At 60.5% G+C, this 57671-nt stretch carries 48 protein-coding genes and 4 tRNA genes (2 of these 52 only partly in view); 29 read left to right on the top strand and 23 right to left on the bottom strand.

Annotated features, from left to right (window positions below; translation table 11 throughout):
- From ACR52_RS14295 to ACR52_RS14280, 4 genes are all read left to right on the top strand, one after another.
- Nucleotides 1–497: the 3' portion of an RNA polymerase sigma factor gene (locus ACR52_RS14295; protein WP_048725163.1), read on the top strand. The gene continues 10 nt to the left of window position 1, outside the view; the window shows 497 of its 507 coding nt (coding positions 11–507); its start codon lies off the left edge, out of view; it ends in the stop codon at nt 495–497.
- Entirely contained in the window at nt 494–1234 is a 741-nt protein-coding gene (locus ACR52_RS14290) for an anti-sigma factor family protein (RefSeq protein WP_048725161.1), read from the top strand. Before ACR52_RS14295 ends, ACR52_RS14290 begins: the two co-directional genes overlap by 4 nt.
- A 225-nt stretch (nt 1235–1459) precedes the next feature.
- Nucleotides 1460–2554, top strand: coding sequence for a cell division protein ZapE (gene zapE, locus ACR52_RS14285; protein WP_048725159.1), 1095 nt, complete (start codon nt 1460–1462; stop codon nt 2552–2554).
- Nucleotides 2555–2593: 39 nt separating this feature from the next.
- Entirely contained in the window at nt 2594–3898 is a 1305-nt protein-coding gene (locus ACR52_RS14280) for a leucine-rich repeat-containing protein kinase family protein (RefSeq protein ID WP_048725230.1), read from the top strand.
- A gap of 90 nt (nt 3899–3988) precedes the next feature.
- Here ACR52_RS14280 and ACR52_RS14275 read toward each other — a convergent pair whose 3' ends face one another.
- Entirely contained in the window at nt 3989–4696 is a 708-nt protein-coding gene (locus tag ACR52_RS14275) for a YebC/PmpR family DNA-binding transcriptional regulator (RefSeq protein WP_048725156.1), read from the bottom strand.
- A 250-nt stretch (nt 4697–4946) separates the two neighbouring features.
- On the bottom strand, nt 4947–5807 hold the full coding sequence (locus tag ACR52_RS14270) for a LysR substrate-binding domain-containing protein (protein ID WP_048725154.1): 861 nt from the start codon (nt 5805–5807) through the stop codon (nt 4947–4949).
- Between the two features lie 113 nt (nt 5808–5920).
- Here ACR52_RS14270 and ACR52_RS14265 point away from each other — a divergent pair, with 113 nt between their 5' ends.
- The 3 genes from ACR52_RS14265 to ACR52_RS14255 all read left to right on the top strand — a co-directional run bounded on the left by ACR52_RS14265 (nt 5921) and on the right by ACR52_RS14255 (nt 8637).
- Nucleotides 5921–7045, top strand: coding sequence for a 2-aminoethylphosphonate--pyruvate transaminase (locus ACR52_RS14265; RefSeq protein WP_048725153.1), 1125 nt, complete (start codon nt 5921–5923; stop codon nt 7043–7045).
- A gap of 105 nt (nt 7046–7150) precedes the next feature.
- The gene (phnX, locus tag ACR52_RS14260; RefSeq protein WP_048725150.1) at nt 7151–7978 is read left to right on the top strand and encodes a phosphonoacetaldehyde hydrolase; all 828 of its coding nucleotides are present in this window, start codon (nt 7151–7153) and stop codon (nt 7976–7978) included.
- A gap of 113 nt (nt 7979–8091) precedes the next feature.
- Nucleotides 8092–8637, top strand: a complete 546-nt coding sequence (locus ACR52_RS14255) for a cytochrome b (protein WP_048725148.1) — start codon at nt 8092–8094, stop codon at nt 8635–8637.
- Here ACR52_RS14255 and ACR52_RS14250 read toward each other — a convergent pair.
- The gene (locus ACR52_RS14250) at nt 8634–9524 is read right to left on the bottom strand and encodes a 1-aminocyclopropane-1-carboxylate deaminase/D-cysteine desulfhydrase (protein ID WP_048725147.1); all 891 of its coding nucleotides are present in this window, start codon (nt 9522–9524) and stop codon (nt 8634–8636) included. The two genes, ACR52_RS14255 and ACR52_RS14250, sit on opposite strands and share 4 nt — an antisense overlap.
- A 60-nt stretch (nt 9525–9584) precedes the next feature.
- On the bottom strand, nt 9585–11624 hold the full coding sequence (locus tag ACR52_RS14245) for an NADPH-dependent 2,4-dienoyl-CoA reductase (protein WP_048725146.1): 2040 nt from the start codon (nt 11622–11624) through the stop codon (nt 9585–9587).
- Nucleotides 11625–11836: 212 nt separating this feature from the next.
- Here ACR52_RS14245 and ACR52_RS14240 point away from each other — a divergent pair, with 212 nt between their 5' ends.
- From ACR52_RS14240 to ACR52_RS14230, 3 genes are all read left to right on the top strand, one after another.
- Complete coding sequence (locus tag ACR52_RS14240; RefSeq protein ID WP_048725144.1) at nt 11837–12967, top strand: carbon-nitrogen hydrolase family protein; 1131 nt, start codon at nt 11837–11839, stop codon at nt 12965–12967.
- A gap of 4 nt (nt 12968–12971) precedes the next feature.
- Complete coding sequence (locus ACR52_RS14235; RefSeq protein ID WP_048725142.1) at nt 12972–14006, top strand: AraC family transcriptional regulator; 1035 nt, start codon at nt 12972–12974, stop codon at nt 14004–14006.
- Between the two features lie 332 nt (nt 14007–14338).
- On the top strand, nt 14339–15343 hold the full coding sequence (locus ACR52_RS14230) for a transketolase-like TK C-terminal-containing protein (RefSeq protein WP_173439251.1): 1005 nt from the start codon (nt 14339–14341) through the stop codon (nt 15341–15343).
- Nucleotide 15344: 1 nt separating this feature from the next.
- On the opposite strand, the gene ACR52_RS14225 is transcribed toward ACR52_RS14230, so the two are convergent.
- Nucleotides 15345–15815, bottom strand: a complete 471-nt coding sequence (locus tag ACR52_RS14225) for a MarR family winged helix-turn-helix transcriptional regulator (RefSeq protein WP_048725139.1) — start codon at nt 15813–15815, stop codon at nt 15345–15347.
- Between the two features lie 145 nt (nt 15816–15960).
- Here ACR52_RS14225 and aceE point away from each other — a divergent pair, with 145 nt between their 5' ends.
- Nucleotides 15961–18624 carry a pyruvate dehydrogenase (acetyl-transferring), homodimeric type gene (gene aceE / locus ACR52_RS14220; protein ID WP_048725137.1) on the top strand — a complete coding sequence of 888 codons (2664 nt, stop codon included), beginning with the start codon at nt 15961–15963 and terminating at the stop codon, nt 18622–18624.
- A 1-nt stretch (nt 18625) separates the two neighbouring features.
- Here the strand turns inward: aceE and ACR52_RS14215 are convergent, their stop codons facing one another.
- Nucleotides 18626–19432, bottom strand: a complete 807-nt coding sequence (locus ACR52_RS14215; protein WP_048725135.1) for a DUF2242 domain-containing protein — start codon at nt 19430–19432, stop codon at nt 18626–18628.
- An 89-nt stretch (nt 19433–19521) separates the two neighbouring features.
- The gene (locus ACR52_RS14210) at nt 19522–20421 is read right to left on the bottom strand and encodes a LysR family transcriptional regulator (protein WP_048725228.1); all 900 of its coding nucleotides are present in this window, start codon (nt 20419–20421) and stop codon (nt 19522–19524) included.
- A gap of 119 nt (nt 20422–20540) precedes the next feature.
- Here ACR52_RS14210 and ACR52_RS14205 point away from each other — a divergent pair, with 119 nt between their 5' ends.
- Nucleotides 20541–21755, top strand: coding sequence for an MFS transporter (locus tag ACR52_RS14205; protein ID WP_048725133.1), 1215 nt, complete (start codon nt 20541–20543; stop codon nt 21753–21755).
- On the opposite strand, the gene ACR52_RS14200 is transcribed toward ACR52_RS14205, so the two are convergent.
- The 11 genes from ACR52_RS14200 to ACR52_RS14150 form a co-directional block, all read right to left on the bottom strand.
- On the bottom strand, nt 21702–22226 hold the full coding sequence (locus ACR52_RS14200) for a GNAT family N-acetyltransferase (protein WP_236692145.1): 525 nt from the start codon (nt 22224–22226) through the stop codon (nt 21702–21704). The two genes, ACR52_RS14205 and ACR52_RS14200, sit on opposite strands and share 54 nt — an antisense overlap.
- A gap of 117 nt (nt 22227–22343) precedes the next feature.
- Nucleotides 22344–24218 (bottom strand): SurA N-terminal domain-containing protein, encoded by a 1875-nt coding sequence (locus ACR52_RS14195; RefSeq protein WP_048725130.1) that lies wholly within the window; start codon nt 24216–24218, stop codon nt 22344–22346.
- Nucleotides 24219–24449: 231 nt separating this feature from the next.
- The gene (locus ACR52_RS14190) at nt 24450–24722 is read right to left on the bottom strand and encodes an HU family DNA-binding protein (protein ID WP_003174819.1); all 273 of its coding nucleotides are present in this window, start codon (nt 24720–24722) and stop codon (nt 24450–24452) included.
- A gap of 148 nt (nt 24723–24870) precedes the next feature.
- Nucleotides 24871–27267 carry an endopeptidase La gene (gene lon, locus ACR52_RS14185; RefSeq protein WP_048725120.1) on the bottom strand — a complete coding sequence of 799 codons (2397 nt, stop codon included), beginning with the start codon at nt 27265–27267 and terminating at the stop codon, nt 24871–24873.
- 160 nt (nt 27268–27427) lie between these two features.
- Nucleotides 27428–28711: an ATP-dependent Clp protease ATP-binding subunit ClpX gene (clpX, locus tag ACR52_RS14180; RefSeq protein WP_010209414.1), complete on the bottom strand. Its 1284-nt coding sequence runs from the start codon at nt 28709–28711 to the stop codon at nt 27428–27430.
- Nucleotides 28712–28823: 112 nt separating this feature from the next.
- The gene (clpP, locus tag ACR52_RS14175; protein ID WP_048725112.1) at nt 28824–29459 is read right to left on the bottom strand and encodes an ATP-dependent Clp endopeptidase proteolytic subunit ClpP; all 636 of its coding nucleotides are present in this window, start codon (nt 29457–29459) and stop codon (nt 28824–28826) included.
- Between the two features lie 91 nt (nt 29460–29550).
- Nucleotides 29551–30861, bottom strand: coding sequence for a trigger factor (gene tig, locus ACR52_RS14170; protein WP_048725109.1), 1311 nt, complete (start codon nt 30859–30861; stop codon nt 29551–29553).
- Nucleotides 30862–31263: 402 nt separating this feature from the next.
- Nucleotides 31264–31339: transfer RNA gene (locus ACR52_RS14165), tRNA-His, on the bottom strand.
- A gap of 76 nt (nt 31340–31415) precedes the next feature.
- Nucleotides 31416–31500 (bottom strand) — tRNA-Leu (locus ACR52_RS14160).
- A 56-nt stretch (nt 31501–31556) separates the two neighbouring features.
- Nucleotides 31557–31632, bottom strand: a tRNA-His gene (locus tag ACR52_RS14155).
- A 31-nt stretch (nt 31633–31663) separates the two neighbouring features.
- Nucleotides 31664–31740, bottom strand: a tRNA-Arg gene (locus ACR52_RS14150).
- A 274-nt stretch (nt 31741–32014) separates the two neighbouring features.
- Between ACR52_RS14150 and folD the strand changes: the two genes are divergently transcribed.
- On the top strand, nt 32015–32869 hold the full coding sequence (folD, locus tag ACR52_RS14145; protein ID WP_048725107.1) for a bifunctional methylenetetrahydrofolate dehydrogenase/methenyltetrahydrofolate cyclohydrolase FolD: 855 nt from the start codon (nt 32015–32017) through the stop codon (nt 32867–32869).
- A gap of 208 nt (nt 32870–33077) precedes the next feature.
- Nucleotides 33078–34001, top strand: a complete 924-nt coding sequence (gene pbpG / locus ACR52_RS14140) for a D-alanyl-D-alanine endopeptidase (RefSeq protein WP_048725105.1) — start codon at nt 33078–33080, stop codon at nt 33999–34001.
- A 39-nt stretch (nt 34002–34040) separates the two neighbouring features.
- On the opposite strand, the gene ACR52_RS14135 is transcribed toward pbpG, so the two are convergent.
- Nucleotides 34041–34703 carry a peptidase C39 family protein gene (locus ACR52_RS14135; RefSeq protein ID WP_048725103.1) on the bottom strand — a complete coding sequence of 221 codons (663 nt, stop codon included), beginning with the start codon at nt 34701–34703 and terminating at the stop codon, nt 34041–34043.
- A gap of 444 nt (nt 34704–35147) precedes the next feature.
- Nucleotides 35148–35558, bottom strand: a complete 411-nt coding sequence (locus ACR52_RS14130) for a PA0061/PA0062 family lipoprotein (protein ID WP_048725101.1) — start codon at nt 35556–35558, stop codon at nt 35148–35150.
- A 205-nt stretch (nt 35559–35763) separates the two neighbouring features.
- Here ACR52_RS14130 and ACR52_RS14125 point away from each other — a divergent pair, with 205 nt between their 5' ends.
- The 4 genes from ACR52_RS14125 to ACR52_RS14110 all read left to right on the top strand — a co-directional run bounded on the left by ACR52_RS14125 (nt 35764) and on the right by ACR52_RS14110 (nt 42288).
- Nucleotides 35764–38985, top strand: a complete 3222-nt coding sequence (locus tag ACR52_RS14125; protein WP_048725098.1) for an efflux RND transporter permease subunit — start codon at nt 35764–35766, stop codon at nt 38983–38985.
- On the top strand, nt 38975–40144 hold the full coding sequence (locus tag ACR52_RS14120) for an efflux RND transporter periplasmic adaptor subunit (RefSeq protein WP_048725096.1): 1170 nt from the start codon (nt 38975–38977) through the stop codon (nt 40142–40144). Before ACR52_RS14125 ends, ACR52_RS14120 begins: the two co-directional genes overlap by 11 nt.
- Entirely contained in the window at nt 40128–41546 is a 1419-nt protein-coding gene (locus tag ACR52_RS14115; protein WP_048725094.1) for an efflux transporter outer membrane subunit, read from the top strand. The genes ACR52_RS14120 and ACR52_RS14115 overlap by 17 nt, the downstream gene beginning before the upstream one ends.
- Before the next feature lie 283 nt (nt 41547–41829).
- Nucleotides 41830–42288: an REP-associated tyrosine transposase gene (locus ACR52_RS14110; protein WP_048725092.1), complete on the top strand. Its 459-nt coding sequence runs from the start codon at nt 41830–41832 to the stop codon at nt 42286–42288.
- A 212-nt stretch (nt 42289–42500) separates the two neighbouring features.
- Here the strand turns inward: ACR52_RS14110 and ACR52_RS14105 are convergent, their stop codons facing one another.
- Together ACR52_RS14105 and ACR52_RS14100 are read right to left on the bottom strand one after the other, a co-directional pair.
- Nucleotides 42501–43784, bottom strand: a complete 1284-nt coding sequence (locus tag ACR52_RS14105) for a Zn-dependent hydrolase (protein ID WP_048725090.1) — start codon at nt 43782–43784, stop codon at nt 42501–42503.
- Between the two features lie 134 nt (nt 43785–43918).
- A complete protein-coding gene (locus ACR52_RS14100; RefSeq protein ID WP_048725087.1) occupies nt 43919–45406 on the bottom strand; it encodes an NCS1 family nucleobase:cation symporter-1 in 1488 nt (495 codons plus the stop codon).
- A 602-nt stretch (nt 45407–46008) separates the two neighbouring features.
- Here ACR52_RS14100 and hydA point away from each other — a divergent pair.
- The 3 genes from hydA to preA all read left to right on the top strand — a co-directional run bounded on the left by hydA (nt 46009) and on the right by preA (nt 50255).
- The gene (gene hydA, locus ACR52_RS14095; protein WP_048725085.1) at nt 46009–47457 is read left to right on the top strand and encodes a dihydropyrimidinase; all 1449 of its coding nucleotides are present in this window, start codon (nt 46009–46011) and stop codon (nt 47455–47457) included.
- A gap of 156 nt (nt 47458–47613) precedes the next feature.
- Nucleotides 47614–48981 carry an NAD(P)-dependent oxidoreductase gene (locus ACR52_RS14090; RefSeq protein ID WP_048725226.1) on the top strand — a complete coding sequence of 456 codons (1368 nt, stop codon included), beginning with the start codon at nt 47614–47616 and terminating at the stop codon, nt 48979–48981.
- Nucleotides 48981–50255: an NAD-dependent dihydropyrimidine dehydrogenase subunit PreA gene (preA, locus tag ACR52_RS14085; RefSeq protein WP_048725083.1), complete on the top strand. Its 1275-nt coding sequence runs from the start codon at nt 48981–48983 to the stop codon at nt 50253–50255. The genes ACR52_RS14090 and preA overlap by 1 nt, the downstream gene beginning before the upstream one ends.
- A 122-nt stretch (nt 50256–50377) precedes the next feature.
- Here preA and ACR52_RS14080 read toward each other — a convergent pair whose 3' ends face one another.
- Nucleotides 50378–50998, bottom strand: a complete 621-nt coding sequence (locus ACR52_RS14080; RefSeq protein ID WP_048725081.1) for a TetR/AcrR family transcriptional regulator — start codon at nt 50996–50998, stop codon at nt 50378–50380.
- Between the two features lie 115 nt (nt 50999–51113).
- Between ACR52_RS14080 and copC the strand changes: the two genes are divergently transcribed.
- The 8 genes from copC to ACR52_RS14040 form a co-directional block, all read left to right on the top strand.
- The gene (copC, locus tag ACR52_RS14075; protein ID WP_048725078.1) at nt 51114–51479 is read left to right on the top strand and encodes a copper homeostasis periplasmic binding protein CopC; all 366 of its coding nucleotides are present in this window, start codon (nt 51114–51116) and stop codon (nt 51477–51479) included.
- 3 nt (nt 51480–51482) lie between these two features.
- Nucleotides 51483–52340, top strand: a complete 858-nt coding sequence (copD, locus tag ACR52_RS14070) for a copper homeostasis membrane protein CopD (protein WP_048725077.1) — start codon at nt 51483–51485, stop codon at nt 52338–52340.
- A 235-nt stretch (nt 52341–52575) separates the two neighbouring features.
- Nucleotides 52576–53838, top strand: coding sequence for an OprD family porin (locus tag ACR52_RS14065; RefSeq protein ID WP_048725074.1), 1263 nt, complete (start codon nt 52576–52578; stop codon nt 53836–53838).
- Nucleotides 53839–54176: 338 nt separating this feature from the next.
- Nucleotides 54177–55001, top strand: a complete 825-nt coding sequence (locus ACR52_RS14060) for an NAD-dependent epimerase/dehydratase family protein (RefSeq protein WP_048725073.1) — start codon at nt 54177–54179, stop codon at nt 54999–55001.
- Nucleotides 55002–55031: 30 nt separating this feature from the next.
- Nucleotides 55032–55907 carry an SMP-30/gluconolactonase/LRE family protein gene (locus tag ACR52_RS14055; protein WP_048725070.1) on the top strand — a complete coding sequence of 292 codons (876 nt, stop codon included), beginning with the start codon at nt 55032–55034 and terminating at the stop codon, nt 55905–55907.
- A 51-nt stretch (nt 55908–55958) separates the two neighbouring features.
- The gene (locus ACR52_RS14050) at nt 55959–56930 is read left to right on the top strand and encodes a TRAP transporter substrate-binding protein (RefSeq protein ID WP_048725068.1); all 972 of its coding nucleotides are present in this window, start codon (nt 55959–55961) and stop codon (nt 56928–56930) included.
- Between the two features lie 77 nt (nt 56931–57007).
- Entirely contained in the window at nt 57008–57535 is a 528-nt protein-coding gene (locus ACR52_RS14045) for a TRAP transporter small permease (protein WP_048725066.1), read from the top strand.
- 1 nt (nt 57536) lies between these two features.
- Nucleotides 57537–57671: the start of a TRAP transporter large permease gene (locus ACR52_RS14040; RefSeq protein WP_048725064.1), read on the top strand. Its footprint extends 1146 nt past the window's final position; the window shows 135 of its 1281 coding nt (coding positions 1–135); the start codon lies at nt 57537–57539; its stop codon lies off the right edge, out of view.

Raw genomic sequence — 57671 nt, 5'->3', positions numbered from 1 at the left:
TCGATGAGCAGTTACGTGAAATCATCCCCAGGCTGCGGCGTTTTGCCGTGTCCCTGACCCGTAACGCCAGCAGCGCCGATGACCTGGTGCAGTCGACGCTGGAACGAGCGATCATCAGCTGGGCCGACAAACGCGTCGAAGGCGACCTGCGCGCCTGGCTGTTCTCGATCCTCTACCGGCAGTTCCTCGATGCCCACCGCAGCTCCCGTCGCTACGCGCGCATGCTCGAATTTTTTACCGGGCGCGATGATGCGCAGCCGTCGGTAGAACGTACCGTGATCGCCCAGTCGACCCTGCAAGCCTTCGATCAACTCAACACCGAACAACGCGCGCTGCTGCTGTGGGTGTCGGTCGAAGGCTTGAGCTACAAGGCGGTCGCCGAGATCCTCGACGTGCCCATTGGCACCGTGATGTCGCGCCTGTCCCGTGCACGCCAAGCCTTGCGCCAACTTAGCGATGGCGAAATCACCAGCCCTTCCATGCGGATACTCAAATGATCAGCCTGCCCCCCAGCGAACGCGATTTGCATGCCTACATCGACCACCAACTGCTGGAGAGTGATCGTCGCGTGCTTGAAACCTGGTTGGCCGCCCACCCTGACGTGGCGGCCCAGGTCCACGCCTGGCAGCAGGATGCACAGTTGTTGCGCGCGTCGTTGAGTGGCGCCCTGCAACAACCGGCCAACCCGGACCTGGACCCAGCCCTGATTCGCCAGCGCCTCAAGCGCCAGTCGCGGCGCCACCTGGCCACGGCGGCGCTGCTGTTGATCGCCGTCAGCGTCGGCGGCCTGGGCGGCTGGCAGGCCCGTGAAGCCACCGAGTATGCGGCGATACAGCCCATGACCGACGCCATGCAGGCCTACCGTCTGTTTGCCCAGGACGGCATCATGCCCGCGGACTACAGCGTCCAGGGCAACGGCACGATGCAAGCCTGGCTCGACCGCTACTTCAACCAGGCCCATCGCCTGCCCGACATGAGCCAATCGGGCTTCCAACCGGTCAGTGGTCGCCTGCTCACCACCGATCAAGGTGCGGCGGCCATGGTGGTGTATGAGGACTCGCAAGGTCGCAAGATCAGCTTCTACATTCGCCCACCGGGACCGCAAAACAACTTCCTGCCCCGTGGCAGCCGCACCGCCGACGGGCTGCAGGCCGAGTACTGGTCCGGGGCCGGCTACAACTATGCGATGGTCAGCCCGGTGGGCCAGCCGACCACGCAGATGTTGAAGTTCTAGAACCCAACGTCGAGCAGCCCGTTACTGGTATAGGTCCCGGCGTTGCAGGGGGCGCCAGGTTTTCCAGATACACCAGGCCATCCCAAACCAGCGCCGCCTGCTGACCGCTTGGGTAATGTCTACACCCCATGCCTTTTCGAGATATCTGGCGGCGCCCTTCTCGATTGGTCAAAACGTGGTCGGGCCTCTAAAGTAAGCGACCACCGCACTACAGAGTGACTCGCATTGGCCGTGCTTTCCCTGATCCGACGCCTGTTCGGTAAACCCCCCGGCACCCGCGTCGACGCCTCCATCCCGATGTTCTTTCAGCACAAGGCCGAGCAGCGGGGCTATACCCTCAGCACAGGCCAGGCGCAGGCGATTGCCGCTATGGCGCGCGAAACCGCACATCTGCTGGCCGACGAACCCACTCGCAGCCTGTACCTGCACGGCCCGGTGGGGCGCGGCAAAAGCTGGCTGCTTGATGGGTTTTTCCAGGCGTTGCCGATTGCCGAGAAGCAGCGTGTGCATTTCCATGATTTTTTCGCCCGCCTGCATCGGGGCATGTTCGAGCACCGTGAGCATGACGACGCCTTGGCCGTCACCCTTGATGAGCTGCTGGCGGGCTGCCGCGTGCTGTGTTTCGACGAGTTCCACGTCCACGATATTGGCGATGCCATGCTGATCAATCGGCTGTTCAGGGCATTGTTTGCTCGGGGCGTGCTGGTGCTGGTGACGTCCAACTACCCGCCTGAAGGACTCTTGCCCAACCCGCTGTACCACGAGCGCTTCAAGCCAGTGATCGACCTGATCGCCGCGCGCATGGAGGTGCTGGAAGTCAGCTCGCCCCAGGACTTTCGCAGCCTGCCCCAGGCCCATGCCGAACAGCGCTTTACGGCTGGGCAGTACGTGTGGCCAGGCACGGCGGCGCAACGCGCAGCCCTCGGGCTGCCTGCCGCAGATTGCCCGGCGCAAGCCCTGAGCGTCGGCACCCGGCAGTTGACATGCCGTCACTGTGAGGCGCGTCGCATCGCCTTCACGTTCAATGATCTGTGCGAACAGCTCACGGCGGTGATGGATTACCTGCTGCTGTGCGAGGACTTCGACCACTGGATCATCGATGGGCTGCCGCACCTGGCGGATTGCCCGATTGCGGTGCAACAACGCTTCATCAACCTGGTGGACGTGCTCTACGACCGGGACAAACACCTGGTCCTGGTCGGCGAACAGCCCCTGGCCGAATCCCTGTCAGGCCAGGCCATCGACCTGGCCCGCACCGCCAGCCGGCTGAACCAATTGCAGGCAGTCAGCCCGCAACGCTTGCGCGACCCGGTATCATGAGCGCCTTTTACGCCCCCTTGCCGAGTGACCGCGCCGTTCATGAATACCCTCGCCCAACTCAAGGCTGGCCAATTGGCCGGCATCACGCGCCTGGACCTGTCCTGCGGGCTGACCGAATTCCCCCGGGAAATCTTCGAACTGGCCGACTCCCTCGAGATTCTCAACCTCAGCGGCAACGCCCTGCGCAGCCTGCCGGATGACCTGCATCGCTTGGCGCACCTGCGCGTGCTGTTCTGCTCGGACAACGCCTTCACCGAACTGCCCGAATGCCTGGGCCAGTGCGCCAAGCTGAGCATGATCGGCTTCAAGGCCAACCAGATCAGCCACGTCCCCGCTGCCGCGTTGCCGCCGCTGTTGCGCTGGCTGATCCTCACCGACAACTGCATCAGCCAGTTGCCCGACGCCTTGGGCGAGCGGCCGCTGCTGCAAAAACTGATGCTGGCCGGCAACCAGCTGGCGCACTTGCCGGAAAGCCTGGCCCAGTGCAAAAACCTGGAGCTGATCCGCATCGCCTCCAACCGCCTGACGCACCTGCCGCAATGGCTATTGGCGCTGCCAAGCCTGACCTGGCTGGCCTATGCCGGCAATCCCGTGGAAATGGCGGTGGACGTCGCGGCTGACGACGCCACGCCGGATATTCCCTGGGCGCAACTGGAACTGGCCGAGGTACTGGGCGAAGGCGCTTCCGGCGTTATTCGCAAGGCAGTGTGGAAGCCCTCGGCGAAGGCCGTCGCGGTCAAACTGTATAAAGGCACGATTACCAGCGACGGCTCGCCGTTGCACGAAATGCAAGCCTGCATCGCCGCCGGGCTGCACCCCAACCTGATCAAAGTGGAAGGCCGCGTGGTAGGCCACCCCGACGACCAGGCCGCACTGGTGATGGACCTGATCGCCCCGAGCTACCGCAACCTCGCAGGCCTGCCGAGCCTGGCGTCCTGCTCCCGTGACGTCTATCACCCCGCCACCCGCTTCAGCGCTGAGGTGGCCCTGCGCATGGCACGCGGCATCGCCTCGGTGGCCGCACACCTGCACCGGCACGGCATCACCCACGGCGACCTGTACGGCCACAATATTCTGTGGAATGCAGCGGGCGACTGTTTGCTCGGGGATTTCGGCGCGGCGTCGTTCCATGCCACGGCGGACACCTTGGAAACCAAGGCATTGCAGCGCATTGAAGTGCGGGCGTTCGGGGTATTGTTGGGGGAGTTGCTGGAGCGGGTTGACGGGGAGTTAAGCGAAGACAAGCGTCAGGCGCTGGAAGGGTTGCACGAACGTTGCTGCCAACCCGAAGTGCTCGCCCGACCAGGCTTCAGCGAAATAGAAGCCACGCTACAACCGCTGTAGGCGCCCGGTTTGGCGGCGATGGCGATCTCGAGGACGCCATCGTCGGCAAGCCGGCCCCCTACAAGGGGAGTTAGCCCGCCAGGAGGTGAATCAGCCCGCCAAACCGACGAACATATCCTGCACGTCGTCATGGTTGTCCAAACCTTCCAAAAAGGCTTCGACTTCCGCCATCTGCTCATCGCTCAAACCGCTGACCGGGTTCTTCGCGATATAACCCAGCTTGGCCGACAGCACGGTGAAGCCCTGCTCCGGCAAGGCTTTTTGCACGGCGTCCAGGTCGGTGGTTTCGGTGATGAACAGGGTGGTGCCTTCTTCTTCGCCGTCTTCAAAATCCTGGGCGCCCGCTTCAATGGCAGCCATTTCCGGATCAGCGTCCGGGGTTTCCGGCGAGGCTTCGATCAGGCCGACGTGGTTGAAGTCCCAGGCCACGGAGCCGGAAGCGCCGAGTTGGCCCTTGCGGAACGCCACACGGATTTCCGCCACAGTGCGGTTGATATTGTCGGTAACGCACTCGACGATCAACGGCACCTGATGCGGTGCAAACCCTTCGTAGGTCACGCGGTGGTACTGCACGGTTTCACCGAGCAGACCGGCACCTTTCTTGATCGCGCGATCCAGGGTTTCCTTGGGCATCGAGGCCTTTTTGGCCTGCTCCACCACCAGACGCAGGTGAGCGTTGGTCGCGGTGTCGGCGCCGTTGCGGGCGGCGATGGTGATTTCTTTCACCAGCTTGCCGAATATCTTGCCCTTGGCATTGGATGCCGCTTCTTTATGTTTGACTTTCCACTGTGCGCCCATGACTCACTCTCTATTCGTCCATCGCGCCGAGACGTCTACTGGCCGGCGCATTGGGGGCAGAGTTTATAGCGCAAAAAGGCGCTGATCCACCAAAAACCGGCCAATCCCCTCAAGTACGCATGGGTTTAATCGTCACACCGCGGTTTGGCACAAAATCACCCTCTTGGGCTACGGCGCTCCAAGTGGAAGGCCGCGAAGCCACGCGTGAAGCGGTGGTGGCAACGTTTATGGACATCGTGCGCGACGGCCCTCAGCCCGGCGCCAGCTCGAAGAAAGCCTGAATCAAACGCAGTGACCGGCGCCGCTCCATGCAACCGAGCAGATGCCGGTTCACCAGCCCGTCGCCCTGGATCGGAACCGCCTGCACCCTTGGGTCCTGGCTGACCTCCATCGACGACACCACGCCGACGCCCAACTCAGCCGCGACCGCTTCGGTCACCGCTTCACGGCTGTCCAGTTCCAGCAGCACCTTGGGCTGCACACCCACTGCGAGGCACGCGTCATCGAAGGTGCGGCGGGTGATGGAACTGGGCTCGCGCAGCACCATGATCACCTCGTTCAGTTCCTCCAGACGGATGCCCTTGGGCTTCGCGGCCCACGGATGCCCGGCCGGCACCAGCGCGCAAATGCGCGACTCGCCCAAGGCTTGCAGATGCAGCCCATTACGCGGCTCAACCTCGGTGAGCACCGCCACGTCCGCGTGCTCGGACAACAGCGCCGCCAGAGTCTCCTGAGCGTTGCCCAACCGCAGGTTCACGGTGATGCCGGGGTAACGCGCGCGCAGGCTGGCGATCATCGGCATGACCAGGTGCGGGCCATCCGCCGCCACTTCCAGACGCCCGGTGAGCAACTGCCGATTGGCTTCCAGCATCGTCTGCGCCTCGTCCACCAGGCCGAAGATTGCCCGGGTGATCGCCGCGAGGCGCGCGCCCTCTTCGGTCAACTCCACCCGCCGTGCGGTGCGGCGCAGCAGCGGGATTTGGTAGTGCTCTTCCAGGGCCTTGATATGCCCGGTCACCGCCGGCTGGCTGATGAACAGCCGCGCGGCTGCACGGGTAAAGCTGCCCTCACGGGCCACGGCATCGAATGCGCGCAGTTGGAATAGATTCATTGCTATCGGCCTCACTGATAGCTCGCATAACAACAAACAATTTGATTGATAACAAGCCAAACTGCAATTTAAGCGCCGTAGCTTCAACCCCCGATGCCTTGCGAGGACTTGAGATGACCACTGCCGCGCCGATCCTGCTGACCCCTGGCCCCCTCACCACCTCTGCCCGCACCCGTCAGGCAATGATGGTGGATTGGGGTTCATGGGATGACCGTTTCAACCAACTCACTGCCAGCGTTTGCGAGCAATTGCTGGCAATCCTCAACGGCACCGACAGCCACCATTGCGTGCCGTTGCAAGGCAGCGGCACGTTCGCTGTCGAGGCCGCCATCGGCACCTTGGTACCACGCGACGGCAAGGTGCTGGTGCTGATCAACGGCGCCTACGGCAAGCGCCTGGCGAAGATCTGCGAAGTCATCGGCCGCGAGTTCAGCACTTTTGAAACCGCCGAAGACGAACCCACCACCGCCGCCGACGTCGACCGCCTGCTGCACGCCGACCACGCCATCACCCATGTCGCGTTGATCCACTGCGAAACCAGCACCGGCATTCTCAACCCGCTGCAGGAGATCGCCCAAGTGGTCAAACGCCATGGCAAGCGGCTGATCATCGATGCCATGAGCTCCTTCGGCGCGCTGCCGATCGACGCCCGTGAAGTGCCGTTCGACGCCCTGATCGCCGCGTCGGGCAAGTGCCTCGAAGGCGTGCCGGGCATGGGGTTTGTCTTCGCGGAAAAACACGCGCTGGCCGCCGCCCAAGGTAATTGCCATTCCCTGGCGATGGACCTGTTCGACCAGCACAGCTATATGGCCAAGACCGGCCAATGGCGCTTCACACCGCCCACCCACGTGGTCGCTGCACTGCACGAAGCGCTGCTGCAATACCACGAAGAAGGCGGCCTGCCCGCACGCCATCAACGCTATGCCAACAACTGCCAGGCACTGCTCCACGGCATGGCCGAACTGGGCTTGCGCAGCTTTCTGCCGGCGGCGATCCAGGCCCCTATCATCGTCACCTTCCACGCCCCGAAAGACCCGCGCTACCCATTCAAGGAGTTCTACGAACGGGTCAAGGCCAAGGGTTTCATTCTGTATCCCGGCAAATTGACCCAGGTGGAGACGTTTCGCGTGGGCTGCATCGGGCACGTCAATGCGGCCGACATGCGAGCGGCCGTGGCAGCGATCGCGCAGGCGCTGCAAGAGATGGGTAGGAGCGAGCTTGCTCGCGAAGGACGTTAACGATAACGCGGGGTACCTGGTTTACAGCAGCGCCCTCTGGTTTTTCGCGATCGTGGACTAGGCGTCCCCCTCGCTACAACTTCCATTACCCACAGGATCTGAACCATGAACTATCAAAACCCCAACACCCTCCAGGCCGTCATCCTCGACTGGGCCGGCACCGTGGTCGACTTCGGCTCGTTTGCGCCCACGCAGATCTTTGTCGAGGCCTTCGCCGAGTTCGACGTGCAAGTCTCCATCGAAGAAGCCCGTGGACCGATGGGCATGGGCAAGTGGGACCATATCCGCACCCTCTGCAATCAACCGCAAGTCGCCGAGCGCTACCGCAAGGCTTTCGGCCGCACGCCGACCGATGCGGACGTGACCGCCATCTACCAGCGCTTCATGCCCCTGCAAATCGAGAAAATCGCCGAGCACTCGGCACTGATCCCTGGCGCCCTCGAGACCATTGCCCAACTGCGTGAACAAGGCATCAAGATCGGCTCCTGCTCCGGCTACCCCAAGCAGGTGATGGACAAGGTCGTCGCGCTGGCCGCCACCAACGGCTACGTCGCCGACCATGTGGTCGCCACCGACGAAGTGCCCAACGGCCGCCCATGGCCGGCCCAGGCCCTGGCCAACGTGATCGCGCTGGGTATTGACGATGTAGCAGCGTGCGTGAAGGTCGACGACACCGTACCGGGCATCCTCGAAGGCCGCCGCGCAGGCATGTGGACCGTGGCCCTGACCTGCTCCGGCAACGCGCTTGGCCTGACCTACGAACAGTTCCGTGCCCTAGACAGCGCCACTCTGGGCCGCGAGCGCAAGCGTATCGAGGCGATGTTCGACAGTTCGCGCCCGCACTACCTGATCGACACCCTTACCGACCTGCCAGCGGTCATCGCCGACATCAACCAGCGCCTGGTGCGTGGTGAAATGCCGCAAGGCAACTGATCGAGGTCAACATAAGGGCATCGTGCCGGGCAAACCCCGCAAAACAGGCTTACAGTAAAAGGACTTCGTCGCCAAAGAACGGAGGTTTGCCCTGATGAGTGAGGAACCGAGCGATGCCGTGGAAAAATTCCGATTCACGTTACAGCACTATGTCGATTGCATTGCACTGGTTGATGCTGGTGCTGCTAGCGGTGGTTTACGCCTGTATTGAGTTTCGCGGGATCTTCCCCAAAGGCAGTGGCGGGCGCACGTTGATCGTGGAAATGCACTTCATGTTCGGCCTCACCGTGTTTGTGCTGGTGTGGCTGCGCCTGTTCGCTCGCTCGCTGGGGGTGGCGCCTAAAATTGTACCGGCGCCGCCGCAATGGCAGTCCTTGCTGGCGACCCTGATGCATGTGGCGCTGTACGTGTTCATGATCGGCATGCCGATTGCCGGCTGGCTGATTGTCAGTACCCAAGGGCATTCCGTGATGTTCTACGGGATCGAGTTGCCGCCCTTGATCGGCGAAAACAAGGACCTGTCCAAACAGATCAAGGAGTGGCATGAGTTGGGGGGCACGATTGGCTATTGGTTGATCGGCCTGCATGCCGTCGCCGGTCTATACCACCACTACTTTATGCGCGATAACACCGTGTTGCGCATGATGCCCAAGCGCTAGGTCGCAAACCCTCGGCGGCCTTGCAGGCCGCCGGTGTGCACGAAGATCAGGCGAGTGCCGGGTGCAAATCGCCCGGCTTCAACCTGCTGCTTCAACGCCAGCAGCGCCTTGCCGGTGTAGAGCGGCTCCAGCAGCACGCTGCTGGCCTGTTCAGTTGCCTCGATAAATTCGAGCAGTAACGGGTCAACCCTGGCGAAGCCACCCCGGCTTGCGTCCAGCAGTTCATAACCGTCCTGCACCAGCGCGCGCACGTTCTGCGCTACGCCGTGATCATCCGGCACGGCCGTCGCGCCGTACACCGGATGTGCGCCAGCCTCGGCCAGCGCCAACCCGGCCAGCGTGGTGCCAGTCCCCGCCGCCAGCCACCATGCATCGTAATCGGCCCAGCCCACGCTGCTCAGTTGCGCCCGCGCTTGTTCGACCAAGACCCCACACCCCAATGCACCAGCAATTCCACCGCCGCCCTCGGGCACTGGGTACAAATGCGGATATTGCTCGCGCCAGGGTAACCAAAAACCCACGTCATGCCGCGCGCGATAACCACCGTAGCCCAGCCAATGCAGTTGCATGCCGAAGGCTTTCAGGTCGAGAACGGTGGGGGTGTCTTGGGGATGGCCACGCAGCAGGCCAACGGTAGGGAAACCAAAGCGTTTCCCGGCCGCCGCCAGCGCGTGCAGATGGTTGGAGTGCGCCCCACCGAGGCTGATGATCCCGCTGGCACCGGCTGCTTGTGCGAGGGCCAGATGCTCGGTGAGCTTGAACCACTTGTTGCCGCTGATCAGCGGGTCGATGCGGTCCAGGCGCAGCACGGCCAACTCGACCCCGTTCAGCCAATCGAGCTGTAAGGATTCAAGCGGTGCGTGGGGAAGCCAGTCGAAAGGACCCATCAGGAAGCGATATCTACATGAAAAACGGGGCGGTAGTCTAACACCGCCCCGCTTGCCGCCTTACAGCTCGGCCGCGAGGCGCGAGCCCTGGTTGATGGCGCGCTTGGCGTCCAGCTCGGCCGCCACATCGGCGCCGCCGATCAGGTGCACGTTCTGGCCCGCCGCGACCAGGCCGTCCTGCAATTCGCGCAACGGGTCCTGGCCGGCGCAGATGACAATGTTGTCCACCGCCAGCACCTGGGGCTCGCCCTCGGCGCCGATGCGGATATGCAGGCCTTCATCGTCGATCTTCAGGTACTCAACGCTGTTAAGCATTTGCACCTGCTTGTTCTTCAACCCGGTACGGTGGATCCAGCCCGTGGTCTTGCCCAGGCCGTCGCCCACCTTGGAAGCCTTGCGCTGCAGCAGGAATACGTCGCGTGCTGGCGCATGGGGTTGCGCCTTGATGCCCGCCACGCCGCCACGCGCTTGCAGCTGGGTGTCGATGCCCCACTCTTTCCAGAACGCTTCGCGGTCGAGGCTCGTGGACACGCCCTGGTGCACGAGGAACTCCGACACGTCGAAACCGATACCGCCAGCACCGATCACCGCCACGCGCTTGCCCACCGGCTTGCGCTCGAGGATCACGTCCAGGTAGCTCAGCACCTTGGCGTTCTCGACACCCGGGATCGCCGGGGTACGCGGCGCAATGCCGGTGGCCAGGATGATCTCGTCATAACCGCCCGCCACCAGTTGCGCGACATCGACACGGGTGTTCAGGCACAGCTCGACGTGGGTGGTCTGCAATTTACGCTTGAAGTAGCGCAGGGTTTCGAAAAACTCTTCCTTGCCCGGCACACGCTTGGCGATATTGAACTGGCCGCCGATCTCGCTGGCGGAATCGAACAACGTCACTTGATGGCCGCGTTCGGCGGCCACCGTGGCAGCGGCCAGGCCCGCAGGACCGGCACCCACCACGGCGATTTTCTTGATCTGCTTGACCGGCAAATAATTGAGCTCGGTTTCATAACACGCGCGCGGGTTGACCAGGCAGGTGGTCAACTTGCCGCCAAAGGTGTGGTCCAGGCAGGCCTGGTTGCAGCCGATGCAGGTGTTGATTTCATCGGCGCGGCCAGCGGCGGCCTTGTTGACGAACTCCGGGTCAGCCAGGAACGGCCGCGCCATCGACACCATGTCGGCGTCACCTTCGGCGAGGATTTGCTCGGCAATCTCGGGGGTATTGATACGGTTGGTGGTGATCAGCGGGATCTGCACCGAACCGCGCAATTTGGCGGTGACTTTGCTGAACGCGCCACGCGGCACCTTGGTCGCAATGGTCGGGATACGTGCTTCATGCCAGCCGATCCCGGTGTTGATAATGGTCGCACCGGCCTGCTCGATCGCCTTGGCCAACTGCACGATTTCTTCCCAGGTGCTGCCGCCTTCCACCAGGTCGAGCATCGACAGGCGGAAGATAATGATGAAATTCAGGCCCACGGCTTCGCGCACGCGGCGCACGATTTCCACTGCGAGGCGCATGCGATTTTCGTAGCTACCGCCCCAACGGTCGGTGCGGTGGTTGGTGTGGGCGGCGAGGAACTGGTTAATGAAGTAGCCTTCGGAACCCATGATCTCGACGCCGTCGTACTCGGCAACCTGGGCCAGCAGCGAGCAGGTGACGAAATCCTGGATCTGCTTTTCGATGCCCTCTTCATCCAGCTCCTTGGGCTTGAACGGGTTGATCGGCGCCTGGATGGCACTCGGCGCAACCTGCTTGGGGCTGTAGGCATAACGGCCCGCGTGGAGGATCTGCATGCAGATCTTGCCGCCCGCCTCGTGCACGGCTTGCGTGACGATCTTGTGCTTCTGCGCTTCTTCGTCGGTGGTCAGCTTGGCCGCGCCGGCATACACCCCGCCCTCGTCATTCGGACCAATGCCGCCGGTGACCATCAGGCCGACGCCACCACGGGCGCGCTCGGCGAAATAGGCGGCCATGCGCTCGAAGCCGCCGGGCTTTTCTTCCAGGCCAGTGTGCATCGAGCCCATCAGGGTACGGTTGCGCAAGGTGGTAAAACCCAGGTCCAACGGGGCCAGCAGGTGCGGGTAGGCAGCAGCGGTCATGGTACAGCTCCACAACGGATCATCACGGGACGTGGAAGGCTCGAATGGCCTGCCATCGGTTTATGTCCCACAGACTAAGAGGCGATCGACTACCGCTCAATGACCGAAACTGACAAGTTATTGATCCAAATGCACAGCGCCCCTTGGCAAGCCGGCCCATGGGCCCTACCCTAGTCGGCGAACCCAACACCCGGTCCGTTGTCTGTTTTCCCATGCGTAAACTTCTAGCTTTAACCGTCACCATGGCCCTGGTTGCCGCCGTCGCCGCGTATCTGGTCTGGACCCAGGAGCGCCCTGTGGCGCATTACCTGTCCGACCTGCGCATCACCCTGGCCGTCAACGAGGGCCAGCCGGCTGATCGCGGCAACCTGCTGGGCATCCAGCCGGAACTGTTCCCCGCCGATTACCAGAGCCTGGAACGCCTGCACCTCAAGCTCGCCGCGTACCTGCAAAAGGCCCGCGAGCAGGGCCTGATCAACGACAAGACCATCGTCGTGTTGCCGGAACACATCGGCACCTGGCTGATGCTGCTTGGCGAGAAAAACGAGCTGTACCAGGCACCCCATCTCAAGGAAGCGATGAATTGGCTGTCGCTCAGTAACCCACTGCAGTTTGCGAAAGCCTGGGTCAGCGCTACCGGCGAAAACCGCATGGACGACGCCTACCTGCGCATGAAGGCCCCAGCCATGGCACGCGACTATCAGGTGCTGTTCGGCGGCCTGGCCAAAGAGTTTGGCGTCACGTTGGTGGCCGGTTCCATCGCCCTGCCCAACCCGAGTGTCAGCCAAAGCCAACTGCAGGTCGGCCATGGCGCGCTGTACAACGCCAGCCTGGTGTTTGCTGCCGACGGCTTGCCCATCGGCCAGCCGCAGCGCCAGCTCTACCCGATCTACGACGAGCGCGGTTTTATCGAACCCGGTGATGAAAACATCGTCAGCGTGGTCGACACCCCGGCCGGGCGCCTGGGCGTCCTGATCGGCAGCGACAGCTGGTACCCGGACAACTACCGCAAACTCAACGAGCAAGGCGCCCAGCTGATCGCGGTGCCGGCCTTTGTGATCGGTCGCGATACCTGGGAACGCCCATGGCGCGGGTTTAAAAGTGTGTCGACCCCGACGGAAATCAGCCTCAAGCCCGAAGAACTCAGCGAGGGCGAAGCCTGGCGCCGCCTCACCTTGATCAGCCAACAGCCCATCAGCCACGCCACGGCGGGCATGAGCGTGTTTCTGCGCGGGCAATTCTGGGACCTGGGCAGCGCCGGTCAAAGCTTTCTCAGCAGCAATGGCCAAGTGTTTGCCGACGGCGATGCCCGTGGCGCCCGCCTGCTGAATATCTGGCTGTAACGCCGTGAAGCCGGTGCGCCTTGGGGATCTGTCGGTAGGCTTCGTGCATACCCTGGCTGACGCGATCCACAGCCACGGCCTGGACCCACAACCGCTGCTGCTGCAATACGGCCTCGACCCGGCGCGCCTCGCCGAAGCCGGCGCACGCTTGTCGATCCCGCGTTATATGCGCCTGGGCCATGCGGCTATCCAGCTCACCGGCGACCCGGGCCTGGGCCTGCGCATGGGCCAACTCAGCCGCTTGAGCCAGGCGGGGCTGGCCGGCGTAACTGCCGCCCAGGCGCCTAACGTGCGCGAGGCGGCGCGCGCACTCACCCGCTTCGAAGCGCTGTACGGCTCCAACTATCGCGGGCAATCGAGCTTTCATGAAGACGCCGAAGGCGCCTGGCTGCGTTTCTATTCCATCAGTCCCTACAACGCCTACAACCGCTTTGTGGTGGACTCGATCATCGCGGGCTGGCTGCACCAACTGTCTAGCCTGGCCCAGCAAACGGTGCAGGCACAGCGGGTTGAAATCGAATTTGACGCACCGGATTACAGCGAGCAGTACAGCCTGTTGGGCGACAGCCCGGTGCACTTCGGCGCCGAGGCCAATCAACTGCGCCTGAGCCAACCCACCCTGGCCCTGCGCAATCCGCAGCATTGCCCGAGTACCTGGCAATTGTTATTGCAGCTGTGTGAACGGGAATTGGAGCAGTTGACCCGCACCCGCAGCCTGCGCGAGCGCATTACCCGGTTGCTTGGGCCGATGCTCAATGGCGGCCGGGAACCCGACCTGGAAGAAGTGGCGGCACGCTTGAAGCTGCCTACCTGGACCCTGCGCCGCAAACTCGCCGAAGAAGGCACCCAATTCCGGGCGATTCTCAACGACACACGCCGCGACCTGGCCATGACCTACATTCGCGATACGGAACTGGCGTTCGGCGAGATCGCCTACTTGCTCGGTTTTGCCTCAGCCCAAGCCTTTCAACGGGCGTTCAGGCGATGGAATAACCAGACCCCAGGGGAATTTCGCCGCAGTCAGCGGCATTCCGCCTGAAGTCGGTCTTACAGCTCTGTTGCATCGTCGGCCGGGTCCAGCGGGTCCCATTCAAAGGCCTGGTACTCCAGCAGTTCTTCCTGGTAATCGTCCATGGTTGACTCCCTCTTGAGTTAAAAGCGGCTGCAAATAAATGACCTGCACAGCCAGCCTAAAGTGCCGTGATGACGAAAAAAAGTCGGCGTCATGACGTTCCTGCACTTGCAGATTAAACGTAGCAGCGTTGTGTAGATTTAGCGCGACGATCTGAGGCGCTATTGCAATAATTGCAATTGCAATTACATATCTATTTCCCTTAGGGTATGGGCATTCGTCGCCAAGGGACTCGAATGATGATTGCCACTACCGCGCACTCCGCACAGCTCTGCATCGATGCGTTGAACACCGTCAGGCACTCGGGCAGCTCTCCGCTGGACACCATCATGACCATGGCCAATACCTTGGAGTTCAGCGGGCAGGCCTGGGTTATTCGAGCCCAGTCAAGGTCCCGCCGCCCGGACGGCTGGCCCGCCTGGTTCGCACGAAATACTAGGGAAAAGCCCCTGCTGTGCCTGCACCGTGCGGTGTCGTCGGCGCAGTTGAGTGCACTGTCGGATCAGACGATGCAAAGGGGCATCCTGTGCAACGACATCGAGAATCAGCCATCTCCCTGGCCCAAGGGCACACAGCCTTCCCTGCCGCTGTGGCTGGCATCCAACCCGCGCTGCACCCCGTACGACCCGGCCTCGGGTGACGAAGCCCGAGCAATTATGCTGGCGGCGTTGCGCACGCTGTATGTCGAAGACAAGCCTGGGTTCTATTACCTGGCGCTGCATCACCATGAAAGCACGGTGCCCTTGAATACGCAGGACCGCGAGGATGCACTCAACGGCATGTACCCGATAAGGTGCGATCACCTGGGGCAGGTGCGATTGCTCGGCGCGGGCCGGGTCTTGGAAGAGGTGGTGCAGGCTGCGCAATTACTTAAACAGGATTGGAATGTGACGGCGCAAGTGTGGAGCTGCCCCAGCTATACGCGCTTGGCCCGCGAGGCTGAGGCCGCTGAACGCTGGAATCGGCTCCATCCTTTAGCACCCCGACGCAGTTGCCACTTGCGCGATTGTCTGGCGGGAAACATGGCGCCGGTGATTGCCATCACCGGGTACCCGCAACCGATTGCCGATCAGTTAGCGGCCTATGTGGACGCGCAGTTTGTCGCGCTGGGGGCGGGCTCAGTGCAGCCGTCAGCGCCTAATCGCTATTGGATTGCGGTGTTGTCGCTGAAGGCTTTGGCAGATGAAGGACACATCGATGCACAGCAGGTGGAAAATGCCCTTCATCGCTATCACCTGACATGAATCACCCTTTGCGTCGCCCTCGCACCCGCACACCCGCGTCCATCGCGAGCCCTGCAGTGCGCTCCAATGCGTCGGCAAACGCACGACGCTGCTCGGGCTCGATATGCGACAGGAATAGTTCATCCACAGTGCTCTCGTAGATCTGCCACATCTTTTTTCGCAGAACCCGACCGGCATCCGTGATCGAGGCAAACGCCGCACGGCCATCGCCATCCGAGCGCGAACGCATGACCAGGCCATCCTTCTCCAGGCGGTCCACCAAGCGCGTCAGGTTGTAACGCTCGATTGCCAGCACATCCGCCAGTTCGTGCATGCGACGGGTGCCTTCAGGGCCGCTTTCAAGGCCCCACAGCGCGTCATACCAGGCGTAAGGCGGCAAGCCAGCTTCGGCCAGCCGGCGCTCGATTTCACGGATGACCGTCCTGTGGGCTCTGACAAAACGGAACCAGACATCAGGCTCATTCGACGACATGCAACACCATCCGGAGGATTTCAAGAAGGTTGCAATTGTAGCTCATCCCGCGCTAGATTCCGGCATATCGTTGCAATTGCAACTACATTGAAGCAGCTCCCAAAATGGGCATGCCGCTTGAAATCCGCCTATCCTGGAGCCTCACATGACCCCGAATAACGCAGTAAGACTGGACGACGATCCACAGGAAACGCGCGAATGGCTGGAGTCCATCGAATCGGTGCTGTCCGCCGAAGGCCGCCCGCGTGCCCATTACCTGATTGATCAGTTGCTGGATTTCGACGTAGCGCGCCATGGTGACTTCTACGGGCGGGTGACCACGCCCTACGTCAATACCATCCCGGTGGACCGCCAACTGCCCTACCCCGGCAACCTGGCGATCGAGCAGCGCACCAATGCGTTTATTCGCTGGAACGCCATGGCCATGGTGCTGCGTGCCGGTAAGCACTCCGGCGTCGGTGGGCATATTGCGACGTACGCATCGGCCGCCGTGCTGTACGACGTAGGCTTCGATCACTTTTTCCGTGGCCGTACCGACACCTTCGATGGCGACCTGGTGTATATCCAGGGTCACTCCTCCCCTGGCATCTACGGCCGTGCTTACCTCGAAGGCCGAATCAGCGAAGCGCAGTTGGACAACTTCCGTCGCGAGGCCGGTGGCGCGGGTTTGTCGTCCTACCCTCACCCGCGCCTGATGCCGGACTTCTGGCAATTCCCCACGGTGTCCATGGGGCTCGGACCGATCACTGCGGCCTACCAGGCGCGCTTTATGCGGTACTTGGAGTTCCGCAACCTCAAGCAGCACCAGGGCCGCAAAGTCTGGGCGTTTCTCGGTGATGGCGAAATGGATCAGCCGGAATCCCTGGCCGCCATCTCCTTAGCCGGGCGCGAAAAACTCGACAACCTGATCTTCGTGGTCAACTGCAATCTGCAACGCCTGGACGGTCCGGTGCGCGGCAATGCCAAGGTGATTCAGGAGTTCGAAAGCCTCTACCGCGCCGCCGGTTGGAACGTGATCAAGGTGATCTGGGGCAGTGGCTGGGATGTGCTGCTGGAGAAGGACAAGAGCGGCCTGCTGCGCCAACGCATGATGGAATGCGTGGACGGCGACTATCAGAACTACAAGTCGCAGAACGGCGCCTACGTACGCGAACACTTTTTCGGCAAATACCCGGAGTTGCTGGCGCTGGTCGCGGACATGTCCGACGACGACATCTGGAAACTCTCACGTGGCGGCCATGACCCCGACAAAGTCTACAACGCCTATGCCGCGGCCGTGCGCCACAGTAGCCAACCCACCGTGATCCTGGCGAAGACCGTCAAAGGTTTTGGTATGGGCGAAGCCGGCGAAGGGCAGAACATCAACCATCAGCTGAAAAAGATGGGCGCCGACGCCGTAAAAGCCTTTCGCGACCGATTCGGCCTTGAAGTAGCCGACGACCAGTTGGCAGAAATCCCTTACCTCAAACCTGCCGCCGACAGCGATGAGGCCCGCTACTTCAGTGCACGGCGCAAAGCGCTGGGCGGCTATGTGCCCGCGCGCCACACCGCCGTCGACGCGCTGCCGATCCCCGACCTGAGCGCTTTCGCCACCCAACTCAAAGACACCGGCGAGCGCGCGATCTCCACCACAATGGCCTTCGTGCGCATCCTCGGCACGCTGCTCAAGGACCCGCACCTGGGCAAGCTGATCGTACCCATCGTGCCGGATGAATCTCGCACCTTCGGCATGGAAAGCCTATTCCGTCAGATCGGCATCCACTCCGCTGTCGGCCAGCTCTACACCCCGCAGGACGCCGGACAACTGAGCTACTACAAAGAGAGCAAAGACGGACAGATCATGCAGGAAGGCCTGAATGAATCCGGCGCCATTTCTTCATGGATCGCGGCAAGTACGTCCTACAGCAACCACGGCCTGATGACCGTACCCTTCTACATTTTCTATTCAATGTTCGGCTTCCAGCGTGTCGGCGACCTGGCCTGGGCCGCCGGCGATGCGCGAGCACGCGGCTTCCTGCTGGGCGCCACGGCCGGGCGTACTACCTTGATGGGCGAAGGTTTGCAGCATGACGATGGCCACAGCCATATCCTGTCGTCGGTGATCCCGTGCTGCGTGTCCTACGACCCGACCTTTGCCTACGAGCTGGCGGTGATCATTCGCGAGGGCATGCGACGCATGTACGTCGAACAGGAGGACATTTACTACTACATAACCTTGCTCAACGAGAACTACCCACACCCAGCAATGCCCGAAGGCGTGGAGAGTGGGATTCTCAAGGGCATGTATCTGCTACGTGCCCACAAACAAGCTCAGGTGCAATTGATGGGCAGTGGTTCGATCCTGCGGGAAGTGATTGCCGCCGCCGAACTGCTCGACAAGGATTTCGCTGTGCAAAGCGATGTATGGAGTGTGACCAGCCTGACCGAGTTGCGCCGTGAGGGTCACGCGGTGGAGCGCTGGAACCTGCTGCATCCGCAGATCGAGCCTCGTACGAGTTACGTGGAGCAATGCCTGGACGGGAAAACAGGGCCTGTCGTGGTGGCCACCGATTACATGAAAATGTTTGCCGACCAGATCCGTCCATTTGTGTCAGCGGGACGGCGCTTTGTCGCGCTCGGCACGGATGGCTTCGGGCAATCGGATACCCGGGAAGCCCTGCGCGAGTTCTTCGAGGTTGACCGGCATTTCATCGTGCTGGCGGCGTTGAAGGCGCTGGCCGATGAGGGGGTGATTGGCCGCGATAAAGTCAGTGAGGCAATCAAGCGCTACGGGATCAATGTCGACAAGACCAATCCCGTAGCGGTCTGACTTACTGCGCAGGCGTCGGCAGGGGTGGAATCGCCTCTGTCGGCGCGGGCAGGTCCGGGTTGGTTGCTGCCGGCACGGGTTCAGGCGCGGGCGTCGGTGCCGGCTCTGCCTGCGGGGCGATCGGCGCCGCCTCCGGTGGCGGTGCAAGCGGTTCCGAAGCGGCTGGCGCAACCGGTACGTCCTTGGGTGCTTCTACCTTCTCGGCCACAGGAGCGGCCTTGGGTTCCGGCATACCCAGGTCAGCCTTGGGCTTCTCGGGGATATGCGCCGCCTTCTTCACCTCTTGCGGCAGGAAGACATCGACCAGCGCGAAGTAGCGGTCGTAGAACTTGGGCGCAGACACCGTCTCACTGGCCACCTTGACCATCGAGTCATCGGTGGAGCCGATCGGCATCGATACCGAACCCAACACACCCACGCCAAGGCTGGCGGAGTTGTTGACCTTCTTCAGCGCGTAGCGATCCTGCAAGGCGTTGGCGAACATCGTCGAGTGATGCTCCGCGCTGCCATCATCGGCACACACCACGTTGAAACTGATTTGCAGATGGGTCTCGCCGGTCTGCTGGAAACTCTTGTTACCGACCACCAGCTTGGGATCGCTGCTGGTGATGATGTAACCCTGGCTCAACAGTGCACGCCGGGCGGCTTCGCATGCGGCCACGTCACTCACCGGGTAATCACGGGAAAACGTACCGGAGTCGTCGAAACTCTCATGTTCATAAATAGCGGTCTTGGGTGACGAGCAGCCCGCGGCGCCCGCCAGCACCAGCGCCAACCCTAGGCTACGCAAGTGAAATGATGTCGACATCGAAAATCCTGAGGAAAACAGTCAGGGCGGTATTGTGCAACAGAACGAGGCCTTGGCGCGCGCATTCCTGTCGGTAAAACGTCACAGGCCTACACAGCGGCGCCTGCAGGAAAAAGCCCGGCACACATATGGTCGATAAACACGCGTAATTTGGCCGAGGCATGGCGACTTGCTGGCCACAGCATCCAGAAACTGCCGCGGTGTTCAAGGTAGTCGTCCAGTACTCGCTGCAAGCGCCCCTGCCGTACGAATTCGTTGACCATATAGTCCGGTAGACAGGCGATGCCCAAGCCCTCGAGCACTACATAGTTGAGGGATTCGATGGTGGTGCTGACCAGCGGTGTACGCAAGGTCGGTTCTACTGCACCGGGCACATGGCGCAACGGCCACGCCTCGAGTTTGCCAGTGGCGCAGAATTTGTGGCGCAGGCACGCGTGATTGTTCAGGTCCTGCGGCCGTTGCGGTGTGCCGTATAGGTCGAAATAGCCGGGCGTGCCGACGAGTACCAGTTGGTAATGCCCCAGATGACGCGCCATCAGGCGCGAATCTTCCGGCTTGCCGGTGCGAATTACCGCGTCGAAACCCTCCTCGATCACGTCGACCATACGGTCGGAAAAATCCACATCCAACTCGATATCCGGGTAGGCACGCATAAAGTCGCTGAGCACCGGCATCAACAAGCCACGCACCTGCGGCACACTGATGCGCAACTTGCCCCGGGGGATGGCGCTGGCCTCGGTCAACTCCTGCTCGGCGGCTTCGATCTCGGCAAGAATGCGCCGTGAACGCTCAAGGAACAGCGCACCTTCACTGGTCAGGGTGATGCTGCGCGTACTGCGGTGAAACAGCCGCACGCCGAGGCGCTCCTCCATGCGGGCAATGCTCTTGCCCACAGCCGACGACGAGACGCCCAACGCGCGGCCGGCGGCGGTGAAACTGCGGGTCTCGGCGACCTGCACAAATACCGAGAGGCTGCCCAGACTGTCCATGGCCTTACCCTTGAAGATTGCGGACATCAGTGTCCGATAAGTTCGGAACCTTAGCCTGTTTTTCCGCCGCCAGCAGCCCCCTACTCTGTTTCCTTGCCCTTTTGCCTGGATAGAGACCTATGAGTAACAGCCCTTCACTGACCGATTCCGCCCCCCTGCCCAAGCGTGAAGCGTTGCCCCTTGGCGGCCTCCTGGCACTGGCATCGGCCGGGTTTATTACCATCCTCACCGAGGCCATGCCGGCCGGGCTGCTGCCGCAGATGGGCGAAGGCCTGGGCGTATCGCCTGCACTGGTCGGCCAGTTAGTGACCCTTTACGCCCTCGGTTCATTGCTGGCCGCCATTCCGCTGACCTTGTTGACAAGGAGCTGGCGTCGGCGCCCGCTGCTGCTGGTCGCCATCGGTGGGTTTGCGCTGGTCAACAGCGTCACGGCGCTTTCCAGTCACTATGGGCTGACGCTGGTGGCGCGTTTTTTTGCCGGGGTCTTCGCCGGGCTGCTCTGGGCGCTGTTGGCGGGGTATGCGAGCCGGATGGTTGCACCGCACTTGCAAGGCCGAGCGATCGCAGTGGCAATGCTGGGCGCACCACTGGCCTTGTCACTGGGCGTGCCGGCCGGCACCTTCCTCGGCACCGTCGTAGGCTGGCGCCTGAGCTTTGCGATCATGACTGGGCTGACGCTGTTATTGCTGATCTGGGCACGTTGGCAGCTTCCGGATTTCGCCGGCGAACACGCGGGAAAGCGCCTGGGAATGCGTCAGGTTTTGCACTTGCCAGGCATTCGTCCGGTACTGTGGGTGACCTTTACCTACGTGCTGGCCCACAACATTCTCTATACCTACATCGCCCCGCTGCTGGGGCCTGCCGGGATCACCGCCGATATTGACCAGGTGTTGCTGGTGTTTGGCCTGGCGGCGTTGCTGAGCATTTGGCTTGCAGGTGTGTTGATTGATCGGTGGTTGCACGCCCTGCTGCTGATCAGTTGTGCACTGTTTGGCCTGATTGCGGTGGCGCTGGCGTTCTGGTCCAACTTACCGGTCGTCATCTATGTCGCTGTCGCCCTATGGGGCCTGGCATTTGGCGGCCTGCCCGCATTGCTGCAGACCGCGCTGGCCAAATCGGCGGGGGCGTCGGCGGATGTCGCACAATCGATGCTGGTTACCGTATGGAACCTGGGGATCGCGGGCGGCGGGTTGGCCGGCGGTATGTTGCTTCAGGGCTGGGGCGTCGCAGCGTTTCCATGGGCGGTGGTGCTATTGATGCTGCTGGCCTTGGCAGGCGCATTACAGGTTGCGCCCCAACAACTGGCCCGGCCATCCCTCCACGTCGAAGGTTGAGATTCGCTCATAGCCACAGGACTCATAAAAACGCACCAGATCGCCAGTCCCGCCACCGTAGCAGTCCACACGCAAGCGCCTCACTTCGGCAGCGCGGGCGCGGTCATCGGCAAACGCCAGCAGGCGTCGGCCAACACCGCGTAAGCGCTCATCACGTGCGGCAATCAACAATCGTACATACACCTCCGGCTCGGTCGTTGAAGGCACATAAGGCATGGGTTCTCCCAACACGAGCGCTGCCCGGATACGACCGCCGGCCTCCTCTAAGACCCACGCGCCAGGCATCGCGCAGGCTTCAGACACCTGTTTGACCCGCCGGGGCGAAGCCGACCAAGGCTCGGTGCCCCATTGGTCGTGATTACCCATGCCAACGAACCAGGCAATCACCTCGTCAAACACCTGCAGCACTGCCGGAGCATCCGCCACGCTAGCGCGACGGAGCGCAAAGCCATCCATAACTTGAGTCAACACGTATCAAACTCCTTTTATCAACGTTACGCAGCTCACGCGCTCTTAGACAGACCAGTCTAGCGCACATAAAAAAGCCCCCGGTCTTTTCAGGCCGGGGGCTTTTTATTCAAACCAACATCAGAACTTCTTGATGTCAGCCTTGGTTTCCAACTGCTTACGGTACGCCGCGAAGTCCTGCTGACCCACACGGGAAGCGAGGTAGCGGCGGTATTGCGCCTTTTCTTCGTCCGATGGGGCGGCGGCTTCGTTGACGCCGTTCAAGCGCACGATCACCAGGCTACCGTCCGCGAGGGTCACGGTGGTGAAGGTGGGCTTGTCCTTGGCCGCAGGCTTGGGCATGCGGAACAAGGCTTGCAGCACGGCCGGTTCGATCGCTTCCTGGCTACGGGTAGCCGCTTCAGTGACTTTCCAGGCCTGGCCAGCGACTGGCTGGTTCAGCGCGGTCTTGCCATCACGCAGGCTGGCGATCAACTCGTCAGCGTGGGTCTTGACAGCAGCACTCGCGCGCTCCTTGGACATCTGCGTACGAATCGCCGCAGCAACGCGTTCCAGCGGCAATTGCGCAGGCTTCAGGTGCTCTTTGGCACGCAGCACGATGATGGTTTCCGGGTCCAGCTCAATGGCGGTGCTGTTGGCACCCTCATCCAGCACTTCCGGGCTGAACGCAGCGGTGACCACGGCACGGTTGGCCGCAACACCTTCGCCACCTTCACGGCCAAACGGCGCGGAAGTCTGCACGGTCATCTTCAGGTCAGACGCCGGCTGGGCCAGGTCGGAGGCTTCGAATGCCGCATCTTCCAATTGCTTGGTCGCTTCGACAAAGCGCTGTTCAACCTGCTGGGTCTTGAGCTCGCGGGTCAGCTTGTCTTTCAGGCTGGCAAACGATGGCACTTGCGGTGCTTCAACGCCCAACAGCTTGATCAAGTGCCAACCGAAGGTGCTGCGCACCGGCGCCGAAACCTGGTCCTTGTTCAAGGCGTACAGCGCGGTCTCGAAGTCCGGGTCGTAGACGCCAGGACCGGCAAAGCCAAGGTCGCCGCCATTGTTGGCCGAACCTGGATCCTGGGAGAACTCCTTGGCCAGGGCTTCGAACTTCTCACCCTTGGCCAGGCGTGCCTGGATTTCCTCGATCTTGGCCTTGGCTTGCGCCTCGGTGACCTTATCGTTGACTTCAATCAGGATGTGCGCGGCACGACGCTGTTCGGCGAGGTTGGCGGTTTCTTTCTGATAAGCCGCCTGCAGCTCATCATCCTTCACAGCCACCTGGTCGAAGAAGGACGACTTCTTCAGCTCCAGATAGTCGATGACCACCTGGTCCGGGGTCATGAACTCTTTGGCGTGCTGGTCGTAGTAAGCCTTGACCTCGTCGTCGGTGAGCTTCACCGCTGCTGGGTCAGCCTTGATGTTGACGGTAGCAAAATCGCGGGTCTGTTTTTCCAGACGGGCGAATGCCAGCACCTCGGCGTCGGTGACGAAACCGCTGCCGGCGATACCTGCGCGAACCTGGCCGATCAGCATTTCCTGAGTCAGCATCTGACGGAACTGCATACGACTGTAGCCCAGCTGACGGATCACCTGGTCAAAGCGTTCGGCGTTGAACTTGCCTTCCACCTGGAATTCCGGCGTCTGCAGGATCACCTGGTCCAGTGCAGCTTCGGAGAAGCCAAACTTGGAATCGGCCGCGCCTTGCAGCAGCAGCTTGCGATCGATCAGGCTCTTGAGAGCAGCTTCGCGCAGCAATTTTTCGTCCAGCAAGGAAGCATCGAAATCCTTGCCCAGCTGTTGCATCAGCTGGCGACGTTGCATGTCGACGGCCTGGCTTAGTTCGGTCTGGGTGATTTCTTCACCGTTGACCTTGGCCACGTCCTGCTTGGTGTTGGTCGAAGCCTGAAAAATAGCCTCGATACCGGTGAACGCCATCAATGCGACGATGATCCCGATAATGGTCTTGGCAATCCAGCCTTGTGAATTGTCCCTGATATTTTGCAGCATGCGTCCCCCAGAAACGGTTGAACTTCAAAAATTGGCAACCGTGGAGCGTGGGTAGAGTCCGGATAGAAGAAAGGCGCATCCGAGGATGCGCCTTCTCGTAACTGGCGGAGCGGACGGGGGTTTGAACCCACACCCCCGGCGTGGCGACCCGATGGATACTTGGGTCAGCTGCCGCTCCGCTGCCAGGTCGAACCTGCGTTCGACCCGGGTAGGTCAAGGCTTGATCGAGGCTTAGTTAACAGCTTCTTTCAGGGCTTTACCGGCTTTGAAACCTGGTTTCTTGGCAGCAGCGATTTGCAGTGCTTTGCCAGTCTGTGGGTTACGGCCAGTACGAGCTGGGCGGTCAGTCACAGAGAAAGTACCGAAGCCTACCAGTACCACGGAGTCGCCGGCCTTCAGAGCGCCAGTGACGGATTCGATTACTGCGTCCAGCGCACGGCCAGCAGCAGCTTTCGGGATATCAGCGGATGCGGCGATAGCATCAATCAGTTCCGACTTGTTCACTCTAAGTCCCCTTATATATCTATTGAGTATAATTCTAAGTTTTTTGGTAAAAGCAAAAATCAGTGCTGAATGGCCTACAGACACTTAAGAGCCGCTTTATAACAAGGGCTCTAAAAAGCTGTCAAGGAAGCCCCCAGGCTTTAACGCATTAATGCGTGCTAATTCTTTCCTTGGAATCAGACTCACGTTTTTCGTCCTTTGCAACTATCTCCGGAGCCACATCCGGCAAGGGCTCCGGCGCGTATTGCAGCGCAATTTGCAGGACCTCGTCAATCCATTTAACCGGTTTAATCTGAAGATCCTGCTTGATGTTGTCCGGAATTTCCTTCAAGTCGCGAACATTCTCTTCAGGAATGATCACGGTCTTGATACCACCCCGGTGTGCGGCAAGCAATTTCTCTTTCAGGCCACCGATGGCCAATACCTGGCCACGCAGGGTGATTTCCCCGGTCATGGCGACGTCGGCACGCACCGGAATGCCGGTCAATGCCGAAACCAGGGCCGTGCACATGCCTACGCCAGCGCTAGGGCCGTCTTTCGGCGTCGCACCTTCCGGCATGTGGATGTGGGTGTCGTGCTTCTCGTGGAAGTCCAGGGGAATCCCCAGGCTCTTCGCGCGGCTACGCACTACGGTCTGCGCGGCGGTGATGGATTCGACCATCACATCACCCAGGGAACCGGTCTTGATCAACTGCCCTTTGCCTGGGATGACCGCGGCTTCGATGGTCAGCAATTCGCCGCCCACTTGAGTCCACGCCAAACCAGTCACCTGCCCTACCTGGTCCTGCTGCTCGGCCAGGCCATAGCTGAATTTACGCACGCCCAGGTAGTGCTCAAGGGTGTCAGCCGTGGCCTTCACCGAGAAGCGTTTTTCCAGCGCATGTTCCTTGACCGCCTTGCGGCAAATCTTCGCGATCTGGCGCTCAAGGCCGCGTACACCGGCCTCGCGGGTATAGTAACGAACGATGTCGCGGATCGCCCCGACGTCGAATTCGATCTCGCCCTTCTTCAAGCCATTGGCCGAAATTTGCTTGGGCGCGAGGTATTTGACGGCGATGTTGATCTTCTCGTCTTCGGTGTAACCCGGCAGACGAATCACCTCCATCCGGTCCAGCAAGGCTGGTGGAATATTCATGGAGTTGGAGGTGCACAGGAACATTACATCGGACAGGTCGTAGTCGACTTCCAGGTAATGGTCGTTGAAATTGTGGTTTTGCTCGGGGTCGAGTACTTCGAGCAATGCCGATGCCGGATCGCCACGCATATCGCTGCCCATTTTGTCGATTTCATCGAGCAGGAACAGCGGGTTGCGCACACCGACTTTCGTCATCTTTTGAATCAATCTTCCAGGCATCGAACCGATGTAAGTACGGCGATGACCACGAATTTCCGCTTCATCGCGCACGCCACCGAGGGCCATTCGCACGAATTTACGGTTGGTCGCATTAGCAATCGACTCGGCCAGCGACGTTTTACCCACGCCAGGCGGACCCACCAGGCACAACACCGGGCCACGAATCTTCTTCACACGCTTTTGCACAGCGAGGTATTCGAGGATGCGTTCTTTGACTTCTTCGAGGCCATAGTGGTCGGCATCGAGAATATCTTCGGCACGGGCCAGGTCCAGGCGCACTTTGGTCTGGGCCTTCCACGGCACTTGCACCAGCCAGTCGATGTAGGAACGAACCACGGTGGCTTCGGCCGACATTGGCGACATTTGCTTGAGTTTGTTCAGCTCCGCATTGGCTTTGGTCAGGGCGTCTTTAGGCAGGCCAGCGGCATCGATGCGCTTTTTCAGCTCCTCGATTTCGTTGTGGCCGTCCTCGCTGTCGCCGAGCTCTTTCTGAATGGCCTTCATCTGCTCATTCAGGTAGTACTCGCGCTGGCTGCGTTCCATTTGTTTCTTCACACGACCGCGGATGCGTTTTTCAACCTGCAGCAGGTCGATTTCGGCATCCAGCAGCGCCAGCACGTGTTCGACACGGGCCGACAGGTCGATAATTTCGAGGATGTCTTGCTTCTGCTCGATTTTCAACGCCATGTGCGCGGCCATGGTGTCGACCAGGCGGCTTGGCTCATCGATGCTGTTGAGAGACGACAGGACTTCAGCCGGGACTTTCTTGCCCAACTGCACATACTGCTCGAACTGGGAGAGCAGGCTGCGCACAAACACTTCGGATTCACGCTCAGGGGCTTCGACTTCGTCGATCAGCGCGACTTCGGCGCGTAGATGGCCGTCCACCTCCATGAAGCGCTCGACCGCACCGCGCTGCTCGCCTTCCACCAGTACCTTGACGGTGCCATCGGGGAGTTTGAGCAGTTGCAGGACGGTAGCAACGGTACCGACACGGTACAGGGCGTCTTCGCCTGGATCATCATCAGCAGGATTCTTTTGGGCCAACAGCAGGATCTGCTTGTCGCCCGTCATCGCGGCCTCTAGGGCTTCGATAGACTTCTCGCGCCCCACGAACAGCGGGATAACCATGTGCGGATAGACGACGACATCACGCAACGGCAGGAGAGGCAATTCGATGGTTGTCTTCATGATTTCGCCTCTATGACAGTTGAAAAATAAGCTTGAAACCAAGATGGGGGCTGCATGCAAAAAAAACAAGCTTATTGCCAGCAGTTAAACGCAGTAAAAATCCTCTAAAAAACAAAGGGGCCCCTAGAGGCCCCTTGTTTTTACCGAAACTGCGAAACGCTTACGCGTCTGGCGCAGCCTTGGCAGCCGGTTCACTGTTTTCGTAGATATACAGTGGCTTGGACTTGCCTTCTATAACGCTTTCGTCGATCACCACTTTACTCACCTCGGACTGCGAGGGGATTTCGTACATGGTGTCGAGCAACACACCTTCGAGGATCGAGCGCAAACCACGTGCACCGGTCTTGCGCTCCAGTGCCCGCTTGGCCACCGACTTGAGCGCATCGGTACGGAACTCGAGGTCTACACCTTCCATCTCGAACAACTTGGCGTATTGCTTGGTCAGGGCGTTTTTCGGCTCGGTGAGGATCTGAATCAAAGCAGCCTCATCCAGCTCGTCCAACGTGGCCAGGACCGGCAGGCGGCCAACGAATTCCGGGATCAGACCGAACTTGACCAGATCGTCAGGCTCGACTTCACGCAGGGACTCGCCCACCTTCTTGCCTTCTTCCTTGCTGCGCACTTCTGCACTGAAACCAATGCCACCACGGGTGGAACGTTGCTGAATAACCTTTTCCAGACCCGAGAACGCACCACCACAGATGAACAGGATGTTACGCGTATCAACCTGAAGGAATTCCTGCTGCGGGTGCTTGCGGCCGCCTTGTGGCGGTACGGAAGCAACCGTGCCTTCGATCAGTTTCAACAGGGCTTGCTGCACGCCTTCACCGGAAACGTCCCGGGTGATCGACGGGTTATCCGACTTGCGCGAAATCTTGTCGATTTCGTCGATGTAGACAATACCCATCTGGGCTTTTTCTACGTCGTAGTCGCACTTCTGCAGCAGTTTCTGAATGATGTTCTCGACGTCTTCACCCACGTAGCCAGCCTCGGTGAGGGTGGTCGCGTCGGCGATGGTGAACGGAACGTTCAGCAGGCGAGCGAGTGTTTCTGCAAGCAGGGTTTTACCCGAGCCCGTAGGACCGATCAGCAAGATGTTGCTCTTGCCGAGCTCGACTTCGTCGCCTTTCTTGTCACGCTGGTTCAAGCGCTTGTAGTGGTTGTATACCGCTACGGCCAGAACCTTCTTTGCACGCTCTTGACCAATCACATACTGATCAAGGATGCCGCTGATTTCTTTAGGCGAAGGCAATTTATGCGCGCTGCTTTCGGCCTGGGCTTCCTGCACCTCCTCACGGATGATGTCATTGCACAGGTCGACGCACTCGTCGCAGATAAAGACCGAGGGGCCGGCAATCAATTTGCGTACTTCATGCTGGCTTTTGCCACAGAAGGAGCAATAGAGCAGCTTGCCGTTGTCCTCGCCGTTGCGGGTGTCAGTCATTCGTTCGATCCAAATCCGATAGGCTTGCAACACAAGATGAAGGCTTATGCGGGCTTTTTCAAGCCCGCCGATGGTCAGACACGCCGACCAGCCCTATTTTGAGCGGCTTATATTAAGCGGGGCGCTTTTCGATCACTGCGTCGATCAAGCCGTAGTCACGCGCGGCCTCGGCACTCATGAAGTTATCGCGGTTGGTGTCGCGCTCGATTTCTTCAAGAGTATGCCCGCTATGCTTGGCCATCAGCGTGTTCAGACGCTCGCGAATGAAGAGGATTTCCTTGGCATGGATTTCGATATCCGATGCCTGGCCCTGGAAACCGCCCAGTGGCTGGTGAATCATCACGCGCGAGTTCGGCAGGCAGTAACGCTTGCCTTCGGCACCTGCGGTCAGCAGGAAAGCGCCCATGCTGCAGGCTTGGCCGATGCAGGTGGTCGATACGTTCGGCTTGATAAACTGCATGGTGTCGTAGATCGACATGCCCGCAGTCACCGAACCGCCCGGTGAGTTGATGTAGAGATGGATGTCCTTGTCCGGATTTTCCGCTTCAAGGAACAGCAGTTGCGCACAGATCAGGTTGGCCATGTAGTCCTCTACAGGGCCCACCAGAAAGATCACTCGCTCCTTGAGCAGGCGCGAGTAGATGTCGTAGGCGCGTTCGCCACGAGCGGACTGCTCGACAACCATCGGGACCAGGCCGCCTGCGGCCTGGATATCAGAGTTCTGCTGAATATAGGAATTACGGAACATGCTCTGCAGTTACTCCCAAATAGTCATGTCTTGAAAACGCATAAGCCAGCGCGAGGCTGGCTTATGGTTGTATTTCGAACGAGTTGGACAATCAGTCGGCTTGTGCTGCTTCCGCCGGCTTGACTGCTTCTTCGTAAGAGACCGCTTTATCGGTCACCTTAGCCTTCTGCAGAACAGTATCCACAACTTGTTCTTCAAGCACAACCGAACGTACTTCGTTCAGCTGCTGGTCGTTCTTGTAGTACCAAGACACAACCTGCTCAGGCTCCTGGTAGGCCGAAGCCATTTCCTGGATCATTTCACGAACACGGTCTTCGTCAGGCTTGAGGTCGAATTGCTTGACCACTTCAGCCACGATCAGGCCCAGCACGACGCGGCGCTTGGCTTGCTCTTCGAACAGCTCGGCCGGCAGCTGGTCAGGCTTGATGTTGCCACCAAACTGCTGAACAGCTTGTACGCGCAGGCGATCCACTTCGTTGGACAGCAGAGCCTTAGGCACTTCGATCGGGTTGGAGGCCAGCAGACCGTCCATGACCTGGTTCTTGACCTTGGACTTGATGGCCTGACGCAGCTCACGCTCCATGTTCTTGCGAACTTCGGTGCGGAAGCCTTCGATACCGGTTTCCTTGATGCCGAACTGAGTGAAGAACTCTTCGTTCAGCTCTGGCAGCTTAGGCTCGGAAACACTGTTGACGGTCACGGTGAACTCGGCGGCTTTGCCAGCCAGGTCCAGGTTCTGGTAGTCAGCAGGGAATTCCAGGTTCAGAACGCGCTCTTCGCCGGCTTTGGCGCCAACCAGGCCGTCTTCGAAACCAGGGATCATGCGGTTGGAACCCAGCACCAGCTGAGTACCCTTGGCGGAGCCGCCAGCGAATGCTTCGCCGTCAACCTTGCCAACGAAATCGATGTTCAACTGGTCTTCGTTCTGGGCAGCGCGATCGGCCACTTCAAAACGAGTGTTCTGCTTGCGCAGGATTTCCAGCATGTTGTCCAGGTCGGAATCAGCTACATCGGCGCTCAGGCGCTCGATGGTGATACCGTCGAAACCGGCAACTTCGAACTCTGGGAACACTTCGAATACGGCGACGTATTCCAGGTCCTTGCCAGCTTCCAGGGACTTAGGCTCGATCGAAGGCGAGCCAGCCGGGTTCAGCTTTTGCTCAACAACAGCTTCGTAGAAGGAAGCCTGGATCACATCACCTACCGCTTCCTGACGTGCATCAGCACCAAAACGGCGCTTGATTTCGCTCATCGGCACTTTGCCTGGACGGAAACCAGCGATCTTGGCCTTTTGTGCAGTCTGCTGCAGACGCTTGTTGACCGCAGTTTCGATACGCTCTGCCGGCACGGTGATGCTCAGGCGGCGCTCGAGAGCAGTAGTATTTTCAACAGAAACTTGCATGAATATTCCTCGTTGCACAGACGTTAGCCGGCCGTTTCCGACCCCAGAATCAAGGGCATGCATTCTAGTGGGTCAAACTCAAGAAGTCACCCTACTGGAAACGGGTAAAAAAACAGCAGGCAATTTATCGGTACGAAGGCACTGATGCACCTCGCCCCGGTGACAAATACAGCCAATCACGCCAAGGCTCTGCGCCAACCCTTCTATATATAGAAGAAGCCGCCAATCATCTCCCTGACGGCCAACCCTGCAAACAGGATCGGCAGGCAGCGCAGCATCATCGAGATACATAAATACGACGAAGCGCCCTGCCAGTGCGACCCAGAACCTGCAGTCGCGGAATCTCGGACCGCTAAAGCAAAAAAAGGCGCCAGACTGTTAAATCTGGCGCCTTTTCGAACATGGGGTGGACGAAGGGGATCGAACCCTCGACAACGGGAGTCACAATCCCGTGCTCTACCAACTGAGCTACGCCCACCATATTGCGTTAACAAAGAAACCAAACCACTTCTTTGTTGAGCCCCACCCGCCTGTAGGCCGGGTAAAGCTTTAATTGGTGCGGATGAAGAGACTCGAACTCTTACACCTTGCGGCGCTGGAACCTAAATCCAGTGTGTCTACCAATTCCACCACATCCGCGCTTGAAGCTCTTAAAGCAAAGGCGCCAGATGATTAATCTGGCGCCTTTTAAAATATGGGGTGGACGAAGGGGATCGAACCCTCGACAACGGGAGTCACAATCCCGTGCTCTACCAACTGAGCTACGCCCACCATATAGCCTACTTGTGCCAAAGCTGCCTAATGGCGCACCCGGCAGGACTCGAACCTGCGACCATCCGCTTAGAAGGCGGATGCTCTATCCAACTGAGCTACGGGCGCCTTATTAATCTGTACTCTTGGAGGATTACAAACTAAGTGCTTCCAACCTTGCAGAACAGCATTCTGCGCGGCTTTCGTAACCAGTGCTAGGCTGTGCCCGACAAGTGCGACGAATAGTATAGATGCCCCGGAAACCCGTCAAATCTTTTTTGAAAAAAATTCATTTTATTTAAGGAGTTAGGACAATTTGCAGACCAAGCGCCTTTGCCCTCGCGCCATGGCGTGCGAGAATGCGCGCACTTTTCTTCCCCCTCTCGATGGTTAATCACGCGTAATGACTGCACAACTTATCGACGGCAAATCAATCGCCGCCAGCCTGCGCCAGCAGATCGCCAAACGCGTCACCGAGCGTAGCCAGCAAGGTCTGCGCACGCCGGGCCTCGCGGTGATCCTGGTCGGCAGCGATCCTGCCTCTCAGGTTTATGTCTCGCACAAGCGTAAAGACTGTGAAGAGGTCGGCTTTATCTCCAAGGCCTACGACTTGCCTTCCGACACCACTCAACAGGGCCTCACGGACCTGATTGACGGCCTCAACGATGACCCGAACATCGACGGCATCCTGCTCCAGCTGCCTTTGCCCGGTCACTTGGACGCCTCCCAATTGCTGGAGCGCATCCGCCCGGACAAGGACGTCGACGGTTTCCACCCTTATAACGTCGGCCGCCTGGCCCAGCGTATCCCGCTGCTACGCCCATGCACGCCGAAAGGCATCATGACCTTGCTGGAAAGCACCGGCGTGGACTTGTACGGCCTCGACGCCGTCGTCGTCGGCGCCTCCAACATCGTTGGCCGCCCGATGGCGATGGAATTGCTGCTGGCCGGCTGCACCGTCACTGTCACCCACCGCTTCACCAAGGACCTTGCCGGCCACGTCGGACGTGCCGATCTGGTAGTCGTCGCTGCAGGCAAACCCGGCCTGGTCAAAGGCGAGTGGATCAAGGAAGGCGCCATCGTGATCGATGTGGGCATCAACCGTCAGGAAGACGGCAAGCTTGTCGGCGACGTGGTGTACGAAACCGCCCTGCCCCGTGCCGGCTGGATCACTCCAGTGCCTGGTGGCGTCGGCCCGATGACCCGAGCCTGCCTGCTGGAAAACACCCTGTATGCAGCCGAAACCCTGCACGACTAATAACCGGCAGCACTGAAAAAGCCCTGCCTTATCGCAGGGCTTTTTATTGCCCGTCATAAAACCTGTTTTTTCTTAGTTTTTAAGCACTTTCGTCTTGTTTTAGAAGAACATTCGACAGTCTCTCGTCCATACTCCTAAAATGTAACGGCATTTATCAAGAAACCGTTCACGAACGGTATTTCCTTACTTTTTTAGCGAGTTCATCCGCGTGAAAATTCGTCTCTCTATTGTCAGCCTGTTTTTCGCTTTCACGGGCACCTTTGCGCACGCAGCCGAAACCACCCAGGCCCCGCGTGACACTTCCAAACTGCAAATTGCTTCCGGCAGCGCCATGCTGGTGGATCTGCAGACCAACAAGGTTATCTACTCCAGCAACCCCGATGTGGTCGTGCCTATCGCGTCCGTCAGCAAACTGATGACCGGTCTCATCGTGCTCGAAGCCAAGCAGAACATGGATGAGTACATCGACATCAACATTACCGACACGCCGGAAATGAAAGGCGTGTTCTCCCGCGTGAAGATCGGCAGCCAGATGCCGCGCAAGGAAATGCTGCTGATCGCCCTGATGTCCTCGGAAAACCGCGCCGCCGCCAGCCTTGCCCATCACTACCCGGGCGGCTACGCAGCGTTCATCGCAGCGATGAACGCCAAGGCCAAGTCCCTGGGCATGACCAGCACCCACTACGTAGAGCCCACCGGCCTATCGATCCACAACGTGTCCACCGCCCGCGACCTGAGCAAGCTGCTGGCCTACGCACACAAATTTCCGATGCTCAGCCAGCTGAGCACCACCAAGGAAAAAACCGTGGCGTTCCGCAAGCCCAACTACACCTTGGGTTTCTCCAACACCGACCACCTGATCAACCGCGCCAACTGGGACATCAAGCTGACCAAGACCGGCTTCACCAATCAGGCTGGCCACTGTCTGGTGCTCGTCACCAGCATGGGCAACCGCCCGGTGTCGCTGGTGATCCTCGATGCTTTCGGCAAATTCACTCACTTTGCCGATGCCAGCCGTATTCGTAACTGGGTCGAGACCGGCAAGAGCGGTTCGGTACCGGATGTGGCGCTGCGCTACAAGGCCGACAAGAATTTGAAGAACCGCCCGAACACTGCGCAAGTCCATCGGTAACCGACACACACAAAAACGGCGCCTTGAGCGCCGTTTTTTTTACTTTCTTTCTGCCAGTACCTTGAGCGCCTGCGCTGCCGCCTGCTCTTGCCCCGCCTGCGCAGTGGCATTGGCCGACTCGCGCCAGCGCTGTGCATCCACATTGGCCGGCAACTGGCTCGGGCGCAGGGTGAGGATTGCCCAGTGCCCGGCGCTGCTCCACTTGGATTCAAAGTCGCTGAAGTCCATCAACAGGCGCCGGTTCATGCCCGAGCGCAGCAGCACCGTACTTTTCTGCTGGTTGAAGCCAACCACCACGACATACCGCGCCTCTGACCACAAACTGCCCCCAATGCGCGCCATCACCGGGTAACCCGCCGCCACCTGTGCCAGCACCGACGTCAGCTTGGCATCCAGCGGATACACCATCAGCCCGTACTCACGCGCCAGCACCTGCATGTTGCGCTCAAGGTCCGCCTCGGCGCCTGGCAAGTGCAGGGGTTTATCCAGCAAGCCCGGTGTCATGACAATGCCTTGTTGCGACAGCATGCTGGCTAAAGCCGTAGGACCGCTCTGGTAGGCCTCGCTGCGAAACGTCGGCACGCCATTGAGCTCCACGCGCTCTGGCAGGCCAGGCAGTTTCGACGGGTGGCTGGAACAGGCCGCAAGCCCCAGGGCACAGGCCAGCAGCAAGGAGGTTGTAACGTTCGACCGTAACCGCAATTTTTTACTCTCTTGATCAACTGCCGGTAAGGGCCGTGATCATAGCCCAATCACGTTTCTGTAGGAGCGAGCTTGCTCGCGAAAAACGTCAACGATAACGCGGGTTGTCTGGTTTAGCGTGGCTCCCTCAGGTTTTTCGCGAGCAAGCTCGCGCCTACAAAGGGCGTGGATATAGCAAACAAGTTGGACAGACACGACCATTGGTCAATAGCACGCAACCGTTGAGTAGCTAGACTGTCCATTGAGAAGACTGTGTGTGCCCCCTGCGGGGCGAAAGGAGGCCCTGATGAGCCTTGCAACAACGATTTTCATGTTGGTCTGTGGTTGGCTGGCGGTTGCCGGCGCCATGTTGTGGGGGGTGTTGCGCATTACCCGCCGGCACCATCACCCCCACGTCATATCCGCTGTATCCGCCAAGCCGCATAAGGCCGCGGTACACCACGCCTAGCCAGGCATGCAATTGAAGTCCTGGGTCGCCGCGACTTCCTGCCCGTGACCATCCTTGAGGGAGGCGCGCACGGTGGTGCCCAGGCTGGATTCCACCAGTGTGTAGTGCTCACCCGCCTTGAAATGCTTGTACTCGACCCGACCCTGGCAGTCCTGCTGGTTGTCGTCGCCGGGTTCCTCCTCGAACAACGTCACATCCAACTGATGATCGCCCGGCGGCACTTCAAAAAAGCGCCCGTCATCCACGCGCTTGCCGTCCAGTCGCTCAGCCATCAAGTCATTCGGTGCTTCTTCCTTCAAGCCGATCCAGGCTTCGCTCGGGTCGGCTTTGGGTATCGGGCCGGCGCAGGCCGACAACAGCAGTACAGCGCCCAGTACGGGGATCAACAGCAGCGGTTTAAGAGACATGGCAGGGCTCCAAAGAACATCAGTAAAAGGACAGCGTCCGATGGGATGCAAGCTTGGGGAGGTGCCTTCTGTAGAACAAATGAATACACATGAAACGATCTTCAACCCTTACCTAAATGTTCCTTCACCTGGCTGAAAGGTGCGTGTTAGGTGGGTCGGGCAAGACTGCCGGGGTTTGCAATCCTGCTCCCCTGGAGGTTCACGCATGCTCGGGCTGGTAAAGACCGCACTGCAAAAGCCCTACACGTTTATCGTGTTGGCCATATTCATCTGCATCATCGGGCCGATGGCGGCCCTGCGTACCCCCACTGATGTTTTTCCCGATATCGGCATCCCTGTTGTCGCGGTGGTGTGGCAGTACAACGGCCTGTCGCCGGACGCCATGGCCGGTCGGGTGATCTACACCTACGAACGCTCCCTGAGCACCACCGTCAACGACATCGAACACATCGAATCGCAATCGCTGCCCGGCATGGGCATCGTCAAGATCTTCTTTCAGCCAGGCGTCGATATCCGCACCGCCAACGCCCAGGTGACGGCCGTCTCACAAACCGTACTCAAGCAGATGCCACCGGGCATCACGCCGCCGCTGATCCTTAACTACAGCGCCTCCACGGTGCCGATCCTGCAAATGGCGTTCTCCAGCCCGAGCCTCTCGGAAGCGAAGATCCGCGACCTGGTGCAGAACAATATCCGCCTGCCCTTGAGCGCCCTGCCCGGCCTGGCCATGCCCACACCGATGGGTGGCAAGCAACGCCAGATCACCCTCGACCTCGATCCCCAGGCGCTGGCCGCCAAAGGCTTGTCAGCCCAGGACGTAGGCAATGCCCTGGCGTTGCAGAACCAGATCATCCCGGTGGGCACCGCCAAGCTCGGCCCCAACGAATACACGATCCTGCTCAACAACAGCCCCAAGGCTATTGATGAGTTGAACGACCTGCCGATCAAGACCGTCGACGGCGCGCTGATCACCATCGGCCAGGTCGCCCACGTGCGTGACGGCTCGCCGCCGCAGACCAACATCGTGCGTGTCGACGGCCACCGCGCGGTGCTGATGCCGGCGCTGAAAAACGGCAGTATCTCCACCCTGTCGATCATCGACGGCATCCGCCAGATGCTGCCGCGCATCAACGAAACCCTGCCGCCGTCCCTCAAGACCTCACTGCTGGGCGACGCCTCGGTATTCGTCAAGCAATCGGTGGGCAGCGTGGCCCAGGAAGGCATTATCGCCGCGTTGCTGACCAGTGCGATGATCCTGCTGTTCCTCGGCAGTTGGCGCTCGACGCTGATCATCGCGGCATCGATTCCCCTGGCGGTGCTCTCGGCCATCGCGTTGCTCGCCGTCAGCGGGCAAACCCTCAACGTGATGACCCTCGGCGGGCTGGCGTTGGCGGTAGGGATTTTGGTGGACGACGCCACGGTGACCATCGAAAACATCAACTGGCACCTGGAGCAAGGCAAGGCCGTGAAGACCGCGATCCTCGACGGCGCCGCGCAGATTGTCGGCCCCGCGTTCGTGTCGCTGCTGTGCATCTGCATTGTGTTTGTACCGATGTTCATGCTGCAAGGCATCGCCGGTTACCTGTTCCGGCCGATGGCGCTGGCGGTGATCTTTGCCATGGCCAGTTCGTTCATCCTCTCGCGCACCCTGGTGCCGACGCTGGCGATGTTCCTGCTCAAGCCGCACACATCGGAGCTAGGCGCCGGGCATCACCCGGAAGATGAGTTCATCAACCACCATGAGGGCGAGCAACACAAGAAACCGCGCAACGCTGTGCTGCAATCGGTGCTGAATTTCCAGCAAGGGTTCGAGCGGCACTTCTCGAATATCCGCGACACCTACCATGCCCTGCTGATGTTGGCGCTGGGCAGTCGCAAGCGCTTTATCGTCGGTTTCCTGGCCTGCGTACTCGCGTCGTTCCTGCTGCTGCCAAGCCTGGGCCAGGACTTCTTCCCGGCCACCGATGCCGGGGCGCTGGCGCTGCATGTACGTTTGCCGTTGGGCACGCGCATCGAAGAAAGCGCCGCCGCCTTCGACCGGATTGAAGCGCGGATTCGAGAAGTGATCCCGGCCCAGGAGCTGGACACCATCGTCGATAATATCGGCATCCCACTCAGCGGCATCGACATGGCCTACAGCAGCAGCGGCACCATCGGCCCCCAGGATGGGGATATACAGGTCAGCCTGAAAAAAGACCACGCGCCCACCGCCAACTACGTGAAAAAACTGCGTGAAGCGCTGCCGAAAAGCTTTCCCGGAAGCCACTTCGCGTTCCTGCCTGCGGATATCAGCAGCCAAATCCTCAACTTCGGCGCGCCTGCCCCGCTGGACGTGAAAATCTCCGGGCGCAGCGACGAAGAAAACCGCGCCTATGCGGTGGAACTGGAACGCCGCCTGCAACACGTACCGGGCATCGCTGACCTGCGTATACAGCAGTCCACCGGCTACCCGTCGCTGCAGGTGAATGTCGACCGTATGCGCGCCAACGGCCTGGGCATTACCGAACGGGACGTGACCAATAGCATGGTCGCCTCCCTCGCCGGCAGCTCACAAACCGCGCCGACGTTCTGGCTCAACCCGGCCAACGGCGTGTCGTATTCGATCGTCGCGGCCACGCCGCAGTACCGTCTCGATAGCTTGCCGTCGCTGGAAGCCTTGCCGGTGACGGGTGCCGATGGTCAGTCGCAAATCCTCGGCGGCGTGGCGACCATCTCCCGCGTACAAAGCCCGGCGGTGGTGACCCACTACAACATCGAACCGACCCTGGATCTGTACGCCAACGTGCAAGGCCGCGACCTCGGCGGCGTCGCGCGTGACGTACAAAAAGTGCTGGATGACACCGCCTCTCTACGCCCCAAAGGCGCGGTAATCAGCCTGCATGGGCAGATCGATGCGCTGCATGAGGCGTTCAATGGCTTGAGCTTCGGCCTGCTCGGCGCGGTGGTGCTGATCTACCTGCTGATCGTGGTCAACTTCCAGTCGTGGGTCGACCCATTCGTGATCATCACGGCCTTGCCGGCGGCGCTCGCGGGGATCGTGTGGATGCTGTTCCTCAGCGGTACTTCGCTGTCGGTGCCGGCGCTGACCGGGGCCATATTGTGCATGGGCGTGGCCACCGCTAACTCGATCCTGGTGGTGAGCTTCTGCCGTGAGCGCCTGGCCGAACATGGCGATGCGTTGAAGGCCGCACTGGAGGCCGGCTACACGCGCTTCCGCCCGGTGTGCATGACCGCCCTGGCGATGATCATCGGCATGTTGCCGCTGGCCCTTTCCGAGGAGCAAAACGCGCCGCTGGGCCGGGCGGTGATCGGTGGCTTGATCTTCGCCACCGTCGCCACCTTGTTGTTTGTTCCCGTGGTCTTCAGCCTGGTCCACGGTCGTCACCCTACTCGCGCAGTTGCAGGAGTTACCCCACATGTCGTCTGATCACAAACCCTCGCGCAAGCGTCTGATGCTCATGGGTGTCGGCGGCCTGACGCTCGCCGCGCTGCTGGTCGCCAACGGCTTGCATGCCCGCACGCTACATGAGCAATCGGTCACCGCCTGGACCGAAACCGCCGCCATCCCACAGGTGATGGTGTTCCAGCCGCAACAGAACGTCGCCGGCGACACCTTGCGCTTGCCCGCGCACCTTGAAGCCTGGAGCAAGGCGCCGATTCACGCGCGGGTCAGCGGTTACCTGAAAGACTGGAAAGCCGACATTGGCACCCGGGTCAAGGCTGGGCAGATCCTCGCCGAAATCGACAGCCCCGACCTCGACCAGCAACTCGCGCAAACCCATGCGCGCCTGGTGCAGGAACAGGCCAATGCGCGGCTGGCCGCAACCACCGCAACACGCTGGCAGAACCTGCTGGCCAGCCACTCGGTATCGCGCCAAGAGGCGGATGAAAAAACCTCCAATGCCGCCGCCGCCAAAGCCAACGCCGAGGCTGCAGCAGCCGACTACGCACGGCTGTCGGCGCTGGAAAGCTACAAGACTATCCGCGCGCCGTTTGCCGGGACAATTACGGCGCGCAACACCGATATCGGCCAGTTGATCAAGGCCGACACCGACAGCGATCCGGAACTGTTCAACATCGCCGACACGCATCAACTGCGCCTCTACGTGCCGGTGCCGCAAAACTACGCGGCAGTGATTCACCCCGGCCTCGAAGCCGAGCTGAGCGTGCCGGAGCATCCTGGGGAGCACTTCAACGCGCGGTTGATCGGCGACTCCACCGCCATCGACCGCCGTTCCGGTACCCTGCTCGCCCAGTTCGTCGCCGACAACCCAAATGGCGAGTTGCTGCCCGGTGATTACGCCGAAGCCACCCTGCCGATTCCGGCGGACACCCATGGCGTGAGCATTCCTGCCAGCGCCCTGATCTTCCGTGCCCAAGGCACCCAGGTCGCCGTGCTGGATGCGCAGAACCATGTGCACCTGCAAGCCATCCACATCGGCCTCGACCTCGGTGAACGCCTGGTGATCGACCAGGGCCTGAAACCCGCCGATCGCGTGGTCGACAACCCGCCCGATGCCTTGCGAGAAGGCGACCCGGTGCAACTGGCCGACGCCTCCGGAGGTGCGCATGCGCCCAAGGCTTAAACCCCTCGCGGCGTTGATGCTGCTGGCGTTGCAAGGTTGCTCGATGGCGCCCACCTACACAGTGCCGGCGGTCGACCTGCCGGCGGGTTACCGCGAACAGACCCGTGATGGTCCGTGGCACAGTGCGCAACCGTCGGACCAACTGGCGCCCGAGTGGTGGACGCTCTACAACGATTCGCGCCTCAATGACCTGCAACAGCAACTGCTAAAGGCCAATCCGGACCTGGCGGCGGCGCTGGCGCACTTCGATGCTTCCCAGGCTTACGCCAGCCAGTTGCATGCTGGGCTGTTCCCGCAAATCACCGCCAGCGCACAACCACTGCGCCAGCGCCAATCCGACTCGAGGCCGTTGCGCGGTGATACGCAGCCGTCGGTATACAACAGCAATACCGCGGGTTTTTCCTTGAGCTACGACCTGGACCTGTGGGGCAAAATCCGCAACCAGGTGGCCGCCGGTGATGCCCAGGCGCAAGCGGCCGGGGATGATTTGGCGGTGGCGCGCCTGAGCCTGCAACATCAGTTGGCGACGCTGTATGTGCAGCTCATTGGGCTGGATGCGCAGGCGCGGATTCTCAATAGTTCGCTGGGCGATTTCAGCCAGGCGTTGCAACTGACGCGGAGTCGCTATGAGGGCCAGATTGCTTCGGAACTGGACCTTACCCGCGCGCAAAATCAGTTGGCAGAAGCCAAGGCGCAACTGGATGAAGTACGCGGGCAACGCAACCTCACTGAACATGCCATCGGTGAGCTGGTGGGCGTGGCGGCCAGTAATTTTGTATTGCCGCCGAGCCAGCAGTTGATTGCGCTGCCGGGGATTCCGTCACAGTTGCCAAGCCACCTGCTGCAACGTCGCCCGGACATCGCTGCGGCGGAGCGTCGAGTGTTTGCGGCCAACGCCAATATCGGCGTGGCCAAGGCGGCGTGGTATCCGGATTTCAGTTTGACCGGGTTGATTGGCGGGCAGACGCAAGGGGTCGGCAATCTGCTGTCGGCGGGTAACCGATATTGGGCGCTGGGGCCGTTGATGAACGTGCCGATCTTTGACGGCGGACGTTTGAGTGCCAATGAGCGACAGGCCAAGGCTGAGTTTGAACAAGCCTCGGCGCAGTACCGCAGCCAGGTGCTCAAAGCCGTGCGCGAGGTGGAAGACAACCTGGCGCAGCTGCGGGATTTGCAGCTTGAGGCGCAGGATGAGCAAGCGGCGGCGGATGCTGCGCAGCACACGCAGTCACTGGCAATGAACAGTTATCAGGCAGGTGCCGTGAGTTATCTGGATGTGGTCACCGCACAGACGGCAGCATTGCAGGCGCAGCGGACGTTGCAGGCGGTGCAGACGCGGCAGTTACAGGCGAGTGTGGGGTTGGTGACTGCGCTTGGGGGTGGCTGGCAGCCGGGTGCCTGACACCGCCCTCAGACACAACTGAGGGCCAAATGCGGGGCGGGCTTGCTCCCGATGGCGGTGGATCAGTCACATATGCATCGGCTGAAAGACTGCTATCGGGAGCAAGCCCCCTCCCACACTGGACCTGGGTCAGACACAAAATGTGCGAACACCGCAGGCCCCTTGTGGGAGGGGACTTGCTCCCGATAGTGTCCTTTTAGACACATCCTGCCAAAAGCCTGCCCATCAGCCTTGCGCGCCCCAATCTAGCCTCTCTAAACACACCAAACAGAGAGGCCAAGGAATGCCTGATCTACCCGCGTCACACCGCCTGCGCATCGGCCGATTCAGCGAGCCGAACCGCATCTACCTCATCACCACCAACACCCACGAACGCATACCGATATTCAGCGACTTTTATCTCGGGCGCCTGGTTGTCTGGCAGATGCGTGTCGCTCAGTACCAAGGGCTGGCAAACTCCCTGGCGTGGGTGATCATGCCGGACCACTTCCATTGGCTGCTTGAACTGCAAAAAGGCTCGCTGGCGGACTTGATGTGCCAGGTGAAGTCTAAAAGCACACGGGCGGTTAACGGCGCAAGCGGGCGCAAGGGGCGGCTTTGGCAGGAGAGTTTCCACGACCGTGCGCTGCGCAAGGAAGATGACTTGGTGAAAATGGCCAGGTATGTGGTAGCCAACCCGTTGCGGGCAGGGTTGGTGGAGCGGATTGGTGACTATCCGTTGTGGGATGCAGTTTGGGTATAAGGGTAAAACCGAGTCGCCGCTATCGCGAGCAAGTCGATTCGTCCCATCGCCCGTCCCACATTTTGATCGGCTTTCATCATGACAACGCGGTCGAAAGTGGGAGGAGGCTTGCTCCCGATAGCGATGGGTCAGCTAATGCATATGTAGCTGAAAGACCGCTATCGCGAGCAAGTCGAATCGTCGCACCGCCCCTCCCACATTTGGATTGCATTTCAGGCAGCCAGTTTACCGCTGGCGATGGCGGCAGAGGCGGCCACCATCGCCCGCAACAACACCGCACACCCCGCCGCCAGATCATCCGGTGCGGCGTTTTCGATTTCGTTGTGGCTGATTCCACCTTCACACGGCACAAAGATCATCCCCGCCGGGCCGAGTTCGGCGACGAAGATCGCGTCATGCCCTGCCCCGCTGACGATGTCCATGTTCGACAGGCCCAACCCATTCGCTGCATCGCGCACAGCGTCCACGCAGCCTTTGTCGAAATACAACGGTGGAAAGTCAGCCGTGGGCTCCATTTCAAAACTCAATCCATGTTTGGCGCAGGTCTCATCAATCACCTTGCGAACTTCTGCAATCATCGAATCCAATCGCGCCGGCTCCAGGTGACGAAAATCCAACGTCATGCGCACTTCACCGGGAATGACATTGCGTGAACCGGGATAGGCCTGCAGGCAACCGACAGTGCCACAGGCGTGCGGCTGATGCCCCAACGCCGCTGCGTTCACCGCAGCCACCACCGCCGCCGCGCCCACTAATGCATCCTTGCGCAGATGCATCGGCGTCGGTCCGGCATGGGCTTCAACACCGCGCAGTTTCAGGTCGAACCATTTCTGCCCGAGCGCGCCGAGCACCACGCCGATGGTTTTCTTCTCGTCCTCCAGAATCGGCCCTTGTTCGATATGCGCTTCGAAATACGCACCGACCTTGTGCCCACTCTCAGGACGGGTTCCCGCATAGCCAATCGCATTCAGCGCATCCCCTACGCTGACCCCCTCCGAGTCAACCTTGGCCAGGGTATCGGCCAACGTGAATTTCTCGGCAAACACCCCAGAGCCCATCATGCACGGCGGAAAGCGCGAGCCTTCCTCGTTGGTCCACACCACGACTTCCAGCGGCGCCTCGGTTTCCACCTTGAGGTCGTTGAGGGTACGCAGCACTTCCACACCGGCCAGCACGCCGAAGCAACCATCGAACTTGCCGCCAGTGGGTTGTGTGTCGATATGGCTGCCGGTCATCACCGGTGGCAGGTTGGGATTGCGCCCAGGGCGACGCGCGAAGATATTGCCGATGCCGTCGATGGTCACCGTGCACCCCGCCTCCTCGCACCATTGCACGAACAGGTCGCGGGCCTTGCGGTCGAGGTCGGTGAGGGCCAGTCGACAGACGCCGCCCTTGGGGGTGGCGCCGAGTCTGGCCAGGTCCATCAGGGACTGCCACAAACGGTCGCGGTTGATGTGCTGATGGGTCGATTGCAGAACGTCCAGGGCAGCGTTCATGGGGATCTCCTCAGGCTGTTTCTTATGGTGCGTCATACGCATTTTTATAGGCGCTGGCTTGCCGGCGATAACAACCTCAAGGCTTGCGCCGGGACCACTGGCTTGAACGCCGGCAAGCCGGCTCCTGCACAGGGTTATGAGGGGGTTTTCACTGCCAGTGCTTGCGCCCCTCGCTTGGCATTCAGGCCGTAATACAACAAACCGCCCAACGCCGAACCGGTAAACCAGCCGTAGCTGTAGAACCAGCTGAACGCATCACTGCCCAACGACAGCAAGGTCAGCGCCACCGGCACGCCAAAGGCAAGAAAACCGGTCCAGTTCCACGCCGGGTACACGTCGTCGCGGTACAGGCCGGCCAGGTCCAGTTGCTGTTTGCGGGTGATGAAGTAGTCCACCACCATGATCCCGGCGATCGGCCCCAACAGGCTTGAGTAGCCCAGCAACCAGTTGGAATACACGGTCTCCAGGCTCACATCCGAGACGATCAACCCGAGTTTTTTCAGCAGCTCATGCCCCATCAGCGCCAGCCCGACCAGGCCGGTGAGGATCACCGCCGTGGTGCGGTTGATCAGTTTGGGGGCAATGTTCTGGAAGTCATTGGTGGGCGAGACGATGTTCGCCGCCGTGTTGGTGGACAAGGTGGCGACGATGATCAGCGCCATGGCCACGGCCACCCACACCGGGCTCTGGATGTGCCCGATCAGGGTGACCGGGTCGGACACGCTGACGCCCACCAGTTTCACCGACGCCGCGGTCATGATCACGCCGAGGGCGGCGAACAGGAACATGGTCAGCGGCAAGCCGAAAACCTGCCCGAGAATCTGGTCCTTCTGGCTTTTGGCGTAGCGGCTGAAGTCGGGAATGTTCAGCGACAAGGTGGCCCAGAAGCCCACCATCGCGGTAAGGCCCGCCATGAAGTAACCGGTAAGGCTCGCGCCTTCGGGACGCTTCGGAGGAATCGCCATCAATTCGCTGAGTGAAACATTGGGCATCGCCCACACCAGCAGGCCGATGCCCACCGCGACCAACAGCGGTGCCGATAGGGTTTCCAGGCGTTTGATTGACTCGGCGCCGCGCAGCACTACCCATAAATTCAGGGTCCAGAAGACCATGAAACCGATCACTTCACCGGTGCCGCCGAGGGATTTCCAGCCCTCGAAAATCGAACCAAGAAACAGGTGAATCGCCAGGCCGCCGAACATGGTCTGGATCCCGAACCAACCGCACGCCACCAGCGCCCGAATCAAACACGGCACGTTGGAACCGAGGATGCCGAACGACGAGCGCAGCAGCACCGGAAACGGAATGCCGTACTTGGTGCCGGGGAAGGCGTTGAGGGTCAGGGGGATCAGCACCACGATATTCGCCAGCAGGATCGCCATCAGCGCCTCGCCCACCGACAACCCAAAATACGCAGTGAGTACGCCGCCCAACGTGTAGGTGGGCACGCAGATCGACATGCCGACCCACAGCGCAGTGATGTGCCACTTGTTCCAGGTGCGTTCGTGCACCTTGGTCGGCGCCATGTCGTGGTTGTAGCGAGGGCTGTCGAGGACGTCGGGACCGGCGTCGAGTTCGTACAGGCCGTTGCGTTCAATGACTTGCGATCTGTTCTGTTGCATGGCCGCTCCACGGTTTTTTCGAATTATTTTTGCTCACCTGCGAGGTTAGTGCAGGTGGCCGGAGTACCTCATAAACAACATGACATCACGGGCCCGGCCAGTCGCCATTGCACTCAATAACCGTGCCGACGACACACCTTCAACCCGCACCGCTTATATAACTCGCTGATGTTTATCAGCTTTATCGCATCAACCGATTGAGCTTTCGGTACTTGCCGCGTTACTCAGGCTGGGTATCGCGGAAGTTGTCCGAGCCCTCAGGACTCAATCTGGTGCACCACAATTATTTTTATTTCCCGCCCCCGTCAAGAGGCACGTCTCAAGCGTCTGATTTGCAATAAGAAATGTTGCTCATATTGAGAACCTGTCAAGTGCGTCAAAATGGTGAGCTGCCGCTACATTTTGGTGATTTTTGTTTTTTATCCTTATAAATTAATATATTAATAACTATATAAGCTTATAAAAAATCTTCTTGCTCATTCGAAAAACTCAGTCTAGTTTCTATTCCTGTCACCGATGACAGGTTTTAACCAAACCTTCGGTGAGAAGAATGACAACACTTAGAACTGGCACAAGCCGGTCAAGCCTGTGAGGAACTCGACATGTCGCTGTTGATCCGTGGCGCCACCGTTATTACCCATGATGAAAGTTACCGCGCCGATGTTTTATGCGCAGGCGGCCTGATTCGCGCCATTGGCACGGACCTGGATATTCCCGCCGGCACTGAAATACTCGACGGCAGTGGCCAATACCTGATGCCCGGCGGCATCGATCCCCATACCCATATGCAACTGCCCTTCATGGGCACCGTGGCCAGTGAAGACTTTTTCAGTGGCACGGCGGCAGGTTTGGCGGGGGGCACCACGTCAATTATCGACTTTGTGATTCCCAACCCGCAGCAATCGCTGATGGAAGCGTTTCATCAGTGGCGCGGCTGGGCCGAAAAGTCCGCTTCGGACTATGGTTTTCACGTCGCTATCACCTGGTGGAGCGATCAGGTGCGCGAGGAGATGGCCGAGTTGGTCAGCGATCACGGCATCAATAGCTTCAAGCACTTCATGGCCTACAAGAACGCGATCATGGCGGCCGATGACACGCTGGTCGCCAGCTTCGAACGCTGCCTGGAGTTAGGCGCAGTGCCCACCGTGCATGCGGAAAACGGCGAGTTGGTGTATCACCTGCAACGCAAATTGATGGCCCAGGGCATCACCGGGCCGGAGGCGCATCCGCTGTCGCGCCCGTCCCAAGTCGAAGGTGAAGCCGCCAGCCGTGCGATCCGCATTGCCGAGACCATCGGCACGCCGCTGTACCTGGTGCACGTGTCCACCAAAGAAGCACTGGATGAAATCACCTATGCCCGCGGCAAGGGCCAGGCGGTGTACGGCGAAGTGCTTGCCGGCCACCTGCTGCTGGACGACAGCGTCTACCAGCACCCCGACTGGCAAACCGCCGCCGGCTACGTGATGAGCCCGCCGTTCCGCCCACGCGGGCATCAGGAAGCGCTGTGGCATGGCCTGCAATCGGGCAACCTGCACACCACCGCCACCGACCATTGCTGCTTCTGCGCCGAGCAAAAAGCCGCCGGCCGTGACGACTTCAGCAAGATCCCCAACGGCACTGCCGGTATCGAAGACCGCATGGCGCTGCTGTGGCATGAGGGGGTCAACACCGGGCGCCTGTCGATGCAGGAATTTGTCGCGCTGACCTCCACCAACACCGCGAAGATCTTCAACCTCTACCCGCGTAAAGGTGCAGTGCGCGTGGGTGCCGATGCGGATCTGGTGCTGTGGGACCCCGAGGGTACGCGGACCATTTCCGCCAAGACCCATCATCAGAAAGTCGACTTCAACATCTTCGAAGGCAAGACCGTACGCGGCGTGCCGAGCCACACCATCAGCCAGGGCAAGCTGGTCTGGGCCGATGGCGACCTGCGCGCCGAACGCGGCGCCGGGCGGTATGTGGAACGGCCGGCGTATCCATCGGTGTTTGAGCAGTTGAGCAAGCGGGCGGAGCGTTCCAGGCCGGTTGCTGTGAAACGCGCCCCCCTGTGATCGTTCCCACGCTCTGCGTGGGAATGCAGCCAGGGCGCTCCGCGCCCACAAGAGCGGACGCAGAGCGTCCAGTGAGGCATTCCCACGCAGAGCGTGGGAACGATCGCCCAAAATGCCCGCCAGAGGCAATCCAAAAAAAACCGTGAGGCCAACACCGTGATCCAGACCCTGACCCACCTCCCCCATCCCCATGAAGACGGGGCGACCCTCGCCAGCCATTTCACCGACCTGGCGCCGCCCCTCAACGCCCGGCAGGCGCAATTGGAAGCCTCACGCTGCCTGTATTGCTACGACGCGCCGTGCGTGAATGCGTGCCCCAGCGAGATCGATATCCCGTCGTTTATCCGCAATATCCACACTGAAAACGTGCAAGGTGCGGCGCAGAAAATTCTGTCCGCCAACATCCTCGGCGGCAGCTGTGCGCGGGTCTGCCCCACGGAGATCCTTTGCCAGCAGGCTTGCGTGCGCAACAACGCCGAAGAATGCGCCCCCGTGCTGATCGGCCTGTTGCAACGTTACGCCATCGACAACGCGCACTTCAGCGAACACCCCTTCCAGCGTGCCGCACCTACCGGCAAACGCATCGCCGTGGTCGGCGCCGGCCCAGCCGGTCTGGCATGCGCCCATCGCGCCGCCTTGCACGGCCATGACGTGGTGATTTTCGAAGCCCGGGAAAAAGCCGGCGGCCTGAATGAATACGGGATCGCCAAGTACAAACTGGTGGATGACTTCGCCCAGAAGGAGCTGGATTTTCTGCTGCAAATCGGTGGCATCGAAATTCGTCACGGCCAACGCCTGGGCGACAACCTGACCTTGAGCGAACTGCACCAGCAATTCGACTCAGTGTTCCTTGGCCTCGGCCTCGCCGCCAGCAAGCAACTCGGCTTGCCCCATGAGGACGCGCCCGGCCTGCTCGCCGCCACCGATTACATTCGCGAACTGCGCCAGGCCGATGACCTCAGCCAACTGCCCCTGGCCGACCGCTGCATCGTGCTCGGCGCCGGCAACACCGCCATCGACATGGCTGTGCAAATGGCTCGCCTCGGCGCCCGCGATGTGAACCTGGTGTACCGCCGCGGCCTGGCGGAGATGGGCGCGACCGGCCATGAGCAGGACATCGCCAAGGCCAATCAGGTGCGCCTGCTCACCTGGGCTCAACCCGAAGAAGTCCTGCTGGACGATCAGGGCCGTGTGCGTGGCATGCGCTTTATGCGTACGCACATGGAAAACGGTCGCCTGCACCCCACCGGCGAAACCTTCGAACTGGCCGCCGATGCGATCTTCAAGGCTATCGGGCAACGTTTTGACGGCGAGGCACTGCACGACCCGCTGGCCCAGCAACTGCACCGCGTGGGCGAGCGCATTTTCGTCGACGAGCACCTGCGCACCAGCATCCCCGGGGTGTACGCCGGCGGCGACTGCGTCAGCCTCGGCCAGGACCTCACCGTTCAAGCGGTGCAACACGGCAAGCTGGCCGCCGAAGCCATGCACGCCCAACTCATGCTCAACGTGGAGGCTGCGTAATGGCCGATCTCTCGATTGTCTTCGCCGGTATCAAAGCCCCCAATCCGTTCTGGCTGGCCTCCGCGCCGCCCACTGACAAGGCCTACAACGTCGTCCGCGCGTTTGAAGCAGGCTGGGGCGGCGTGGTCTGGAAAACCCTGGGTGAAGACCCGGCGGCGGTCAACGTGTCGTCACGCTACTCCGCGCACTTCGGCGCCAACCGTGAAGTGCTGGGCATTAACAATATCGAGCTGATCACCGACCGCTCCCTGGAGATCAACCTGCGGGAAATCACCCAGGTGAAAAAGGACTGGCCGGACCGCGCGCTGATCGTGTCGCTGATGGTGCCCTGCGTTGAAGAGTCGTGGAAAAACATCCTGCCGCTGGTGGAAGCCACCGGGTGCGACGGTATCGAGCTGAATTTCGGCTGCCCCCACGGCATGCCCGAACGCGGCATGGGCGCGGCGGTAGGCCAAGTGCCCGAGTATGTGGAAAAGGTGACGCGCTGGTGCAAGACGTATTGCTCGCTGCCGGTGATCATCAAGCTCACGCCCAATATCACTGATATTCGTGTGGCGGCGCGTGCGGCGTATCGCGGTGGCGCGGATGCGGTGTCGCTGATCAACACCATCAATTCCATCACCAGTGTGGACCTGGAGCGCATGGTCGCGCTGCCGATGGTGGGCACCCAGAGCACCCACGGCGGCTATTGCGGCTCGGCGGTGAAGCCGATTGCACTGAACATGGTCGCCGAAATCGCCCGCGACCCGCAGACCCAAGGCCTGCCGATCTGCGGGATTGGCGGCATCGGCAACTGGCGCGATGCGGCGGAATTCGTCGCCCTGGGCTGCGGCGCGGTGCAGGTGTGCACGGCGGCGATGCTGCATGGGTTTCGCATCGTGGAAGAGATGAAGGATGGGCTGTCGCGGTGGATGGACAGTCAGGGCTACAAGAGCTTGCAGGAGTTTTCCGGGCGGGCGGTGGGCAATACGACCGATTGGAAGTACCTGGATATCAATTATCAGGTGATTGCGAAGATCGACCAGGCCGCCTGTATTGGCTGCGGGCGTTGCCATATTGCCTGTGAGGACACGTCGCACCAGGCCATCGCAAGTTTGAAGCAGGCGGATGGGACGCATAAGTACGAGGTGATTGATGATGAGTGCGTGGGGTGCAACCTGTGCCAGATCACCTGCCCGGTGGCCGATTGTATCGAGATGGTGCCAATGGACACGGGCAAGCCGTTTTTGAATTGGACGCAGGATCCGCGTAATCCCTACCGGGAGGCGGTGTAGTCCTGTAAACCGCTATCGGGAGCAAGCCCCCTCCCACAGTTGACCGTATTCCTCCAGAAAAAATGCGATCAACTGTGGGAGGGGGCTTGCTCCCGATAGCGCCCTCAGCCTCACCCCAAACGTCAAGGCTCCAACCCAATCCCGCGCAATATCACCCCCGTCACCGTCTGAATCGCCCTCTCAAACTGCATATCCGACAACGGCTGGTGATCATTCAAAATCTTCACCTGGTGATCAAAGTCGGCATAGTGCTGGGTCGACGCCCAGATCATATACAGCAGGCTCGACGGCTCCACCGGCAGGATGCGTTTGTCTTCCACCCATTGGCGAATCTTCGCTTCCTTCATCTTGGCCCAGTCGTACAGGCTTTCGTCCAGCGCCTCACCGAGGGTGGGTGCGCCGTGGATGATTTCATTGGCCCAGACTTTCGAGCCATACGGCCGCGTGCGGGAGCGCTGCATCTTGGCGCGGATGTAGCTGCTGAGCACCACACGCGGGTCATCGAAGGTTTCGAAGCTCAGGGCGTCCTGCTTCCACAACTCCAGCAGGTCGAACAGTACCGCGCTGTACAGCTCGCTTTTGGTGGTGAAGTAGTAATGCAGGTTGGAGCGCGGCAGTTGCACTTCTTCCGCGATGTCGGCCATGGCGGTGCTGCCATAGCCCTTCTCGGCGAAGATTTTCTCCGCCGCCAGCAGGATTTTTTCGACGTTGACCTGACGAATTCCGATCTTGTGATTGCCCATAAGGGCTCCCTGACAAAGACATAACCCGAAGACTACCACCGCTCTAGATCGGGGCGACAGGCGCAGTCGAAACTTCGTACACTGCCCGCTCCTACCCATTGATTGGTATTGCGCAATGTTGATCAAGAAAACCCTGACCACCGTCGCCCTGCTCGCTTCCCTGCTCGGCGCCTCGGCGGCGTTTGCCCATGCCCACCTCAAGAGCTCGGAGCCTGCGGCAGACAGCAGCGTCGCCGCACCAAAAGATCTGCGCCTGACCTTCAGCGAAGGCATCGAAGCCACTTTCACCAAAGTGTCCCTGAGCAAGGACGGCACCGAAATCGCCATCAAGGGCCTGGCAACCCCGGACGCCGACAAGAAAACCCTGGTGGTAACGCCCGCCGCCCCGCTGGCCGCCGGCAACTACAAAGTGGTGTGGAACGCCGTCTCGGTCGACACCCACAAGAGCAACGGTGAATACAGCTTCAAGGTCGGCCAATAATCCATGGCGACGCTGCTGTTGCTGTGCCGCTTCCTGCATTTCATCGTCGTGCTGTTGATGTTCGGGGCCTGCGTGTTCAGACCCTGGCTACTGGGCACCGGGCCGCAGCCGACACTGGACCGGCACCTGCTGCGCATCACCCGTGGCTTGGCGTGGCTGGGGCTTGCTTGCGGGGTAGCGTGGTTATTGTTGATCACCGCCAGCATGGCCGGCACCTGGGAGGCAGCCCTGCAACCGGCCACCGTGCAGTTGGTGCTGGGCAAGACCTTTTTTGGCCAGGTATGGACCTGGCATCTGTTGCTGAACCTGCTGCTGGTGATCGCACTGATCAAACCCTGGCCGGCTCTGCGCCTGCCATTGATCGCGCTGCTACTGGCCACCCTGGCACCGGTGGGGCATGGCGCCATGCTCAATGGGCGGAGCGGGCAATTGCTGATCCTCAACCAGATCGTGCACCTGGTATGCGTGGGCGCGTGGCTCGGTGGGTTGTTGCTGCTGGTGTTGGTCCTCAGGCAGTCGAACGACTACCCGCTGGAGCCGATCCTCAGGCGCTTCAGCGGCGTCGGTTACGGCCTGGTCGCCGGCTTGCTGGTGACCGGTTTGATCAACGTGCGCGTGCTGACCGGGCAACTGTGGCCCACACCGTTGTTCACGGGTTTTGCCTTGATCCTGTTGATCAAGGTACTGCTGGTGCTCGGTATGTTGGCGTTGGCGCTGCTGAACCGGTTGCGTATCGAACGCTGTGAACAACGGCTGGGCACCCTGAAAGCCAGCGTGATGCTGGAATGGCTACTGGGCGTTTGCGCAGTAGCCGCTGTTTCCCTCCTCGGTACCCTCCCGCCAATGGTCCTGGCCGGCTGAAACACCCCCAAAATGTAGAAGCCCGGCTTGCCGGCGATGGGGCCATCAACCCTTGCGCAAACGCCAAAACCGTCATCACCGGCGAGCCGGGTTCCTACAAAGGAGGCATGCGCCCTCCGGAGGTTATCGTACAACTTCTAGTTGACAATCCTCGGAAACCCCGTAAATATTCGCTCAAATGTTGTACGACAACGTATAACGAATAATAAAAACAACAAAAAAAGGGAGCTTCACTGTGAGTTATCTCGCCCGCAATTCCTCCTCGCGTCTCGGTCTTATCGGTCTCAGTAGCCTGGCGTTCACTCTGCCCTTCACCGTTCAAGCCGAAGGCTTTATCGATGACGCCAAAGCCACGCTCACTTTGCGTAACGCCTACTTCAATCGCAACTTCACCAACCCGTCCAACCCCCAGGGCAAGGCAGAGGAGTGGACGCAAAACTTCATTCTCGACGCCAAATCCGGCTACACCCGGGGCACCGTGGGTTTTGGGATTGATGTGCTGGGCCTGTACTCGCAAAAGCTCGACGGCGGCAAAGGCACCGGCGGTACGCAACTGCTGCCGATCCACAACGATGGCCGCCCCGCCGACAACTTCGGCCGCCTCGGTGTGGCACTGAAAACCAAGCTGTCGAAGACGGAGTTGAAAGTCGGCGAGTGGATGCCGGTGCTGCCGATCCTGCGCTCCGACGATGGCCGCTCCCTGCCCCAGACCTTTCGCGGCGGCCAGGTGACCTCCAGTGAGATCGCCGGCCTGACGCTTTACGGCGGGCAGTTTCGTGGCAACAGCCCGCGCAACGACGCGAGCATGGAAGACATGTTCATGAACGGCAAAGCCGCGTTCACCTCGGACCGCTTCAACTTCGGCGGCGGCGAATACACCTTCAACGACAAGCGCACCCAGGTCGGCGTGTGGTACGCCGAATTGAGCGACATCTACCAGCAGCAGTACTTCAACCTGAACCACAGCCAACCTGTGGGCGACTGGACCCTGGGCGCTAACCTCGGTTTCTTCAACGGCAAGGAAGACGGCAGCGCCCTGGCCGGCGACCTCGACAACAAAACCGCATTCGCCCTGCTCTCGGCCAAATACAACGGCAACACCTTCTATGTGGGCCTGCAAAAGCTCAGCGGCGACAGCGTGTGGATGCGGGTTAACGGCACCAGCGGCGGCACCCTGGCCAACGACAGCTACAACGCCAGCTACGACAACGCCAAGGAAAAATCCTGGCAGGTGCGCCATGACTTTAACTTCGTGGTGCTCGGCGTACCCGGGTTGACCCTGATGAACCGCTACATCAGCGGCAGTAACGTACACACCGGGGCGATCACCGATGGCAAGGAATGGGGTCGCGAATCGGAACTGGCCTACACGGTGCAGAGCGGTGCGTTGAAGGACCTGAACGTTAAGTGGCGCAACTCGACCATGCGTCGGGATTTCAGCAATAACGAGTTCGATGAAAACCGGATCTTTATCAGCTATCCGATTTCACTGCTTTAAGGGCCGTCCAGTAAACCTTGTGGCAAGCGGGTTGGTGGGTTGGTGGACTTGTGGGCTTGTAGTGGCGAGCGGGCTTGCCCCGCGTTGGGCTGCGAAGCAGCCCCAATAAGAACGCCGCATTCTTTCAGGCAGAACGCAGCGTTAGGTCTTGGGGCCGCTTCGCAGCCCAACGCGGGGCAAGCCCGCTCGCCACTGCAAGCCCGCTCACCACTACAAGCCCGCTCGCCACAGAAAGCCCGCTTTGCCACAAGATCATCACCGAGCGTTGACAACCCGGGGAATCCCTACCGATACTTCCATCCAGTCATACGACAACCTACAACAACAATGGAACTCCCATGACCACGACCACCACCCCGACTGTTCCATTCAACCGCCTGCTGCTCACCGGTGCCGCCGGCGGCCTGGGCAAAGTCCTGCGCGAACGCCTGCGCCCTTACGCCCACGTGCTGCGCTTATCTGACATCGCCGACATGGCTCCCGCTGCCGACGCATCCGAAGAAGTACAACCCTGCGACCTCTCCGACAAGCAAGCCGTGCATCATCTGGTGGAAGGCGTCGACGCCATCCTGCACTTCGGCGGTGTCTCGGTGGAGCGCTCCTTTGAAGAGGTGCTCGGCGCGAATATCAGCGGCATCTTCCATATCTACGAAGCCGCCCGCCGCCATGGCGTGAAGCGTGTGATCTTCGCCAGTTCCAACCATGTGATCGGTTTCTACAAGCAGACCGAAACCATCGACGCCCACTCCCCGCGCCGTCCCGACAGTTACTACGGTCTGTCCAAGTCCTACGGCGAAGACATGGCGAGTTTCTACTTCGACCGCTACGGCATCGAGACCGTGAGCATCCGTATCGGCTCCTCGTTCCCCGAACCGCAGAACCGCCGGATGATGCACACCTGGCTGAGCTTCGACGACCTGACCCAACTGCTCGAACGCGCGCTGTATACGCCGAACGTAGGCCACACCGTGGTCTACGGCATGTCGGATAACCTCGACACCTGGTGGGACAACCGCTACGCGGCACACCTGGGTTTTACCCCCAAGGACAACTCCGAAGTGTTCCGCGCCCAAGTCGAAACCCAGCCACCGGTGGCCGCCGACGACCCGGCCAAGGTCTATCAGGGCGGTGCTTTCTGCGCCGCTGGACCGTTCGGTGACTGACGCCAGACCAACCCAAGGGAGTGAGTGGCCATGACCGCTGAATTGATTGTCGACGCCCGCAATGCGGTGGGTGAATGCCCGGTGTGGGTGCCTGAGGAAAATGCCCTCTACTGGGTAGATATCCCCAACGGTGGCCTGCAACGCTGGAGCGCCGCCACCGGGCATATTGCAGTGTGGAAAGCCCCAGAAATGCTCGCCTGCATTGCCCGCACCCACTTGGGCAACTGGGTCGCTGGAATGGAAACCGGCTTTTTCCAGCTCACCCCGCACAACGATGGAAGCCTCGACACTACGCCGCTGGCCGGTATCGAGCACCCACGCCCGGACATGCGCCTGAATGACGGCCGCTGTGATCGCCAGGGCCGTTTCTGGGCCGGCAGCATGGTGTTGAACATGGGCGCCAATGCGGCCGAGGGCATCCTCTACCGTTATGCGGCAGGCGTGGCGCCCCATGCCCAGCTGAACGGGTTTATCACCCTGAACGGCCTGGCCTTCAGCCCCGATGGCCGCACGATGTACGTCTCGGACTCGCACCCGTTGGTGCAGCAAATCTGGGCGTTCGACTACGACACCGAAACCGGCACGCCGTCCAATCGCCGCCTGTTCGTCGACATGCACGCGCACCCCGGTCGCCCCGACGGTGCCGCCGTCGACGCCGATGGCTGCTACTGGATCTGCGCCAACGACGCTGGCCTGATTCACCGCTTCACCCCCGACGGTCGCCTGGACCGCTCCCTGAGCGTGCCGGTGAAAAAACCCACCATGTGCGCCTTCGGCGGCAGTCGCCTGGACACCCTGTTTGTCACCTCGATCCGTGATGACCAGAGTGAGCAATCGCTGTCCGGTGGCGTATTCGCCCTCAACCCCGGCGTCCAAGGACTGCCCGAGCCCTGCTTCATCCTCTAGCTGCATCGCTGTGCCTTGAATACAAAAATAACAAGACAGGAGACGCACCTCATGGACTTCAAACGCACCTTGCTCGCCGCTGCACTCCCTTTCACCCTCGCACTCAGCAGCGCCGCCCAGGCGCTGGAAATCAAGTTCGCCGACATCCACCCCGCCGGCTACCCCACCGTCGTCGCCGAAGAAAACATGGGCAAGGCCCTGACCAAGGAAAGCAACGGCGAACTGACCTTCAAGTACTTCCCGGGCGGGGTCCTGGGCTCCGAGAAAGAAGTGGTCGAACAGGCCCAGGTCGGCGCGATCCAGATGACCCGCGTCAGCCTCGGCATTGTCGGCCCGGTAGTGCCGGACGTGAACGTGTTCAACTTGCCGTTCGTGTTCCGCGACCAGGCGCATATGCGCAAGGTCATCGACGGCGCGATCGGCGACGAGATCCTCGCCAAGATCACCGACTCCGAGTTCGGCCTGGTGGCCCTGGCCTGGATGGACGGTGGCACGCGTAACCTCTACACCAAGAAGCCGGTGCGCAAGATCGAAGACCTCAAGGGCATGAAGGTTCGCGTGCAAGGCAACCCGCTGTTCATCGACGCCTTTAATGCGATGGGCGCCAACGGCATCGCCATGGACACCGGCGAGATCTTCAGCGCCTTGCAGACCGGGGTGATCGACGGCGCGGAAAACAACCCGCCGACCCTGCTCGAACACAACCATTACCAGAACGCCAAGTACTACACCCTCACCGAACACCTGATCCTGCCCGAACCCATCGTGATGTCGAAAATCACCTGGAACAAACTCACCCCCGCGCAACAGGTCATGGTGAAAAACGCTGCCAAGGCCGCCCAGGCTGACGAGCGCGTGCTGTGGGATGCCAAGTCCGCCAGCAGCGAAACCAAGCTCAAGGCCGCCGGTGTCGAGTTCATCACCGTCGACAAAAAACCCTTCTACGACGCCACCGCAGCGGTTCGCGCCAAGTACGGCGCGCCTTACGCCGACATCATCGCGCGCATCGACGCCGTTCAATAACCTCTGCCGCCCCTCCCATAAGGCCCGGCGCGGTCGGCTGCTCATACGCAGAGCCGCGCCCGGTTACGGTGAACGCCATGAAGAATTTACTGCTGCGCATCAACGACCGTATCTACATGACCTGCATCTGGGTCGCCGGCCTCTCGGTCCTCGGGGTCGCGCTGATCATTCCCTGGGGCATCTTCGCCCGCTACATCCTCGGCACCGGCTCCAGCTGGCCGGAACCCACCGCCATCCTGCTGATGCTGGTCTTTACTTTTATCGGCGCCGCCGCCAGCTACCGGGCAGGCGCGCATATGTCGGTGGCAATGATCACTGACCGCCTGGCGCCGCAGCAACGCCGCATCGTCGGCATCGTTTCCCAACTGTTGATGGCGACCATCTGCCTGTTCATGACGATCTGGGGCAGCAAGCTGTGCCTGTCGACCTGGAACCAGTTCATGAGCGCTATACCCACCCTGCGCGTGGGCATCACCTACATGCCAATCCCGATTGGCGGGCTGCTGACCCTGGTGTTCGTGCTGGAAAAACTCCTGCTGGGCGACCAGAGCCAACGGCGCGTGGTGCGCTTTGACCTGGTTGAAGAAAGCGAAGGGGCTGCCTGATATGGACGCATTGATTCTGTTGGGCAGTTTTATCGCCTTGATCCTGATCGGCATGCCGGTGGCCTACGCCCTCGGGCTGTCGGCGCTGATTGGCGCGTGGTGGATCGACATTCCGTTCCAGGCCCTGATGATTCAG

Origin of the sequence: Pseudomonas fildesensis, assembly GCF_001050345.1 — a bacterium.
Classification (GTDB): domain Bacteria; phylum Pseudomonadota; class Gammaproteobacteria; order Pseudomonadales; family Pseudomonadaceae; genus Aquipseudomonas; species Aquipseudomonas fildesensis.
This window is presented reverse-complemented; position numbering and strand designations above follow the sequence as displayed.

What these genes read in the sequence shown, in the direction of transcription:
- ACR52_RS14230 (WP_173439251.1), top strand. Translation starts at nt 14,339, where the DNA reads ATGATTGCCACTACCGCGCACTCCGCACAGCTCTGCATCGATGCGTTG.
- ACR52_RS14080 (WP_048725081.1), bottom strand. Translation starts at nt 50,998, where the DNA reads ATGGGCAATCACAAGATCGGAATTCGTCAGGTCAACGTCGAAAAAATC.
- ACR52_RS14280 (WP_048725230.1), top strand. Translation starts at nt 2,594, where the DNA reads ATGAATACCCTCGCCCAACTCAAGGCTGGCCAATTGGCCGGCATCACG.
- ACR52_RS14115 (WP_048725094.1), top strand. Translation starts at nt 40,128, where the DNA reads ATGCGCCCAAGGCTTAAACCCCTCGCGGCGTTGATGCTGCTGGCGTTG.
- ACR52_RS14215 (WP_048725135.1), bottom strand. Translation starts at nt 19,432, where the DNA reads ATGTCGACATCATTTCACTTGCGTAGCCTAGGGTTGGCGCTGGTGCTG.
- ACR52_RS14290 (WP_048725161.1), top strand. Translation starts at nt 494, where the DNA reads ATGATCAGCCTGCCCCCCAGCGAACGCGATTTGCATGCCTACATCGAC.
- ACR52_RS14245 (WP_048725146.1), bottom strand. Translation starts at nt 11,624, where the DNA reads ATGACCGCTGCTGCCTACCCGCACCTGCTGGCCCCGTTGGACCTGGGT.
- ACR52_RS14195 (WP_048725130.1), bottom strand. Translation starts at nt 24,218, where the DNA reads ATGCTGCAAAATATCAGGGACAATTCACAAGGCTGGATTGCCAAGACC.
- ACR52_RS14210 (WP_048725228.1), bottom strand. Translation starts at nt 20,421, where the DNA reads ATGGACAGTCTGGGCAGCCTCTCGGTATTTGTGCAGGTCGCCGAGACC.
- ACR52_RS14265 (WP_048725153.1), top strand. Translation starts at nt 5,921, where the DNA reads ATGACCACTGCCGCGCCGATCCTGCTGACCCCTGGCCCCCTCACCACC.
- clpP (WP_048725112.1), bottom strand. Translation starts at nt 29,459, where the DNA reads ATGTTCCGTAATTCCTATATTCAGCAGAACTCTGATATCCAGGCCGCA.
- hydA (WP_048725085.1), top strand. Translation starts at nt 46,009, where the DNA reads ATGTCGCTGTTGATCCGTGGCGCCACCGTTATTACCCATGATGAAAGT.
- ACR52_RS14125 (WP_048725098.1), top strand. Translation starts at nt 35,764, where the DNA reads ATGCTCGGGCTGGTAAAGACCGCACTGCAAAAGCCCTACACGTTTATC.
- phnX (WP_048725150.1), top strand. Translation starts at nt 7,151, where the DNA reads ATGAACTATCAAAACCCCAACACCCTCCAGGCCGTCATCCTCGACTGG.
- ACR52_RS14255 (WP_048725148.1), top strand. Translation starts at nt 8,092, where the DNA reads ATGCCGTGGAAAAATTCCGATTCACGTTACAGCACTATGTCGATTGCA.
- ACR52_RS14240 (WP_048725144.1), top strand. Translation starts at nt 11,837, where the DNA reads ATGCGTAAACTTCTAGCTTTAACCGTCACCATGGCCCTGGTTGCCGCC.
- lon (WP_048725120.1), bottom strand. Translation starts at nt 27,267, where the DNA reads ATGAAGACAACCATCGAATTGCCTCTCCTGCCGTTGCGTGATGTCGTC.
- copD (WP_048725077.1), top strand. Translation starts at nt 51,483, where the DNA reads ATGGCGACGCTGCTGTTGCTGTGCCGCTTCCTGCATTTCATCGTCGTG.
- preA (WP_048725083.1), top strand. Translation starts at nt 48,981, where the DNA reads ATGGCCGATCTCTCGATTGTCTTCGCCGGTATCAAAGCCCCCAATCCG.
- ACR52_RS14250 (WP_048725147.1), bottom strand. Translation starts at nt 9,524, where the DNA reads ATGGGTCCTTTCGACTGGCTTCCCCACGCACCGCTTGAATCCTTACAG.
- ACR52_RS14100 (WP_048725087.1), bottom strand. Translation starts at nt 45,406, where the DNA reads ATGCAACAGAACAGATCGCAAGTCATTGAACGCAACGGCCTGTACGAA.
- ACR52_RS14120 (WP_048725096.1), top strand. Translation starts at nt 38,975, where the DNA reads ATGTCGTCTGATCACAAACCCTCGCGCAAGCGTCTGATGCTCATGGGT.
- ACR52_RS14270 (WP_048725154.1), bottom strand. Translation starts at nt 5,807, where the DNA reads ATGAATCTATTCCAACTGCGCGCATTCGATGCCGTGGCCCGTGAGGGC.
- ACR52_RS14055 (WP_048725070.1), top strand. Translation starts at nt 55,032, where the DNA reads ATGACCGCTGAATTGATTGTCGACGCCCGCAATGCGGTGGGTGAATGC.
- ACR52_RS14205 (WP_048725133.1), top strand. Translation starts at nt 20,541, where the DNA reads ATGAGTAACAGCCCTTCACTGACCGATTCCGCCCCCCTGCCCAAGCGT.
- aceE (WP_048725137.1), top strand. Translation starts at nt 15,961, where the DNA reads ATGACCCCGAATAACGCAGTAAGACTGGACGACGATCCACAGGAAACG.
- ACR52_RS14060 (WP_048725073.1), top strand. Translation starts at nt 54,177, where the DNA reads ATGACCACGACCACCACCCCGACTGTTCCATTCAACCGCCTGCTGCTC.
- copC (WP_048725078.1), top strand. Translation starts at nt 51,114, where the DNA reads ATGTTGATCAAGAAAACCCTGACCACCGTCGCCCTGCTCGCTTCCCTG.
- ACR52_RS14275 (WP_048725156.1), bottom strand. Translation starts at nt 4,696, where the DNA reads ATGGGCGCACAGTGGAAAGTCAAACATAAAGAAGCGGCATCCAATGCC.
- ACR52_RS14110 (WP_048725092.1), top strand. Translation starts at nt 41,830, where the DNA reads ATGCCTGATCTACCCGCGTCACACCGCCTGCGCATCGGCCGATTCAGC.
- tig (WP_048725109.1), bottom strand. Translation starts at nt 30,861, where the DNA reads ATGCAAGTTTCTGTTGAAAATACTACTGCTCTCGAGCGCCGCCTGAGC.
- ACR52_RS14225 (WP_048725139.1), bottom strand. Translation starts at nt 15,815, where the DNA reads ATGTCGTCGAATGAGCCTGATGTCTGGTTCCGTTTTGTCAGAGCCCAC.
- ACR52_RS14105 (WP_048725090.1), bottom strand. Translation starts at nt 43,784, where the DNA reads ATGAACGCTGCCCTGGACGTTCTGCAATCGACCCATCAGCACATCAAC.
- ACR52_RS14050 (WP_048725068.1), top strand. Translation starts at nt 55,959, where the DNA reads ATGGACTTCAAACGCACCTTGCTCGCCGCTGCACTCCCTTTCACCCTC.
- ACR52_RS14130 (WP_048725101.1), bottom strand. Translation starts at nt 35,558, where the DNA reads ATGTCTCTTAAACCGCTGCTGTTGATCCCCGTACTGGGCGCTGTACTG.
- folD (WP_048725107.1), top strand. Translation starts at nt 32,015, where the DNA reads ATGACTGCACAACTTATCGACGGCAAATCAATCGCCGCCAGCCTGCGC.
- ACR52_RS14045 (WP_048725066.1), top strand. Translation starts at nt 57,008, where the DNA reads ATGAAGAATTTACTGCTGCGCATCAACGACCGTATCTACATGACCTGC.
- clpX (WP_010209414.1), bottom strand. Translation starts at nt 28,711, where the DNA reads ATGACTGACACCCGCAACGGCGAGGACAACGGCAAGCTGCTCTATTGC.